The following is a 57671-nucleotide window of genomic DNA, read 5'->3' on the forward strand; positions in this document are numbered from 1 at the left end:
GCTGGCGCAAAAGCTGGGTTTGCCCGCACTTGATCCGGCGCATGACCGCGTGATGGTATGCGGCAGCCCTGAGCTGCTGCGCGACCTGAAAGCACTGCTGCACGCACGCAACTTCCATGAAGGCAGCACAACCCAGCCGGGTGACTTTGTGATTGAGCGGGCGTTTGTGGAGCAGTGATGCTTTCTGTTTTTCAGGAGCATATGTGGCTGCCGGGCTGTTCGTTTTCAGCCAGAACGCAATATGGTGCCATGAAGACATGACACCGGATTTCGGCGGTGCTCAGTTATTCCATTCAAGCGACATGCTAGGGTACTGTAATCCGTAGGTGACTTCTTCAATACGGATTGTGATGATGTCCTGCCGCTGCTGCGCATCGCTGGCAATGCGTGTGGCAGTTTCGCTTTCCGGTGTATCGCGCAGCACGGCAGCAGCCTGCGCCAGTTTGTCGCAGATGTAGCCGGCAGACAGTGTTTCGCGCATGAACTGCAGGTTTTCGGGCAGCCACCCTTGTTTAAAGCAGGTGGTATCCATATCTGCCAGATTGGGCGGGCCGCCGCCTTCTTCGCGTGTCCATGGCGGAAAAAGCGGGTTTTCTCTGGAGCCGTATACCAGACCGCTGGCGTATTTCAGCGCAGATATGGCTTTACCGTGGTTATCCAGCGCCCACCAGCGCAGCCACAGGCTTTCTATCACAGGTGCCAGGGCCCCCAGGTTGTTGAAGGTGTCTGTCCATGTGTATACCGGGGTATGCATATAGGCGTATGCAAAATCATGCTCCTGTTCTATCAGCCCGATCAGCGCATCGCACATGTAGTGGTAAACGCCTTGCCGCTGCTGCTCGCTCATCAGGCCTTTTGTTACCTTGCAGCGCTGCAATGTCTGATAAAAATAAGGCGGTGTGATCAGGCGGTGTTGCATGAGTTCTTCATGCCATACAGCCAGACAGATGGGGAACAGGTATTGAAACAGGTCAGGCTGTAGTTCTTTGACGTAGGCCAGGTCATCCCAGTAGTCGTACAGGTCGGCATTGGTCAGCTTATTGCAGTCTTTGGAGATCAGCGGGGTCAGGTCTAAGCCGTCAAACTGTTGCTGCCAGATGACAGCAGGCGGTTTCGGGTTGCCAAAGATGCTGCGGCAGTTCTCGCGGATGGTTTGGCAAGGCTGGGGCTGTTGTTTGTTTTGTATGCGTTTTTCCTGTGGCCGGGCCTTGTGCGGTTTTGCCCGTTATTTTCTCTGGAGGCTGTTTATACAAAGGTCAAATGTATTTTAGTCGACCAGGCTGTCGGCACCTGTTTTTCTCTCACCGGATGCCGCGGAATCACTCACGCCTGTTGAGCACAAAGTGGCGGGGTGTCATTCCCTCTGTTCCCACTGCAAGAGACATAAAACAATATGTTCTTGGGGCATCTGTGCAATTCATGCGACGCTTTTCTGATTTTGGTGTTTATATTTTTCAGGGGCGTGAAATATGTCACAAGCCGGGCTTGTTTCGCATCGCAGAACTTTTTAAACTAGCCTCACATTTATTTTATCTTTAATTTTTTTAGTTGGAATCAATTAGTGTACGCCATGGTTTAATCTTGACATGCATTTGAAGCGCACAGCTTCCATCAATTGGTTTTCAACTGTTTCTGAAAGTGACGGGGTTCCGCCCACAAGCACATTTCTGCTATTCATTGAAATCTCTTGATGAACTGATTTCTGACGAAGGGCAAGTGTACTTTCAGATGAAAACAACCTTATCGTTATTTACCGGTGCATTGGTTTTGGGGCTGGGCCAGCAGGCCTGGGCTGAGACTTTCTGTGGTGACCGCACAGAGGTTACCTATGGCGGCGCTTCTGTCCTGAGCGGAGACCTGGCCAGCCATCAGTGCTACGAGATCGGGGCCGGTGGCATTGGTACCGCAGGGGAATACATTGGCCTGGGCATCAATGTGAACCTGCTTGACGGCAGCAAAATGAATGTGCTGGGGCACCTGATGGATTCCACCGTGAACGGTGGGGCCGAGGTTTGGATCGGGAAAACCACACGCATTGCCTGGGATGGCTATATTGCAAACGAGCCGGCGCTGGGGGTCAACATTGATGTGAAGTCCGGCGGGCTGATCCGTGTGCTGGACGGCGGTACGCTGAAGGATTCTTTCCTTAACGGCGGCATGGTGTACGTCAGCAATACCGGGCGTGCGGATGACCCGGGCATTTCAATCAACAACACGGTCAACTCCGGTGGTCAGCTTTTTGCCTATTTGGGCGGCAAGTCCGAGGATACCATCATCAACAATGGTGGTTATGAGTATGTTCAGCAGAACGGTTTTTCAAATCGTTCCGTTGTCAACACCGGTGGTTTCCAGGGGGTTTACAGCGGCGGTGTGGCGACGGCGACAACGATCAAGGCTGACGGCCTGCAACAGGTGGGGCGCAACGGTGTGGCTGAATCGACCATGGTGGAAGCCGGCGCACAGCAATACGTGTATGACGAGGGGGTTGCCAATAACTCCACGGTGTATGGCAAGCAGTGGGTATTTGTGAACAACAGTGCCAGCTATGGCGCAGGTGTTGCCAACAACACGTCGGTGTATGAAGACGGGCAGCAGATTATTCAGTCAGGCGGTGCCAGCGCTATCGGGGTGCAGCTGCATGACCGCGCAATCCAGATGATCAGCGCCGGTTCTTCGGCAACCAATGTGACGGTTAACGACAGCGCCAAATCGTGGCTGGGTACAGGTGCCCAGATTTTGGGTACCACACAGGTTAACGGGCAGGGGCAGCTGCAACTGACAGCCGCACAGGGCGATACCGGTGCTTATGCGCAACAGGTTAATCTGAATGGTACAGATACAGCGCTGCTGGTGATTGCCAATACCGATGATACCGACAGCGCACGCATCGGGCAGCTTTCCGGCAACGGCATGGTGCGGTTCATTACCGGCACCGACAGCAACACCGGCGAGACAATTTACTCGCGCCTGAATGTGGAAAACATGTCGGGCAACATGCACCTGTTTTTCAACACATCGATTCAGGATGGCCGCAGCGACATGCTGATTGTGCGCAATGCCAGCGGTGTGCACCAGGTGACGGTGTCGGATTCGGGCAGGGAAATTACCCTGCCGGGCGAAACGACGCTGGACCTGGTGGTTGACCAAAGCGGCGGCGCGCAGTTCAATCTGGCTACGCTGGATGGTGTCAACATCAACGCGGTGGACGGCGGTACCTATATGTACGCGCTGGGGCAGCGTGAGGATGCGTCCCTAACCCGTGACGCAAGTGTCGGCAAGGTATGGTATCTGCATACCGGTATTGACGATATCAACCGTGTGGTGCCGCCCGGAGAGAGCGTGGTGCCTCCTGTGAGCATCCCTGGTATTGTGCAGACCACGCCAAGTACCGATGCTGTACTGGCCATGGCCAATGTGCCGGCGATGATGTTCAACAACGAGCTGAACAATCTGCGTTTCAGAAGGGGCTCGCTCAAAGATAACGAGGGCCAGGCCGGTGTGTGGGGCCGCGTGATTGCCGATAAAAACGATGTGGACTCAGACCACGTGAACTTCAAGCTGGAACAGGCCGGCTTTGAAATGGGCGTGGATAAAATATTTGCCACCGAACGCGGCAAGGTGTTTGTAGGGGTTTTTGGCACCTACAGCAATGCCGATGTCAAACACAACCGGGGCGGCACCAGCAAGGTGGACAGCTACGGTGCCGGGGTGTACGCCACCTATTTTGACAACAACGGCATTTATGTGGACGGGGTGCTGAAATACAACCGTTATAACAACGAGCTCAGGGCGGTGTCTACCAATGGCTTTGGCATCCAGGGCGACTACAAGCAGAATGCGCTGGGCGCTTCGCTGGAGCTGGGTTACAACACCATGGTGTTCAGCGACATCTGGGCCGAACCCTATGCCAGAGTGTCTTACGTGCAGGTGGGCGGCAAAGATATTGCGCTGAGCAATGGCATGTATGCCCATATTGGTAACCAGGATTCGCTGGTGACAGAACTGGGTGTGAGCGTTGGCAAAGACTTTGCCGTGGGCGGGCAACATGTCATCAGCCCTTATGTGAAAGCCGCCTGGGTGCATGAATACATCAGCGGCAACAGCACGCGCATCAATGGCCTGTATTCGTTTGATACGGACCTCTCGGGCAACATGGGCAAGCTGGGCGTGGGTGTGAACACCAACCTGTTTCAGGGCAGGGCCTCGGTATTTGGGGAGCTGAACTATGGTGCGGGCAACAAGGTGGATGCGCCTATTCAGTTCAACATCGGGGTGCGCTATAACTTTTAATTGAAACGAGAACATATCAACCACCTTCCTCCCGCTGTTTGCGGGAGGATTTTTTTTGCCCCGTTGTGCTGGAGTTCACTCTTTTTTCATATGAACTTCACGCAATTTTCACAGTCGCCACCTACACTGAAATCAGTTTGATAACTGATAAAAGGTGTTAGCCGTGTCTAACTATTTAATGAAAAAAGCGGGCGTTCTTTTTGCCATCCTGCTGGTATTGCTGGCCGCGCTGGGTATGGTTGGGCAGACGATCCACGAGCGTGAGCGTTATCAGGACCAGGTGGTGCGGCAAGTGGCGCAAAGCACCAGCAATGAACAGACGCTGACCGGGCCGATTCTGGTGATCCCCTATGAGGTGGCCGATACATCAAGCAATCTCAAAACGGGCTGGGAGGAGGTTCACACCCAGTCGTTCAACTATTACGTATTGCCGCAGGCTTTGCATGTGAGTGGCAAGGCGGATGTGCAGGCGCGTAAGCTGGGCATTTACCAGGCCCAGGTTTACGCGGCGGAAATGGTGTTTCAGGGGCGTTTCGGCCAGATTCAACTGGATGCACTGTCGCAAAAGGAAGGCTTTTTGCGCCTGGGCAAACCCTATTTTGTGATGGCGCTTTCTGATGCACGCGGCATCATGGGCATTTCACAGTTCTCACTGAATGGCCGGCAGTTCGATTTTAAAGAGGGGGTTATTGATAGCCATTTTGACAAAGGTGTGCATGTGCCGGTGAATATGGACGAACTGATGGCAGCCAATGCCGATAACCGTTTCGCTTTTACATTGAATGTGCAGGGTACCGAAAAACTGTCCGTGGTGCCCCTGGGCCGCGAGAGTGAGCTGAGCCTGCAGAGCAACTGGCAGCACCCCAATTTTGTTGGCAGTATGCTGCCGCACAGCCGCGCCATCAATGAGCAGGGGTTCAGCGCCCAGTGGCAAAGCTCCTGGTTTGCCAATAACATGAACGACCAGTTTGGCGACGACCTTGCGCCTTACCTGAAAAGCGAGAACCTGCCTGCGTTCTCGGTGGGCATGGTTCAGACGGTGAGCCAGTACCTGCTCAATGAGCGCACGGTCAAGTATGCCATTTTGTTCATTGGGCTCACGTTCATCAGCTTCGTTGCGTTTGAACTGGTGTCGCACCTGAGAATCCATCCGGTGCAGTATCTGCTGGTGGGGGCGGCACTGGTGATGTTTTACCTGTTGCTGCTGGCATTTTCGGAGCGTATCGGTTTTGCCTGGTCGTACCTGGTTGCGGCGGTCAGTTGCAGCGGGTTGATTGGTGTTTACCTGTGCTCGGTGTTAAAAGGGCTGGCCCGCGGTATGGGCTTTACGGGTGGCCTGCTGGCCTTGTACGGGCTGCTGTTTGTGATTTTGCAGTCCGAAGACCAGGCACTGCTGCTGGGCTCGGTTCTGCTGTTTGTGGTTCTGGCGGCGGTCATGCTGGGCACACGCAGGGTGGACTGGTACCAGTTGACGGCGTCTTTTGATATGAGCCGGGCGGCACGCCACGGGCCTCGCAGCGCTGCGGGACAGCCGTATCCGGATGAATGATTGGCTCTCCTGAATTGGCCGGCAGCGTCTTGCTGCCGGTTTTTTTATTTGCAGTTCGCAGGCAGAGGCGGGGCATGTTTATGGATTGCAAATAAGAATCATTGTTATTTAATGAGATAGTTGATAGAATCCTTTTCTACATCATAAGTTTCACGACATGTTTCAAGACCAGAAAGGATTCATATGCGTAGCCTGCTACACAAGATCATGCTGACGGCTTCCTGCGCTTTGGTTCTGATGTCCACTGCGGCACGGGCTGAAGAAATCAACCTGTACACCACCCGTGAACCGGGGTTACTGAAAGAACTGATCGATACGTTCACCGCCCGCACGGGCATCAAGGTCAATACCGTGTTCATGAAAGACGGCCTGGCTGAGCGTGTGATCAGCGAAGGTGAAAAATCACCGGCCGACGTGATGATGACGGTGGACTTTGCCCGCCTGATCGACCTGAAAGACCAGGGCATTACACAGGCGATTGATTCTGAAACGTTGCGCACAGCCGTACCGGCCAACCTGCGCGATGCCGACCAGCACTGGTTTGCGCTTTCACTGCGGGCGCGTGTGCTGTATACCGCCAAAACCGGCATGCCGACCACATTCACCTATGAAGAACTGGCCGACCCGCGGTGGAAGGGGCGTGTGTGCCTGCGTTCGGGCCAGCACCCTTACAACAACGCACTGATTGCGCACCTGATTGCCAAGCACGGCGAAGCCTGGACGCAGCAGTGGCTGCAGGGCGTAAAAGCCAACCTGGCCCGCAAGGCCGGTGGCGGTGACCGTGAAGTGGCGCGCGACATTATGGGTGGCGTGTGCGATATGGGGCTGGCCAATTCCTACTATGTTGGCCTGATGCGCAGCGGCAGCGGCGGCCCGGACCAGGTAAAGTGGGGCGAGGCGATCAACGTGGTACTGCCGACGTTTGAGCAGGGTGGCACACACGTGAATATTTCCGGTGCGGCTATTGCCCGCCATGCGCCCAACAAAGCAGCGGCGGTCAAGTTCCTGGAGTTTCTGGTTTCTGACGAGGCACAGAACATTTATGCCAGGGTCAATTATGAATACCCGGTCAAGGCCGGTGTGGCAACCGATCCGATCATCAATGAACTGGGTGTTCTGAAAGTGGACCCCATGCCGCTGACCGAAATTGCCCAGCACCGCAAACAGGCCAGCGAGCTGGTGGACAAGGTCGGGTTTGACAATTGAGCGGTATGCAAAGCGGGCATAACCTGTTGCATGCCGGTGTCAACATAAACACCTGCACCTGTACCTGCATTAGCAGCAGCGGCGATGGGCCTGGCTGAGCCGCGCCGCCGCGCGCGATGGCCGGGCGGCGTTGGCGTATGGCAATGGGCGGTCTGCCTGCTGGCGGCACTGCTGGTATTGCTGCCCATTGTTTCGCTGGTACGCCATGCATTGCAGGACACCGGCGACCTGTGGCCGCATCTGGCAGCGTACGTGCTGCCGCAGGCGCTTGGCGACAGCCTGATACTGCTGTTGGGTGTCGGGGTGCTGGTGGTATTGATTGGTAGTGGCACAGCCTGGCTGGTTTCAGCGTATGAATTTCCGGGGCGGGGTATTCTGAACTGGGCCTTGCTGTTGCCGCTGGCCATGCCGACCTACATCATTGCTTATGCCTACCTGGATTTGTGGCACCCGGTGGGTGTGCTGCAAACCGGGCTGCGCGGCCTGCTGGGGTACAGCAGCCCAAGGGAACTGCGGCTGCCGGATATCCGCTCCATGTGGGGTTGTGTCCTGCTGCTCGGGCTGGTGTTGTACCCGTATGTTTATCTGCCGGTGCGTGCGGCATTTCGCATGCAGGCTGCCGGGCTGATTGAAGCTTCGCGCAGCTTGGGTGCCGGGCCGTGGCGCACTTTCTTTCGGGTGGCGTTGCCGCTGGCACGTCCGGCCATTGCCATTGGCGCGAGCCTGGCGCTGATGGAAGCGCTCAACGACATTGGTGCATCTGAATTTCTGGGGGTGCGCACACTCACCGTTTCCATTTATTCCACCTGGGCGAATCGCTCTAGCCTGGCCGGGGCGTCGCAGATTGCACTGTTCATGCTGCTGATTGTGCTGGCGCTGCTGTTCATGGAGCGCTGGGCGCGGCGGCACCAGCGTTATGCTGCCGGTGCGCGGCAAAGCCAGCGTCTGGCACCGCGGCAGTTGCGTGGCGTGAGCGGCTGGCTGGCCTGTATAGCCTGCGTGGTGCCGGTGCTGCTGGGGTTTATGCTGCCTGCCGGGTATCTGGTGGTGGAGGCGGTTAAACGCATCCGCTTTACCGGCATTGAAGCGGCCATCTGGGTGGAAGCCGGCAATACGCTCAGAGTGTCGCTGTGGGCCACACTGCTGGCGACATTGCTGGCATTTGCACTGGTGCAGACGTGGCGCCAGACGCAAAAAAAATCGGTGCGGTTGTTGGTACGCATTGCCGGTGTTGGCTATGCCATTCCGGGTACGGTGCTGGCGCTCAGCCTGCTCACGCCGGTGGGCTGGCTGGACCAGCGGCTGGGCGACCTGGTGCAGCATGTGCTGGGTGTGCCAGTGGGGCTTTTGCTATCGGGCAGTGTGGCGATGCTGGTGTATGCCTACGTGGTGCGTTTTCTGGTGATTGGCAGTGGCAGCATGGAGGCGGGTTTCAGCAAGATACCACGTTCCATCGACGATGCGGCGCATTCGTTGGGGGCTGGGGCCGGGCGTGTGGCATGGCGCATTCACTTGCCGTTGAGCTGGCAGGCCATAGCGGCGGGCATGCTGCTGACGTTTGTCGACTGCATGAAAGAACTGCCTGCAACCCTGTTGTTGCGGCCGATGAATTTTGAAACGCTGGCCACGCACCTGTATGGCGAAGCGGTGCGCGGCACTTACGAAAGCGCGGCGGTAGCCGCATTGCTGATTGTGCTGATCGGGCTGCTGCCGATCATTTTGCTGTCGCGCTCGGGCCAGCAGGCGGTGCCGCAGCATGATGCTACAGCCGGGCAGCAGGATACACAGGCACAGGCCATTGAAAGGCAGGCAGGGTATGGACATGAAAGCAACTGACATGCAGGCACCGGAAGATGCATCTGCTGTGGGATCTGCTGCGGAGACAAGGGCAGCGGCACTGGCCGTGGCCTCTCTGTCGCACCGATATGCAGGGGCACGCACACAGGTACTGCACGATATGACGCTGGCAGTACAGCCCGGCGAAATCCTGTGCCTGGTGGGGCCATCGGGTTGTGGCAAAAGCACGCTGCTGCGGCTGATTGCCGGGCTGGAGCAGGTTCAGCATGGGAGTATCCGGCTGGCTGGCGAGCTGGTGGCCGGCAGCGGTGTTCACACGCCGTCGGAAAAGCGCGGTGTGGGCATAGTGTTTCAGGATTTTGCGCTGTTTCCGCACATGAACCTGCTGCAGAATGTGGCATTCGGGCTGAACCATCTGCCCCATGCGCAGCGCATCACTCAGGCGCAGGACATGCTGCGCAATGTGGGGTTGGAACAGCGCGCGCAGGATGCGCCGCACCAGCTTTCCGGCGGGCAGCAGCAGCGCGTGGCATTGGCGCGTGCACTGGCGCCGCACCCGCGGGTGCTGTTGCTGGATGAGCCGTTTTCCAATCTGGATGTCCGGCTGCGCTACCGTTTGCGTACCGATACCATGCACCTGCTCAAACGCGGCCGGATTGCCGCCATCATGGTCACGCATGACGCGCAGGAAGCCATGTTCATGGCCGACCATATTGCGCTGATGAACCAGGGGCAGATTGTACAGATGGGCCGCCCTGAAACGCTGTACCGCCAACCGGTCAATGCATTTGCGGCCGAATTTTTTGGCGAAACCAACCGCCTTGCAGGCCGCGTGCGACAAGGGCAGGTGCAAACGCCATTGGGCGCAGTGGCTGCCCCCGGTTTGGCTGAGGGTACAGCGGTTGATGTGCTGGTGCGCCCGCAGGCCATTGAGCTGCATGACTTTGCCACAGCCGGTGCTCCGGTTTGTGTGCGGGCTGCGCACATGCTGGGGGCTTATACGCTGGTCGAGCTTGACATGGCAGGTGACGGGGAGGCGGTGCCTTCCACCACCTTGCAGGCGTATGTGCCCGACGGGCTACCGCTGCAGTTGCAGCAGCGCCTGTATGCAAGGCTGCAGCCGGATCAGGGCGTTTTTGTGTTTGCCAGGTCAGCATAAACCGATGGATGGCAAGCCGGACAGCAGTGAGGTGCTTCGTACTCAGTCCTGAAGTACCGGTATGCCGTGTTCAAGAATGCGCCGCCACAACAACTGGGGCTGAATGCCGGTGTAGCCCGATTCCTGCGCATCATTGCATTCAATCACAATCCAGCGGCCATCGGCTGTTTTGGCAATGTCCACCACCAGAAACGGTACATTCAGGCGCGATGCGACCGTTTGCGCCAGTTGCAGCCCTTGTGCAATATCATCGGCCTGATAAGCGGGCAACTGGTACCAGTATGCCCCCAGCCGACACACTGGTTAAACCACCAGAAGGTGCGGAATTCAACCGACGCAGGCACCTTGCCCGGCAGTGTTGCGGGCAGGGTTTGCAGCGCCACGTATTCGCGGATGATGATCTGCAGCCAGTGCAGAATCGGGTCGAGCCGGTATTGCTGCCGTATCCGCTCATAATCCTGTGCATTGCGGGCGACTGACAGCGCCTGGCTGTGCTTGCTGGTCTGGCGTGCGCCTTTGATGAACACCGGCCAGCCAAAACGCTGCTCTATTTCTGCCACATCGGGAAACTCGTCAGCCCAGATGCTCTGAGGCGTCAGATCTGTAATGATCGGATACCAGTGGGGCAGTTCGCTGGCGCGCAGATGCTCTTGTGGTGTATTGATCAGGCGCAGTTGCTGTGCCAGGCTGTCGGCATAGGTTGCGGGGTAGTCTGCAATGGCGCCTGTTCGCAAAACGCAGGGCCACTGCGACTCCAGATACAGCGGATGGCGGCATTCAAAATAGAGTTCAAAATGAAAATCGTAAGAATGCACATGTGTGGGCTGCGCCAGAATGGCGAGCCGGTTTTCAATGCAGAGCAGATTGGCTGTTAACGCTTCCATAACGCTATGAAGTATATCGGGGGTATGGCCTTTCGCCAAACTATGGCCAGCGCCTGTTGTTTTCCATATCAACCCATGACCGTCGCTTGCAGGGAATGAATATGCCAATTGCGCTTGTATATACAATGGCGTTAACCCAGCAATACACATCTGCCTGACTTCAGAAAGATAACACATGCCATTTGTCACGCTGATTCATAAGGAACATCAGAAAGAAATTGCCACACTGGTTAACCGGCTGATCAAACAATCGGCTGCGACCGCACTGGTGCTGGAGGAAAAGAGTGCCAAGTGGCAGTCTCATGCCGGTACGGGCAAGCCGCAGGGAATCAAAACCATTCGTTCTTTTTCTGGCATTACGGCCGCAGATGGTTATGCCAACTGGCCCGGATGGCCGTCATCGAACGGTATTGTGATCGGCCGTCTGGCGCAGACGGCGTTGCAGATAGACAAGGATCTGTTTTTCCTCAACGACTGCAACCCGAGCCGGGCCGATGGCGACTATGACCGGTTTTGTGAACTGGTGCTGTCCACCTGTGACTGGGCGCTGTTTTCCTATTTCACCACGTACGACAGCGGGTACCTGACATTCATTACGCGCAACACGTCGCTCCATGAGTTTGTCAGTGCGCAGATAAAAACAGCGGTACATATTTCCGAATGGTATGACTACGGCCTGTCGGAAACCACCTGTGCCGACTTGCGCCACGCTTCCTTTTATGATGACAGCGGGCAGTGGATGGTTCCGGTTCTGCTGGCGCGCAAGCGGGGTAAACCTGCGCCCTTGCTGCTGTGCCGTATCAGCGCCAACAATGAGTCATACGATGTATGGCTGAATGAACAGTACGAGTATCTGGAGGGCCAGCCCTGGTATCAGCCGTATATAGACAAGCTGCAGCAGGTGGATGAATTTGAATATGGTGATTCACGCTATCTGGTTTTTTCGGTGACTGACCTGGAAGCCTACCATGGCATCTGGGCCAAGGTGAGTACCGATGTGCATATTGCCGCGGCGCTGTTTGCAGCGGATCTGGACCTGGCGCGACTGAAAAAGAGCATTGAGCAGCATGGCGATTTTGGCCGTATTCCAGACCGTGAATGCCGTGCGCTGGCCAGTTGGTTTTATACCAACTGCTATGGCGGCGGGCCGGATGAGCATATCGGCAAGTTTTATGCCCATGATGCTGGGCTGACACAACTGTTTTGGACATGTCTGGACCCGGCAGATGCGTATCAGCATATGTTTGACGGGCTGCATTCGGCCATTCTGGATGATGAGCAGGACTATACGCTGCCGCTGCTGCTGGCGCAGGAAAACAAAGAGCAACTGCCTTGGCTGCTGTGCCGGATTGAAAAAGAGCGCGATTACCCCCGGTGGAGCAGCGAGGCATTTGATTTTGTTGAAAACACCACCTGGTATCAGGAAGACATGGCACGGTTGCCGCTGGTGGCCGAGTTCAGCGACGAGCACGCGGTTTACAAAGTGCTCGCGTTGACCGATGCCGATGCCTACAGCCGCCTGTGGCGTGAAGCGATGTCGTTCCCGGTAACCAAAGCATTGCTGGCACCGGACTGTGACATGGACCTGCTGCAACAGACGGTGTTGCAGCCCGGTTATTACTTTATGCCGGAAAGTCTGCAGCATGTCGCGGGCTGGGTTTATATGCGGTTTTATGGCGGACGCATGAGTTATTTTTATGCAAAGGACCTCCAATGCGCACAGAGGTTTTACCGCCTGCATCATGAGCTGTCGTATGACAAGAGGGATATTCGCATCAGCCGGTATTGATTTTCTGAATGCCGGGGTGATGTGCCCAGAAAAATCGGCAGGTTTTTGATGCGTTAAACACACTGTTTAAATTTTTTTAAACATAAGTGTTAAATATGTCACTTTTATGACCTTAAAAGTCACGGGCGCTCTCTTTAAATCGGGCCTGTAAAGCCTAAACTTTGAACTACTGAAAATGGTTCCAATGGTTTTCTGTTGGATGGGTAAACATCTTTGAATATTGCTGTTGTTTCAGATGATCTTCTCATTACTCCGGGCATTTTTGCCATATATGTCAAACGTTTTGCGTTGCCTGCGCCTGCGTGATGGCGTTTTAATTTTTGAACCTTCGCCGGGGAATCGCTGAGGGCCTGGTTTGCCCTGTTTCTGATACGCCCCGTTTCTTACCCCGTTTTTTTTAATGCTTGAAAGCTTCTGTGCGCTGTCACAGAACTTTTGTTTGCTGTTTTTTTGTTTGTATTTTATCCATGAAAAAGATTCGAGAAATGAAAAACACGCCTTCTTTCCGCCAGTCTCTTTTAAGCCGCTGCATTGTGCTGGCACTTGCTTCGCTGGGCGCTTCCGCAGTGGTACAGGCGCAGCAGATTACGTTTAATGATGGCAATACAGGCCATGTGCTGGAAAACCAGACGGTTGACCGGGTTTCAGTTAGCGGGGATGGTACCGGCGCTGAAATCAGCGGCGTGACTGCCAACGGTGAAATATTCGCCAGTTTTGGCAGTACCATGCACGTGGTCAACAGTTCGATCAACTGTGCTGCCAGCTCCAATTGTTATGGCCTGTGGGTGCAGGGGCTTTCCAGCAACCAGGCGGGGGTTAAGACGACCGTGACGGGCAGCGGCCTGGTGATTGACAGCGGAAGATCGGGGATTGTGAGTAACGGGTCTGCCAGCATTGACTTGAGCGATGTGCGGGTCAACGCAGTCGTTTATGGCCTGGAACTGAACGGCAGTCTGAGCAAGGATGGCGTGATCAATGCAACCCGCATCCGTGATTTCGAGATTACTGCGGGCCAGTATGGCGTGCATGCCATGTTTGGCGCGGAGCTGCATCTGACCAATGGCACCATCACTACCACCGGTGATGGCGGGGTTGGCTTGTACCTGGGGGGCTCCAATAACCTTGGTACAACGCCTGTGCAGACAGCCGCTTATATGAGCGGTGTCACCGTGCATACCAAAGGTGACGATGCGTATGGCCTTTACAGCGTGCAAATGGCAGGGACCAATGGTAAGCCTAACCGGGGCGCTGTGTCGTACTGGGATGCCTCCCACATCATCACCGAAGGCGCTGACAGTTATGGAATTGTTGCCAACTACAGCTGGAATACCGTTACGCTGACAAATGGTTCAACGGTGACAACCGCTGGCGACAATGCCTATGCGGTGTGGTCGCGCGGTGCTGCCGATGTGACGCTGGACCGTAGCCATGTTGCCACCCGGGGGCAGGGCGCTGTCGGTGTTTACAGCTATCACCTGGGCAACAGCTATCTGCAAAACGGCTCCACAGTGATGACCGAAGGCGCGGGCGCACACGGCACCATGCTGCAATACGCGGGCAATATCATGCTTGATAACAGCTCGGTGCATGCTCAAGGTGCCGATGCACATGGTATTTACATGCTGGTGGGGCTGGCTGAAAATGCGGGCAGCCGTTATGGCTCCAAAGTGGAACTGCAAAATTCCAGCATAGTGTCTGACCAGGGCTACGGCATTGCGACTGAAGGCGGGCATTTAACGGTGAATGTGCTGAACGGTAGCACGCTCAAAGGCGGCGCGGGCCTGATGAATGTGCAGGATTACACCGGTGGCGGCACACCGTCGTGGGACCAGGGGGTGACAACGGTTAACCTGCTGGTGGATGGCGGATCTGTCGTGTCCGGCAATGTCATCACTGCCGATACCGCGGTTTCCAACATCACCCTGCAGGGCGGCTCCACCTGGGAGTTGAACGGGGATTCCAATGTCACCTCGCTGGTGAACCGCGATTCCACCATCAGCTTCGCATCTGGCAGCGGCCTGGCACGCTCAGGCAGCGGTTTCAGCACTCTGCATGTCAGCGGCGATTATATGGGTGATGGCGGTACCATCATTCTCAATGCCGCGCTGCATGATGATAACAATTCGCTGAGTGACAGGCTGGTGGTGGATGGCGATGTCTCCGGCCAGACCTACATCAAGGTAATCAACCGTGGCGGCCTGGGAGCGGCCACGCAGGAGGGTGTGCGCATTGTCGAAGTCGGCGGCCAGTCGCCAGCCGATGCCTTTACGCTGCAAAGCGATTATGTGGCCATTAACGGTAAACCGGCGGTGGTCGCGGGTGCTTATAGTTATTCCTTGTATCAGGGCGGTGTGACCGACCCTGCTGACGGGCACTGGTACCTGCGCTCTGATGTGGTCGAAATTCTCAACCCTGGTGGCGGTGGCGGCACCATCACCGTGCCTGTATACCAGCCGGGTACGCCTTTGTACGAAAGCTATGCCAATGTGCTGCATGAGCTTAATGCATTGCCAACACTCAGAGAGCGGGTGGGGGAGCGCCAGTTGGGCGCCGTGGTGACAGGCGAAGGCATGGCTGCACAGCCTTATGGCGTGTGGGCGCGTGCGCAGGGCTCACACAACCACTTTGAACCCCGCCGCAGTACCACTGGCGCCGAGCAGGATGTGAATGTCTGGCGCATGCAGATCGGTGCCGACATGCTGGCGCACGAAAATGCGCAGGGCAGCCTGGTCGCAGGTGTCAGCGCCCATTACGGTTATGCCAGCTCCGATGTGGAATCGCTGTTTGGCAGCGGCAAGATCGATGCCAAAGGCTACGGCATCGGCGGCGCACTGACCTGGTATGGCAACAATGGTTTTTATGCCGACGCACAGGCTCAACTGAACTGGTTTGACAGCAACATCAAATCCAGCACACTGGGCGTAACGGAAGTCAGCGGCAATGACGGCAAAGGGTATGCGTTCGGGCTGGAGGTGGGCCGCAGCTTTGCATTGAACGACAACTGGTCACTGACTCCGCAGGCGCAGATCATATACTCGCATGTGGATTATGATGACTTTTATGACGCCTATCTGACGCCGGTCAGCCTGCAAAACCATGACCGGGCAACCGGGCGCCTGGGCCTGTCGGCCGACTACCGCCAGCGCATGAAAAATGGTGATACGCTGGATGCTTACGGCATTGTGAACCTGTACCAGAACTTATCGGGTAGCTCCAAGGTCAACGTAGCCGGGGTGGAGTTTGAGCAGCGCAACGAACGCACTTGGGCCGGTCTGGGGCTGGGGGCAAGCTACAGTTGGGGGCAGGGCAAATACGCACTGTATGGTGAAGCTGGTGTGAAAACCAGCGTGCAGAGCTTTGGCGACAGCTATGGCGTTACCGGCAACGTGGGGCTGCGCGTGAGGTTTTAAGCGCAGTACCTTTCTTGGAGGGCATTGAATCAAACCGCTGGCTCATGGTGTGGGCCGGCGGTTTTTTTATGGGGTTTAAAACTGATGGATAAGCAGGGTTCCATATTGAGCCGGTGCGTGTTTGCCCATAGAATGGGCGTGACACCAACGGGCTATTTAAAGCAAAAGAAAGGCTGAGGCTGCACTGTGCGAACATCCAGAATACTTTTTTTAAGCGTTTCAGCCGGTGCCGGCCATGTGCGTGCCGCGCAGGCATTGAGTGCCTATGCGCAGCAGACACAGGGGGTGCAGGCGCTGCACCTGGACGTGATGGATTATGTACCCAAAACGTTCCGCAAAATTTATGTGGACACCTACATTGCCATGGTGCAAAAGGTGCCTTCGCTGTGGGGGCTGCTGTATAAGGGCATTGACCGGGTGGAGCCGGAGCGGCTGGTGCAAAAGCTGCGCCGGGTGGTGGAGCGGCTCAATACGCGCAAGCTGCTTAAGGCGGTGGCCGATTTTAAGCCCGACGCCGTGGTGTGCACCCACTTTCTGCCGGCCGAAATTCTGATGCACCAGATCATCAAGGGCGAGTTTGACAAACCGGTCTGGGTGCAGGCAACCGATTTTGACGTTCACCGCATGTGGATGATTCCGCAGATGCGCGGTTACTTTGCCGCCACGGAAGAGGTGGCGTTCCGCCTGCGCAGCAGCGATGTGGCGCCGCAGCGCGTATACGCCACCGGCATACCGGTGATGCCGGCATTTGCCAACCCGCCTGCGCGTGAAGCCTGCCTGAAAGCGTATGGCCTTTCAAGCCGGCATCCGGTATTGCTGCTGATGGGCGGCGGGGCCGGTATTGGCGACCTTGATAAAACGGCACAGCACCTGCTGGAACAGGACAAGCATTTTCAACTGATTGTGCTGGCCGGTAAAAATGAACAGGCCTTGCAGGCGCTGAAGGAAACGGCCAAAAACTATCCGCAGCGGCTGTTTCCGCAGGGGTTTACCCACAAGGTGGAGGAACTGATGGTCTGCGCTGACCTGGTGGTCACGAAACCCGGCGGGCTGACCACTTCAGAGTGCCTGGCCATAGGGCTGCCGATGATCATGTATGCACCGATTCCAGGGCAGGAGGAACGCAATGCCGATTACCTGCTGGAGCAGGGCGCGGCAGTCAAGGCGGTTGATGAGCTGGGGCTGATCTGGCGTGTGAAGCAGTTGATGAGCTCACCCGAACACCTGGCATGCATGCGCAAACGGGCGCAGGCCATTGCCCGCCCTGATGCCGGGCGCGATGTGCTGGATGTGGTGCTGCAGGATATCGGTTGACGACTTGGGTTTGTGCATAACCAGAACTCAATGCTAAAAGCTGTCTGCAGGGGAAATACCATGAAAAAGATTTTACTGGCGTTGCTGCTCATTTTTATACTGCCTGTGGTCTGCACCATGATTTATGAACGGGTCATGATCAGCAGAGTTAAGCCGGGAATGACGCGCACCGAGGTGATTGAGGCCATTGGAGAACCCCAGAATGTCAACCCCCAGGTTGATCCGCCACAGGCTTGGGTGCTGCATGGCAAAGCGGTATGCAGCTACAGTTTTACGCCCGCGCAGGGTTGCGATGCGGCTTTGGCAACAGGGGCTACGGAATTTCTGGTATGGCACCTTACGTTTCTTGATCTGGATACAAAATTTCTGGTGGGATTTAACGCTGATGACCAGGTCGTATATTCTTCAAGGGCATATTCGTTTTAAGCCATGATACACGCTCAAGGTGCGATGGTTTCCACAATATGTCCGTACAGACAGTCTGCTGCCTGCCGTATTTCTTGGGGATGGCGCAGCCAGTCAGTGTGATCGCCGTTCAGATAAGCATCACGCGCCTGCAACAGCACACGTGCCTGCGGCGCGGGAAGGCGGGGGGCGGCCCAGTTGGCGGCTTCGTCCTTGGAGACAAACCCGCCTGTTGCGAGCGTTTGCCACATCCGCGCCAGCGTCAGCAAAACATTGCGCTCATCTCCTTGAAGGCCTTGCATGAGTGCCGGCACGGCATCCTTAATGGCGCGCCGTATGTCCGCGGGGCAGACCACTGGTAGCAGTGTGTCCATGCCGGGGTCTAACAATCCTTTGGCCTGCTGTCGCGCCTGGGCCAGTATCAGGGTGAGTTCCGGGTCGCTCACCGGCTCGGGCATTTCGCCTGCTTCATATTGGGTGCGCAGCCATTCGCCGTACATAAATTCACAGCGTGCCGGGTAGGGCAGAGCCGCCAGGTCGGTGGATAAAAAAACAATCACTTCAAGCGGGCGTCGCCTGTTAGGGTTGTTAAGGTCAGAGGGGTAGCGCCCTGAAACCTGCATCAGTTCTGCTGCAAGAGACTGGCGTGCTGCCGCGCTCATTGGCTGGCTGACGATGGCGAGTATGTCCACATCACTGTGGGGGCGCAGGCCGCCTGCGGTTGCCGAGCCATGCAGGCAGACTGCCAGCAATGATTCCGCCAACTGTTTTTGGATAATATGCAATGCCTGCTGTGCTTCAGGAGGAAGCAGCATGTGAGCCATTGTTGAGCATTCCTCCTGTTTGCGGTTGACGGGCGCTGTATCTTTAATTGCTATTTGCGCGGAATGGAATAGCCTTCAGAACGCGCCAGTTTGTCCATCACCTTCAGGTCAATCATCAGGTCGTCCACGTCGTTGCGCAGCAGCCCCTGGTACATTTCATTGAACACATGGCTCATATCGGAGAGCGATTTTTCGGTCTGGTTGCTGATTTGCAGCAGCTCGGAAGGCGTTGTGCCGACGCTTTTGAGGCGGTTGAAGCGCTCTACCGTGGTGCGTATCATCGGCAGGTAGCGGTTTAAAAAGACAGAGGCAGATACCACGTCGCGCGGGTCTTCCTTCATGGTTTTCAGAATGTCTTGCGCTTTATCGACTATCAGCGTCACAGAGTACACCATCTTGGGCGTGAGCTCAAATTTAAGGCGGTCAATCTCGTCAATAAGTTGCTGGTACGGTTGCGTATCAATGCCGCCTTCCGGGGTGGAGGCGTGTTCAAGCTTTGTCGTGGCCTTTTGCTCGCGGCGGCGTTGCAGCCAGTCGCTGACGCGCAGATACAGGCGCTCGCCAAAATGCGGGCGGATAACGCCAAATGCCGTGACCCCGGCCAGCAGCGCGTTATACCACATAGGCATGACGGCAAAGATGCCGGCGCCACCCGTGCCCATGGCCACCACCAGCAAAATCAGCGCAACCAGGCTGCCCAGCCCCAGCCGGCGGCGGGCAATGGCGTTGAGCACAAACGACACAATGCCGCCAAACGCCAGCCCCAGCGGCCAGTAGCCGGTGAAAATACCGGCAATGGCGGCCACAATGCCCATGGCAGAGGCCGCAGGGTTGGGCCGCATCGGGAACAGTTGCAGCAGGCTCAGATAGGTGATGGCCGCAATCGAGGTGGTTCCCAGCACAGTGAAAAGTGATGACCCGGTCTGTACCAGCACATGGGGCGCTACCAGGCCCGCGAGCAGCCCCACGCTGATGGAGGTGAGGTGAAAACCGATGCGCTTGAGCACGCGCAGCCCCTGCTCTTTGGCATTTTGAATGGCCTCGGTAATCCGGCTTTCCTTAGGGGCTTGGTTTGCTGACATATGCTGTAATATAAGGGTTAAATGGCCACCATCAACTGCGGACTATGAACAATAAGCAAAAACGGCATACTTTGGCCTGATACGCCTGCCTGGTACCCGGCAGGCAGGCACTGCTGGTGTGCATGTGCCATCATGTGCAGAATGCAATAAGATGCGCTGGCATCAAAGCGCCTTTGCAGGTTACTGGTATTTGCCGGTGGCGGCAATCAGGCGCTGGCGCAGATTGTCTTCCATCGTGACCAGTTCCTTTTCCACTTCGGCGCGGCGCACGCGGGCTTCCGAGGCAATGCGCATGGTTTCTTCAATGGTATTAACCAGTTTGTCCTGCACCTCGCGCAGCGTGTCGGCATCCACTATCGAGCGCTCCACTTCGGTGGCAGTGGCAATGCTGCTCTGTTGCAGCAATTCGGCGTTTTTGCGCAGCATGGTGTTGGTGGTGTCAGACACCTCTTTTTGCAACTGGGCCGCTTTGGCCTGCGCATCAATGGTGGTTGCCAGCACCATCTGGCTTTTCCAGATCGGCAGGGTGGAGAGAATACTGGTCTGGATTTTTTCCGCCAGTTGCTGGTTGTTGCTCTGGATCATGCGGATTTGCGGCGCAGTCTGCACAGCAATCACCTTGGAGAGGTCCAGGTCGTGCAGGCGGCGTTCAAACCGGTTGATCTGTTCCATCAGGTCTTTGGTTTTCTGCGCATCCATCATGTCCTGCGATACTTCGGCCTGTCTTTGCAGGGCCGGCAGGTCTTTTTCCCTGACTTCCTTGAGCTTTTCGCGGCCGGCTTCAATGTAGAGCGTCACCTCGCGGTAATAGTCAAAATTGCGCAGGTACAACTGTTCCAGCGTTTCAATGTCACGCATCAGGTTGACCATGGAACTGTCCAGATGGGTGGCAATCATATCCACCTGCTTGGTCAGAGCCTGCCGGTCGATTTTGGCTTTTTCCGCCTGCTTGAACAGCCCGCCCACCAGTGGCAGGTTGGCCAGAAAACCGCTGCGTTTTTCTTCAGCGCTCAACGGGTCGTTTTCACGGATACGCATCACCAGCTCCGAAAGTTGCTGGCCGACATCGCCAGCATCCTTGGCGCGTACCTTTTCCAGCATGGTATCGGCAAACTTGGCAATTTCACCCATCGGTTTGGCCCCATAGGCCAAAATCGCCGCCGGTTCGGCAATATCAATCTGCGCGGCAAGTGCTGTGACCTGAGCCTGGTCAGGTTTTTGCGCTGGCAACTGACCTTCCTGCGGCTTTTCAATCACTTCATAATTGGGCACGCGGGGGGCTTGTTGATCTGTACTCATAAAGTCATCCTTTAACAGACGGGTTACCGGAAAATACTGGAAATTATATTGTATGTCTTACCTGAGTATCTATCAGATAAAAATTTCATTTACCGGTTCTCTGTTGTGTACCAGAAAATAGAGGTATTCCAGGCTGGCTGATGGTGCTGAAAGTGGCAAGGCAGAGATAACTGGGGCGGCCGTGCAAAGATGCTGCTGGTGGTGCGACGCTATGGCGCTATGGTTTTATAGCCGTTTTGGAGCCATGCACAGCATGGCAATGCGCTTACCCGCCCTATCTATTTGGCGGGGGAACGGTGAAAAACTGCTCCACAGATGAGATTTTGGTCAAAACCGGCACTACCTCAATGCGTCTCATAGGTACGGGCGATTTTTTCCACGTTCAGGCTGCGGGCCATGGCGTCAAAAATCTTTTTATAGGCCCCTTCCATGTGGTACAGGTCATCGTGCGTGCCTGATTCGGCAATTCGCCCGTTTTCCATCACATAAATGCAGTCGGCGTCGATGATCTGCGAGATGCTGTGCGAAATGATGATGACGGTACGGCCTTTTTTGATTGCGTCCAGGCTGTTTTTGATCTGCTCGGTGGCAATGGCGTCCAGGCTGGCGGTGGGCTCGTCCAGAAAGATGATCGGCGGGTTTTTCAGGAACATGCGGGCAATGGCAATGCGTTGCTGTTGTCCGCCCGATAGCGCCAGCGCTGAGGTGTCGTACTGCTGCGGTAGCGCCATGACCTGGTCGTGGATGTAGGATTGCCTGGCCGCCTGCACCACTTCGTCATGCGTGGCATTGGGGTTGCCGTACAGGATGTTTTCTTCAATGGTGCCGTTGAAGATATGGTTCTTTTGCAGCACCAGGCCGATATGGTCGCGCACATAGGCGGTGTCGTAGTCTTCCAGTGAAACACCGTCCAGCAGTATCTGCCCTGAATCGGGCGTGTAGAACTTGTCGAGCAGGTTGATCAGTGTGCTTTTGCCGGCGCCTGACAAGCCCACCAGCGCGGTGATTTTACCGGGTGCAATTTCCATGTTGATGTCGTGCAGCGTGCGGGTTTCGTTGCCGGGGTAGGTGAAGTTGACGCCTTGCAGTTCAAAGCGGCCGTGCAGTTGTGCAGGCACATAGCTGCCGGACTGTTCTTTCTGGTCATCGGCGTGGAGGATTTCAAAGAACCCTTCAGAATAGATCAGCGCATCATTCATCTGGTCGTAAATCAGGTGCAGACGGCGGATTGGCGCGGTGACGTTGTTGAACAGCAGAATGTGGAACATGATGGCGCCAATGGTCATCTGGCCTTCCAGCACAAAATAAGTGGTCAGCAGAATAATACCCACCAGCCCGATCTGTTCGATGAAGGTTTTGGTGCCATCAAACAGAAAACTGGTTCTGCGGATCTGCATCTGTTTGTCGGTCAGGTCGGTTTGCAGCTTGAGCTGCTTGGTGCCTTCAATGTCTTCACGCAGGAAGGATTTGATGACCGGAATGGATTCTAAAATACCCAGAATGCCCTGGCTTTTGTTCTCGCGTAGCGTTTTGATGGCGCGGCGCCCGCCAGTGAGCTTTTGTGCCTGCATGCGGCTCACATAGTAATAGACGGGCACGGTGCAAAAGGCCAGCAGCCCCACATAGAAGTTGGCCAGGAACATCATCAGCAGCGCCACAATGGCGTTGGCAAAAAGCGGCAGGATGTCGATGAAAAAGTTCTGCACCAGCCGTGTGAGGCTTTCCACGCCGCGGTCAATACGGGTTTGCAGTTTGCCGGGCTGGTTGCCGTTGCTGCTGTAAAACGCCAGCCGGTAGGTGAGTATTTTTTCGATGACGGTTTGCGCCAGGTCGCGCGAGACGTAAATGCGCAGGCGCTCGCCATAAAATTTCTGCCCGAACTGCAGCAGGATGTTGATGACCTCTTTGCCGATCAGAATGCCCGATATGACCGAGAGCACGGTCAGGCCGTCTTTCAGGCTTTTGTGCGCTTCCAGCAGTGCGGTAATCTCATCGACCGTGTAGCGCAGTACCCAGGCGTTGACCTGCGCGGTGAGCGAGCCGATAAAGGTGAGCACCAGCGTAAAGACAACCAGCAGCCGGTACGGGCGAATGTAAGGCCTGAGGTTCTGAAACAGTTGAAACAGTGTCATGCAGCTTTGTTATTGTCATTATTTGGGGGTATGTTACTGCAATTGGGGGCTGCGCGGGCGGCATTGCGGCCGATACCCATGCCCCAAGCGACAGCTCTGCCTCAGGCGGTTGTTTTGTTTGGCGAGTGGTTGATAAGCCAGTTGATGCCAAACTGGTCGGTCAGCATGCCGAACTCGTCTCCCCAGTGTGCCTGGCTCAGCGGCATGGCGATGTGTCCGTTTTGCGCCAGGCCATTGAACAGGCGGTATGCCTCATCGTGGCTGGCAGCTTCAATGTAGACCGAAAAGTTATTGCCAAACACGGTTTTGGCGGCAAGGTGGCCTACGGCGTCTGCGCCCATCAGCATGGTTTCCTGGCTGATGGGCAGGCTGATGTTTTCGATTTTGTGGCGAGTGTTCTCCGGCAGGGACGGGGCTTCGGGCGGCAGCGGCACATCGCCATACCTGATGACAGCCGGGAACTCGCCGCCAAAAACAGAGCGGTAAAAATCAAATGCCTGCTCGCAATTGCCATTGAATAAAAGATAGATGTTGACGGTTGCCATATCCCGGTTTCCTTTTTTTTGTCAGGTGCGGCAACACCGTGCCGCATTTGGGCCGCATGTGCGCCGCATATGTGTTGCATGTATGCCGTATCTGTCAAGGATTGTATGGGATTGGCCGTGTATCAGGCAAAGTGAAACGGCTTGCAACAATGGCGCCCATGCGCTGCCAATGACATGTTGCGCACTATGACGTTATACGCTATACGCAGCGCGCCACCATGGTCATTTCATCAGCCGGGCCAATATCAATCTGCACCACGTGCCCGCTGCCGGGGGCCACGTCAATGGGCTGGCCGTCTTTGTTCAGCAGTTTTTCCAGTACTAGGGTGCGGTTGCCCTGCGGCGCAACAATCTGCAGGGTGTCGCCTACGGCAAAGCGGTTTTTCACGTCCACCGTTGATAAGCCGGTGGCGGTGTCGTAGCTGAGCACCTCGGCAACAAACTGCTGGGTGAAGTTGCCCGAGTCGCCACTGGCGTAGTTTTGCGTTTCGTCGTTGCTGTGGCGGTCGTAAAAGCCTTCGGTATAGCCGCGGTTGGCAAGCGCATCCAGTTGCAGCAGCAGGGCAGGGTCAAACGTGCGCCCGGCCAGTGCATCGTCAATGGCCTGGCGGTAAATCTGCGCCGTGCGTGCGGCATAGTAGTGCGACTTGGTGCGGCCCTCGATTTTCAGGCAGTCAATACCGGCCTCGACCAGTTTTTGCACATGGCGTATGGCGCGCAGGTCGCGCGAGTTCATGATGTAGGTGCCGTGCTCGTCTTCTTCAATCTCCATCCATTCATCCTGGCGGCGGCCGGTTTCTTCAATCACATAGGCTTTATCTGCTGCCGGGTGGCGGGCAATCACGCCGTCTTCCTGTTTGGGCAGCAGCGTGCCTTCGAGCGTTTCAGTGGCGTCTGCCACCTGGTACTGCCAGCGGCAGGCGTTGGTGCAGGTGCCCTGGTTGGCGTCACGGTGGTTGAAGTAGCCTGAAAGCAGGCAACGGCCCGAGTAGGCAATGCACAGCGCACCGTGCACAAACACTTCCAGCTCAATGTCGGGGCACTGCTGGCGGATTTCGGTGATTTCGGCAATAGAGAGTTCACGCGAGAGGATAATGCGTGCCACGCCCATGCGCTGCCAGAAGCGTACGCTGGCGTAGTTCATGGTGTTGGCCTGAACCGAGAGGTGAATGGGCATGTCGGGCCATTGCTCGCGCACCATCATGATCAGGCCGGGGTCGCTCATGATCAGCGCATCAGGCCCGAGTTCCACTGCGGGTGTGAGGTCGCGGATGAAGGTGCCGACCTTGTTGTTGTGCGGCATCAGGTTGACCGTGAGCAAAAACTTCTTGCCCGCTGCATGCGCGTAGCTGATGCCCTGCGCCACCGGCTCGAGTTTGCGGAACTCGTTGTTGCGTGCACGCAGGCTGTAGCGCGGCAGGCCGGCGTAGATGGCGTCAGCCCCATAGGCCAGCGCATAGCGCAGGCTTTTGAGCGAGCCGGCTGGGGAGAGCAGTTCAGGGCGTTTCAGTGGGGTGTTTTGCATCGGGCGATTGTAAGACAAAAGCAATGCATCAACGCGCCGTAAGGGTTCCGCCATACAGCACGGAATTATATGAATGCGGTTGCAAGATAAAGTGCAGTATGGAGCACGGTAAAGTAGCTGATGTCTGCCATGAGATTGCTTTTTTGATGCTGCCTGCCGTGTATGAGCACGATCAGGCCAACCCTGAGCAGCGCCAAAATGCCGTAGTAGATGGTGCTTTCACATGCCACCCGAAATATGACAGGGCTGTGAATGCCTGCGACGAGCAACTGGTTCAAGGCCGAGGCAATGCCGCCGGTCACCGTGGTTAATATTATGGCGAGCGTATATGACTGATGTTCTTTCAATGCGCGGTTGAATACCAGTGCGGCGATAAGTCCGGAAAAAAGGGAGGACAGGATCAGGAAATGTCCGCCGATGATCAGCAGCAGGAGCAGGGTTTCGATTATGTTGTAGCGGAACATGGTGGCGTTGATGAATTGCTGTGCGCTTATTCTCAACGCCGATCATGAAGAAACTGTGAATTTTGTGTGAAGTGGGCAGATATGCTAACAGCGATTACCCATGCGGCGGGCGAGCGGGTCTATTGGCGGTTCACTGACCGGGCAGCAGCGGTTCGTACATCATGATCGCGTGGTTTTCCGCCACCAGTTCGGTGCTGGTGTTGCCGGTGGCAAGGTCGGTGGCCTGTTTCCAGATGCGGTTATGGCGTGTGTAGCCGCCCCATGGCTGCTGGCGGATGGCGTGGTCGGTTTCAAAAACGTCAAACCGGTGGTGCGGCGGAAAATCTGACAGCAGTTCACCGTGCAGATGGGTTTCGTCCAGCCACAGCCTGATCTGGTAGGTGTTGCTGGTGCGGTTGCTCAGTTGCAGGTCAATGTAGTTATAGGCCAGTGTGGCGCCGCAGGCAAACGGAATGGTGCGGTTGACGTCGGGGAACACGTCAAACCCGTGCCGCCAGCGTTCGCTGATGGTCAGGTCGGAGTGCAGTGCCATCCAGTACAGCAGGTTACCCAGTTGGCACAGGCCGCCGCCAATGCCTTTGGCGATTTGCCCGTTGTGCAGAACCAGCCCTTCCAGATAGCCGCGCGCCGCGCTGGGGCGGCCCACCAGCCGCCAGATGGAAAACGTCTGGCCGGGGCGGATGGTGACGCCGTTGATATGGCGTATGGCCAGCCGCAGGTTGGTGACCTTGTTGTGTTGCAGGTACATGTCCACATGGCGCAGCGGGCGCAACAGCATGGACTGGTGCTTGAAAACAGTATGTGTGCAGGGTTTGGCGCGCGGATCTATGCCGGCATAGCGGCCGGCATTTTTCAGCCACAGCAGCTTGCGTTTGAGGATGAAATACTCCCGCCCTGCCAAACTGCGCAGCCTGCTTCTATGTTGTGGCTGGTCGACAGCATCTGCATTCATTTTTGCCCTATCGATAGAGTATCCATACTAAAAGTGATCAGGTATAAATGCAAGCATTTGCCAGCGGGGCTTGAGTAAAAAGGCGGGTCATCGGCATGCGGCAGGACTTCACGTGTGTGTGAGCCTGGGTGGTGTGGGTGACGCGTCCCAACTGATGAGAGCCATGGGCATGAACAATTACAATCCGCCGCCCAAATCCGGAATTATTACCGCTGGGATTGAATTGAATGCATATATACTTTTTGAACAATTGATAAATAGATTAGCGCTTTTTCGCCGGCGTTGAAGTTTAGTTTTATATTTTGAAAGGGCAATCATGTTAATTCGTCATGTTTACTTTAACCGCAGTCGTGTTGACCAGGATGTATCCATATGGGTGGCAGAATATGAGGACGACAAGCTGGAGCTGACGATTTCCGATAACAAGAAGGATGTGGAAAACCCTGAAAAAACGCAGTTTGACAGCCGGCAGGCGCTGGAAGCACATTTGCAGCAAGAGATAGCTAAATTGGAGCAGACAGGTTACGCACTAGCGGGTAAACATGAAATTGTCGACCCGGATAAGCCCACAGCAGATGAGATTGAAGCCACGCTTTTGACCCGGTACAAACTCATGGGCATTACCGATACCTACTTTATCCGCAAGGCGCGCGCAGAGGCTGAAAAAATAGTGCGCCAGCGTGAAGGCGATGTGTCTGACTATGACATGGACGCGATGGAGTTTGTGGTTGACCTGCAGGATAAGGCTTCGATTCAGGCGATGCTTGAGTTTCAGATTGAGAATTTTGACGATATTGCCGAGAGCATAAGCGAGTATAACGGTATTGAATACGGCAGCCGTGATGAGGATGGTGATTTTGAAAGTTTCAGGGATGAAGCGTATCAGCCTGAATACAACAGCGTTGGCATTTTTTACCGTGCAGCAGCCGAGCACGAAGACCTCAGGGAGCTGATAGCGGCCTATTTGCAGAAAATCATCGATTACAACCAGGACGACAAGCCGCTGTTTAAAAATGAGGAAACGCCTTACGGGGCTGATGAAGCGTTTGAGCTGGCGCGGGCAGATCAAAAGTATTTGCGCAACTACATTGATTTTTGTAATTCGCTGGAAGACAGTGTGCGTTTCTTTTATGACCGTTTTAACCCCCATCACTCGCTGCAGGTGCCGATACTGCTCGCGATGCATGGTATCAGCAAAGATCCGCTGATTCTGGAGTTTATCGCCTCGCAGTGTGTTCAGCGCGATGACCAGCACTTTATGGCGGGTGTGGGCATGCTGGCGGAAATGGGCCTGTCAGAGCAGATTGAAAACGATAAAGAGTTTGCGGAACTGTTTTTTCAGGCGTTGCTGGCAAGAGGACGTTACCTTTCAGACTATTACAGCAGCGGCAGTATTACCGGCTGGGTGGCGCGGGATCTGGCCGAGGTGATTGACGAGCTGTACGACATTGAAACATCCAAATCATTGCTGGAAGACATCATTACCGATGACGTGGCATGTTCGTCGATTGATGCATTCAAGGCGCAGGTGGAGGAATACGGTGCCGATGACGACGACGATGACGATGATGATGATGATGATGATGATGATGATGATGATGATGATGACGATGACGATGATGACGAGCAGACCAAGAAATCTGTGGGCAAAAAGAAGTTCTCAAGAGAGGAGTTCAAGGCTGCATCCGAAGCCGTGGCATCACTCGATTTGCAGCGCATCCAGGGCGTCATTGACAGCGGCATACCTTTAAAGGCCGAGATGTACTACGTTGGCCGCAATAAAGACAATTCTTTATGGCTGATTGTGTTTCATGAGCTGCTCAAGGAAGGTGAACCCGATGCGGCGCTGAAAGAGAAAGTGGAGCAGGCCATTTTGCTGTTACTGGGTGGCGGGCTTGAGTTTGACTATCAGGGTGATGGGCAGACTGTTTTCTATGTCGGTTATCTTTATGAGCACGGCCTGCATAAAGTGATTGATGCGATTAAAAAAACCGGGTTTGATATCAACACCACCCGTTTTCTGCATGACAGCCTGCTGGTAGACAGGTTTCTGTACGATCCCAAAGTGCTCGGCGTTCTGCTGGACCAGGGTGCCAGGCTCAACGACGTGGGCGGGTTGCACCACGCGTTCCTGCACATGCCTGTGGAACTGGCGCAGCGGGTTTTGAAAGAGCAGCAGATTGATCTCAACGTGCTCAATGATGAGGGCTATAACATTCCAGGGTATATCGCGCACTATTGTGAGGATTTTGCACAACGTCTTTTAGCCAAGGCCAAGGAGGAAATGCAGAACCCTAAACTCGCCAACAAGACGGACAACCAGGGCCTTACCCCTGCGCAACAGGTTGAAAAATATGAAGAGATGTTGCGCGTCAACGCCTATATGCAGGAGGTGGCTAAAACCCTCAAGCCGCTTTACGCGCGTGCGGCTAACGAACAGGAACAGGCCGAGCTTGACGAGCGTCTGCTGCAAGCCTGTGCCGAGCGGGAAACGGATAAAAACGTGCATCTGGGCAAAATGCTCAAGCTCCAGCATGTGAAAAAGCTGCTGGACGTGGGCGCGAACCCCAATGTGAAGGATGCGCAGGGCATGACGCCTTTTCACCATGCCATTCAGCAGCGCTACCCACACCTGATTGAAGGGGCGCTGGAACTGCTTAGAGAGGCGGGGCTGAAAAACGATGTGCTGGATAACCTGGGGCGCACGCCGCTGTTTTATTACTGTCTGTCTTATGGCGGGTCGGATGAAATGTTCATGAAGGTGGTGAAGTTCGGCTTTGATGCTGCGCACAAAGACCACGAAGGGAAGAACGCGCTGGCGCACCTGATTTCCACATTGAGTGAAGAGAAGGATAACGGACATGATGTGGAAGGGGCGACCATGTCCATGATCATGGCCGGTGTGCCGGTGGTGGATGTGGACCCTGACGGCAACAATGTGCTGCACCTGGTCTATGATTTTGACGGCTTTGACCTTGAAGATATCATCAAACTGGCGATGGAAAAGGGCGCAGACATTAACGGTAAAAACAAGCTGGGTTATACCCCGCTGCATTATGCCGTGATGTATGCCGAGGATTCGTTCATGTCCGACTCTGTTCGCGAGCTGTGCGAAGCCGGGGCCGATATGAATGTGCAGGACAATGAGGGCAATACGCCATTTCACCTGATTAAGGATGGGAAAAGCAGCAAAATCAGGCAACTGCTGGATGAGGATGATAACCCCGTTAAGGCCGATCTGACGCTGAAAAACAAGCAGGGCGTGAGTGTGCAGGCGCATCTGGACAACATCGGCTATAAGCCAAGGTAAGTCCTTTTTAATCCGCAGAAAAAAAGCAGGCCCTTTTCAGGGCCTGTCTTGTATGCACCTGGCATACGCCTGGTGTGCGGTTCGGGCGTTTTGCCTGTGCGGTGTGTTGTGTTGAATGCGCCTGATGCGGCAAATTCAGCACGGTCCCGCTGTGTAATGCGATGCTATACCTATACCGCGCGGTCGAAATAGGTGTCGGTCTGGGTCAGGTCGGCAACGGATTCAATGTAGTCGATAACGGCCGGCGGAAATTGCAGCCCCTTGACGATGGTCAGGTTGCGCAGCAGCGGGTAGATCATGATGTCATCCCAGCCCAGGGTGTTGTCGTGCTGTGCAGGTGCTGGCAGGGCAGGCAGCCCGGCCAGCATGGCCTGTGTTGTGGCCTGGTGTTCAGCGGTTTCCTGCATGGCCTGGGCAAAGGTGCGTGCAATGGTTTTTTCTTTTTTGTGCTGGAAGTAGTCACGGGCTGACTGGGTGGCAAACTCGGGCAGGCCGATCATGATGTTGCGCGGGTACAAAAGGCAGCGCGTGTGCATGGCAACCGTATCAAAGTGTGTTGTAACGGTATCGGCCATGTCCAGTGGGCGCAGTGCAGGAACATCGTCGTTCATCTGGTCGAGCAGCCGGGCAATGTCCAGACTTTCTGCAATGCATTGTCCGTCGTCCAGTTGCAAAATGGGAACCTGTTTGCTGCCGATCAGGGCCAGGCAGGTGGCTTCATCGTCATTGAGCAGGTAGACTTTTTCGTGTGGTATTTGTTTGTAGTGTGCCGCCATTTCCACACGGACACAAAAAGGGCAGTGGTCATACAGATAAAGTTTCATATACTTTTCCTGTGCAGTTTTGTTGCCAGAATACGCTATTTTAATTGGAGATGTTTTTCCAGATACGCCTTGAGCACCTTGGCATGCGTATGCACTGTGTCTTTGGAGGCATACAGCAGTGTGACGGTGGGGTGGTCGTGTAGCAGCGTGATAAAGTCTTTGACCGCCTGAGAGTGGTTCAATTCTTCCTGATATTTCTTTGAAAATGCATCCCAGCGATTTTGCGGGTCGGCGTGAAACCACTGGCGCAGCTCGCTGGACGGGGTAATGTCTTTATCCCACAGGTCGTATTGAAGCGCTTCTTTTTTAACGCCGCGCGGCCACAGGCGGTCTACCAGCACGCGGTAGCCGTCGTGCGGGTCAGCGTTGTCACAAACGCGTTTGAGTGCAATCTTTGTCATGGGTTTTCGTTCCTTGCGGCCATGGCAGGTTGACATGTTTGCAGCGCATGTTGAAAGAAGGCATCGGCCTGCTGCCGGTAGGCGGGAATGGTCAGTGTGGCGATGTGCCCCCGGCCTTGTATGATGGAGATGTCTTTGGGCGGACCGGCCAGTTCGTACAGGCGCTGGCTGTGCTGGTGCGGGATGATGCTGTCAGCCGTGCCGTGGGTGAACCATACCGGAATGGGCGACAGTGAGGCGATATAGCGCTCGGCGCTGTAATCGTCGTTCATCAGCAGGCCGGCACCAGGCAGTTTTTCATTGGCAATGCTGGAGTAGGAAAAAAAGGTGGAATCAATCAGCATGGCGCAAATGCCCAGGTGCTCTTGGGTCGGCATGGCGCCAACGGCGGCAATGGCGTTGGTGCCGCCCAGGCTCTGGCCAATGACGAGCAGCCTGTCGGGGTTGACGTCGGCCCGGGTGCGGGCGTAGCGGATGGCGCTTTGCGTGTCTTCAAACAGCCCTTTCGGGGTCGGGCGGCCCTGTGATTCACCGTAACCCCGGTAGTCAAATGTGAGCACGTTGTAACCCAGGGCCGGCAGCCAGCTGACGAACGCCCAGTGCGTTGTCATGTTGCCGGCATTGCCATGCACATGAACCACGGTGCCTTTGGCCGTATCGGCCGAAGTGCCGGTGGCGGGCACAAACCAGGCGTGCAGCAAGGTGCCGTCGGCACTTGGAAAATACACATTTTCAAATGCCAGTTGTTCGTTGGCCGGTGAGTCGCCCCAGTCTTTGTTGTCGGGGTAGTAAAACATGCTTTGCGCACATCCGGGCAGGAACAGGTAAAGCATGGCGGTCAGCAACAACAGGAGTGCCAGGCTGGTGAGGGTGCGTTTGCGTTGCATGGTTTTTATTTGGACTTGGTACAGTCAGGTGTATTAAAGCTGCGATTCAATTGGCAGCCAACTCATGACCTTGACGGTAGCGCGCTGCCACCATTTGGTTTGCGGGTCGTGCGTCCAGATGTGTATTTGATCGTCAGACGAGCGGTCTTTCCAGCGCATTTGCCCATGGTCAAGCAACACCTGGTAGCTGTACGTGGAACTGGTGCGCCGGTTGAATTCTTCTTCCAGTTCGGCCACAACGGTGGGTTCTTCAAAAATAATGCCCATTTCGGTGTTCAGGCGTATGGAGCGCGGGTCAAAATTGAACGAGCCGACAAAGCCGATTCTGCCGTCCACCAAAAACGCCTTGGTGTGCAGGCTGGCGCCGCTGGAGCCAAGCAGGCTTTTATCCGCTGTGCCAAAGGGTTTGAGCTCATACAGGTTCACGCCAGCTTGCAGCAGCGGGCTGCGGTAAGGCGCATAACCGCTGTGCGACAGCATCACATCGGTGGCGGCCAGCGAGTTGGTCAGCACATCAATCTCCACATGGCGGCTTCGCATGTATTCAAACAGTTCCATCCCGTCCTGCCCCGGCACAAAGTAGGGCGAGATCAGTTCGATGTGCTCGGTAGCATTTTTCCACACCGGCAGCAGGTCATGCACCAGCCACCTGAACTGGCCCCTGCCAAAAGCTTTGTCGGCCGGGTCGGAATACACATGCACTTCAGACGACCAGTGCACCGGGCGCTCGCCGGTGTATATGTCACGGATGCTGGTGGACTGGTGCAGTTTTTCGATATAAGGCTTTGCGCCCAGGCTGGTCAAGCGGGCGTCAATACGTTCCCGCAACTGGTCCAGTGTTTTGTTGTCGGGCTGTACCAGCGCGCTGAGCGGAATAGCGGCTTTGCTGTTCCAGAAGTCGTCAAAAATCGACGATGTTTCGGCAACCGCGTCACCGCTGATCAGCAGGTCCACGTCAAAAAAGTTGGTGTTGTCCGAGGCGTCAAAATATTCGTCGCCAATATTGCGCCCCCCCACCACAGCAACCCGGCCATCGGCAATCCAGGCTTTGTTGTGCATACGGCGGTTGACGCTGAAAATGCGCAGCATCATCTCCACGCCGCGGAAAAAACCGCTGTCACGCGCGCGCGTTGGATTGAACAGGCGCACCTCGATATTGGGGTGCATGTCCAGCGCGGCCAGCATGCTGTCGCGCCCGTGGGCATTCATATCGTCAAGCAGCATGCGTACGCGCACACCACGGTCGGCCGCGCGCAATACTTCCATGTCCAGCAGATGGCCGGTGAGGTCGTCGTGCCAGATGTAGTATTGCAGGTCCAGGCTGCGCCCGGCTTCGCGTGCCGTGATGGCGCGGATCATGAACGCGTCCAGGTTATCCTGCAGCAGCACCATGCCGGTTTGCCCCGGGTGTGCCTGCCACTGCGGCTCAATGGCATGGTCCAGCGAGCTCTGGTCAGCCTGCACCGGCAATGCGTAACTCGGCTCGCCCTGAACACGCTTGGCAAAAATGCCATAGCTGTACACTGAAATCCAGGACGCGATGATGAATACGACAATCCCGATCAGAAGAATACGCAATTTGGTACGCAGTTTTTTTCTCATTGCAATGCAGTTGCCTTGTCTGGCTTTTGGAACATTTGAGGGGGGTGCTTATTTGAATGTATACAACCTTCAGCGCCTAACTTTAGCAGGCTTTGGCTGGAGCTGCCACAGTTGTGCACCAAGGGCATGTGGATGGTATTTCCTATATTGATTTTTGGCACAATGAGGTAGTGTATTCAGGAGGCAGGTTTATGCGGCAGGAAAACAGAGCAATCAAAATTTCCGGAGAAGATGTCCTTTTCATATTATCTGAAATAGACTATCTTCTCATTTCATTGAGAAATATTGCTAGGTATTACTACCACACGGATCACTATGTATCTGGTAGTGCCCGCCAGCAAGAGGCGTACTGTACTGAAACCACCGAGTTTATTGACAGGCACGCCATTGCCCACAGGTTGGCGCACTTGAGAAAAATGCTGAGCGAAAAAATGAACCTGGAGGTTGGTGCTGACGGCATGGATGATGTGGAGCGGTATACGGAGAAGGTGTCGTACTGGGAAAAACCGGGGGATTAAAGCGGGTGATTTTTGGAAATGAATGCTATATATTCAAACGGCGTGCCTGAGTACGTAACAAAAGAGGGGTAAATGACGTATCGTTTCTCTGAAAAAGATATGCAGGCCGCTGCATTGCATTAACGTAACTACTGTGTCGCGTTAGCTGTATTGTGCTAATGGTATTGCGTTAGCTGCCAGGGGTTCGCAGAGGGGCCGGGATGAATACGCTGCCAAACGGGGCTGATAATATAGCGCTGCGGGCGCTGAAAAACAAGCAGGGGACAAGTTCTGCTTGAGGCTGGAGTGCAGAATTGCCACAGCAATTGACAGGCGCATGGATTCATTTATCATCTGGCCTGTGTTGAGCATTGACATCCTGAGCAGTAACGGGGAACGCATATGGTCACTATTCCACAGCATGGGCCAAAGCAGGCGCTTTTTGACATGAATACATTTGCCGGTGATATCGCCCAGTTTTTCCAGGTAGACCGGTGGCGTATTCGGGTTGAGGAATGCTGCGGGGAAAACGCGGCTGATATTGAACTGTGTTCGCAGGATGGCTGGTTGCTGAGCAATGAGGATTTCTGGGCGCTATACCGCGGCATACACCAGACCATTGATGGCCGGTTTATTGCATATCAGCAGGGTGTTCAGCAGTGCCGCCTGGACGCGGTGGATTCATCGTTCTGGGAAATCCGCGCCACACCTGAATTTGAGCAGCATATGCAATCCAGGTATGGCACTTATCCGGCAGAATAAAGCAGAGTAAAGCAGGATAAGGGTTATGCGAGGGCGGGGCAAATGATCAGCGCCGCGCTTTCAGGTGCACGCCATCGAGCACCGGGGCCGGGGTAGGCGGATCGGTGTTGTCCTGCACCGGGGCAAAGCGGTTGCTATCGCCAGCGTTCCACTGCTGAATGGCCTGTTCAATTTCGTCTTGCGTTCTGGCGACAAAATTCCACCACATCATGATGTCTTCTTCAAACGGCTTGCCGCCAATCAGCAGCGCCTGCGCCGTGCCGTGGGTCTGGATGCGGATTTCGGTTTGCCCCGGTTCCAGATAGTACAGAAAACCGGGTGTGACGGTTTCACCATTGACAAGCACCTCGCCTTCGAGTGCGGCCACGGCGTGTTCAAAAGCGCTGTTCAGCGGCAGCGTCAGGTCGGCCTGGGCCTGGGTTTTCAGGTTCAGCCCGAGCAGGGGGCTGTAGACCTTGACGGGTGATGTCTGGCCGAGCATGTCGCCGACCAGCACGGTCAGCTCGAAACCGTTTTGGGCGATGACGGGCAGCACCGGGTAATTTTGAAATGCCGGCGGGCTGTTGCGCTGCGCATCGGGCAGTGCAATCCACAACTGCGCCAGGTGCATGCTGCCGCCAGCATGGACTGAATCTTCCGAGTGGGCAATGCCTTTGCCGGCGGTCATCAGGTTGACCTGCCCGGGGCGTATCACCTGCGAGTTGCCCAGGCTGTCACGGTGCAGTATTTCGCCTTTGATCATCCAGGTGAAGGTTTGCAGCCCGATGTGCGGGTGCGGGAAAACGTATGAGCCCTGGTCGGCGGCAAAGTCTACCGGCCCGGCATGGTCCAGAAAGCACCAGGCACCGACCATGCGCTTGTTGCGGGTGGGCAGCAAGCGGGTAATCGAGATGCCGCCGACTTCTGCCGGCCGGCCTTCAATGTTGTGTGGGAGTTGGTTATCTGAATTGGCAGATGAATTCATTGCACAGCCCTTGTTGCAGTTGTTTGATGGCATGTTACTCCAGAAGCAAACGCTTGGCTGCCATGGTGGCATTTGCCGCGGGGCAGCCGGCAAATGCGTTAATGCCGGCTTTTGATAAAAGGTGGCCTGGCAAACCAGATGGTGATAATGAGCGCCAGAAACAGGTAGCCCAGCAGGGTGAAGTAGTCGATGGTGGACATCATGTACGCCTGCTGCGTGAGCACCCGGTCAAGCTGGGCATACGCCGCCGGGGAAGGGCCGCCCAACTGGTTCAGGTAGTCCAGGGTGGCAGGCGTTTGCAGGTTGATGTGTTCTCCGAGTTGCGCATGGTGAAACACCGCGCGCCTGCCCCAGATCCAGGTGGACAGCGAGGCTGAAAAACTGCTGCCCAGCGTGCGGATAAAGGTGGCAAGCCCTGAGGCTTCGGCGATTTTGTGCGGCGGAATTTCTGACAGCAGTATGGTGGTGAGCGGCATGAAAAACACTGCAGTGCCTATGCCCATGAAAAACTGTACCTGGGCAATGTGGGCGTAGTTGACATCGGTGTTAAAGCCCGCGCGCATGAAGGAGGCCGCACCCATGATGGCAAATGACAGCGTGACCAGCAGGCGCATGTCGATGCTGGGCGCAAAGCGGCCCACCAGTGGTGTGAGCAAAAACGGCATGATGCCCATGGGTGCTACCGCCAGCCCGGCCCAGATCGGCGTGTAGTGCATCTGCGTTTGCAGCCATTGCGGCATGATGAGGTTGATGGCAAAAAACGCGGCAAACCCCAGCGTCAGTGTGACGGTGCCTACCGCGAAATTGCGGTAGCGCAACAGGCGCAGGTCGACAATCGGGTGCTCGCTGGTCAGTGTCCAGATGACAAATGCCACGATCATGATGGCCGAAAGAATGCTGCTGACGACAATGAAGCTGGAGGCAAACCAGTCCAGGTCGTTGCCTTTGTCGAGTACCACTTGCAGCAGGCCTACGCCTAAAGTCAGAAAGCCCAGCCCGACAAAGTCAACCGGCGCTTTCTCGCGTATTTCGGGACGCCTGGAAAGCTGCTGGTAAACAACGAATGCGGCAAACAGGCCAATGGGAATGTTGATGAAAAAGATCCATGGCCAGGAGTAGTTGTCGGTGAGCCAGCCGCCACTGATGGGTCCGGCGATAGGTGCCACGGTGGTGACCATGGCCAGCAGGGCGAGTGCCATGCCGCGTTTTTCACGCGGAAAGATGGACAGCAGCAGCGTCTGTGCGATCGGGAACATGGGGGCGGCAACAAACCCCTGCAGGGCGCGAAAGATGACCAGTTCGGTAATGGACTGCGCCACGCCGCATAAAAACGAGGTGATGACAAACAGGATGACGGAGATGACAAACAGCCGCACTTCCCCAACGCGGCGCGCCAGCCAGCCGGTCAGCGGCAGGCCGATGGCGTTGCACACGGCAAACGAGGTGATGACCCAGGTGCTCTGGTCGGAGCTCACACCCAGGTTACCGGCAATGGTGGGCAGCGCCACGTTGGCAATGGTGCTGTCGAGCACCTGCATGAAGGTGGCCAGCGACAGGCCGATGGCCGCCAGAATCAGATGCGTGGGGCGGAACTCTGAGGCATTCATGGTGCAGGTGTTGCTGGGGATTCCGGTTGGGCCGAGTTTTCTCGGATGATGCGCTCAATCAGCGCATGGGCTTCGATCATCTCATGGTCAAATACCTGTGTGCTCAGCCGTGGCTGTGCAACCGGCTGTTGTGGCAGCAGCGTGCCGTCCTGCACCCGCAGGTCAACCGTGACGGTGGAGGACAGGCCAATGCGCAGCGGATGTGTGTCCAGGTTGTCGGGCTGCAGCCGGATGCGTACCGGCAGGCGCTGCACAATTTTGATCCAGTTGCCGGTGGCGTTTTGCGCGGGCAGCAGTGAAAACGCGCTGCCGGTGCCGATGCCCAGGCTTTCAATGGTGCCGCGGTAATGCACTTTGCTGCCGTAAAGGTCGGTGGTAATGTCTACCGGCTGGCCGATGCGCATGTCGCGCATCTGGTTTTCTTTGAAGTTGGCGTCAATCCATACCTGGTCCAGCGGCACCACCGTGAGCAGTGTTTCGCCGCTGCTGACGTGGCTGCCTACCTGTGCCGAGCGCTTGGCCACATAGCCGCTGACCGGCGCGCGCACTTCGGTGCGGCTGTGGTCCAGATAGGCTTGCAACACCTGGGCGCTGGCCGCACTGATTTCGGGGTGGGTGGCCAGTTCGGTGTCATTGACCAGTGCCCAACTGGTTTGCTGGGCGTGCCGGGCTGCATCCAGTGCGCTTTGGGCGCTGTTGAGCGTATCGCGCGCGTGTGCAAGCTCTTCAGAGGCAATGGCGCCGCTGTTGGCGAGTTGCTGGCGGCGGTTGTAGTCGGCCCGGGCGCGCTCGTAAGCAACCTGGCTGGTTCTGACCTGTGCCTGTGCGTTGTCGGCATTGCTGTACAGCCCGCGCACCTGGCGCACGGTTTGCGCCAGCGTGGCCTGTGCGTTTTGCAGTGTGACGCTGGTGTCGCTCGGGTCAAGCTGTATCAGGATCTGGCCGGCCTCAACGTAGTCGCCATCGTCAGCTGTGATGCTGATGATGGTTCCTGCCACACGCGGGGTAATGGGCACGATGTTGCCGTTGACGTAGGCGTCGTCGGTTTCTTCATAAAACCGGCCGACCACCATATAGTGTGCCAGCCAGGCCGCAACGCCCAGTACGACCACCAGGGCCAGCAGCGCCAGGTATAGGCGGCGCTTTTTTTTCATCCGGTTCACCGGGGTTTCTGCCGGCTGGGCAGGTGGGGTTGCCGGTTGCGGTGCAGTTTCAGTGGTTTCGTTGCTCATGTGTGCATCCTGCTCAAAAATGGGGGCGGTGTGTTATGCGTGTGTTGTGCGTGCGTTAGGTATCCGGCAGCATGTGGCCGTGGCGCAGAATTTTGACAAGCAGATGCATGAACTGTGTCAGCTCTTTTTCGCTCAGGCAGTCGGTCAACTGGTTGAGTGTGTCTGCGGCAATCTGCGGGATGCGTCTGGCAACCGCCTTTCCCTGTGCTGACAGGCGGATGTCAATCTGCCTGCGGTCTGTTGTGCTGCGCTCACGCAAAATCAGTCCTTTTTTCTCCAGCCGGTCCAGCATGCGGGTGATGGCCGCGCTGTCCACCTGCAGTGTTTGCCACAAGTCGCTGGGTTTCATGGTTTTGACTCGCGAGAGCAGCAGCAATACCTTGAACTGCGCGACGGTAATGTCCTGCATGTCAGGGTGGCTGCCCAGCAGTTTGTCTTTGTACAGGTTGAGCAGATGGATGTATTGCCCGAGGGAGCGCTCAAGCCTGAAGTTGTTGCGGTCAAAATGTGACATGACAGTATCTGACTGGTCAAATAAATAGCCAAATTCTAATTGAATTTGCGGTTTTGTGATGGTGCTGCTGCAAGTGCCATCAACCGGTGTTGGGTTGGCACTGGATCTGGCATTCAGCATAGCCATTGCGGAATGGCATTGGAGCGGCTGCTGATAAATATGCGTTGCAGTAAAAGGGGTTGGAAAATGGTTTAACGGGAGGATGCTGGCAGTTTGGCGTCTTTTTAACGCCTGATTCGTGCTTGATTGTTGTATGCCGGATTTGATTTATATCAAATGAGGTAAAAAGAATACATCATATGGATTTCGTGAAATATTGAACATACGAAATGTAAGTTCAAATACATCCAAACTAAAAAAGAGACGTGGTTCAAAAAACAGGATCAGGGGCTGGTAATAAATGATTCTTATTCACTAAAAACATGACCCCTTTAACACTGGTGTTGATGGCATTTTCTGAATAGAATGGATTCAAACAATATTGCCAATTCGCATGTCAGTGCACCTGATAAAAAACGCTAGGAGCCCGCGATGACTCAACCCATTTGGCATGTATGCAGTCTGGTTGTTCAATGTGTACCTGAACAACTTGCAGCCGTTACTGAACGCATTTCAGAGATTCCTGAAGCTGAAGTGTTTGCGACCAATGAAGAGGGTTGCAAGCTGGTGGTTCTGATGGAGTCTGATGACGCCGATCTCCTGTATCAAAAAATGCAGTCAATACAAGAGGATATTCCTGGAGTACTGGCTGTGTCTCTGGTCTACCATCAACAAGATGAAGAAGCTGAGGTTACCCCATGAAACGCCGTGAATTTATGAAAGCAAATGCCGCTGCCGCTGCGGCTACCGTTGCTGGTGTTACGATACCCATCAAAGTCCTGGCTCAAAGTGATGCGGATAAAAGCATTACCTGGAGTAAGGCGCCATGCCGTTATTGCGGCGTGGGTTGCGGCGTTCTGGTGGGGGTGCAAAACGGGCGTGTGGTCGCTTCGCAGGGCGACCCGGAAGCGCCGGTTAACAAGGGGCTGAACTGTATCAAGGGCTATTTCCTGCCCAAGATCATGTACGGGCAGGACCGCGTCAAGCAGCCGCTGTTGCGCATGACCAATGGCCAGTATGATAAAAATGGTGAGTTCACCCCGGTATCGTGGGATAAGGCTTTCACCATCATGAGCGAGAAATACAAGGCGGCGCTCAAGAACGGGCCTAATGCGGCGGGTATTTTCATGTCGGGCCAGTCCACTGTGTGGGAAGGCTATGCGGCAGCCAAGCTGTTCAAAGCGGGCTTGCGCTCCAACAACATTGACCCCAATGCGCGGCATTGCATGGCTTCGGCGGTGGTCAGTTTCATGCGTTCGTTCGGGATGGACGAGCCCATGGGGTGTTATGACGACTTCGAGCTGGGTGACGCGTTTGTGCTGTGGGGCTCCAACATGGCCGAGGCGCACCCGATTCTGTGGTCGCGTCTGACCGACAGGCGCCTGTCCAACCCGAATGTGAAAGTGGTGGTGCTCTCCACCTTCCTGAACCGCAGTTGCGATCTGGCCGATATCAAGATGGTGTTCACTCCGCAAACGGAGATGAAGATTCTGAACTACATCGCCAATTACCTGATTCAGAACAATGCGGTGAATAAAGAGTTCATGGATAACTTCGTGAATATCCGCAAAGGTGCAACCGATATTGGCTATGGCCTGCGTCCGAACCACCCGCTGGAGCAGAAGGCAGCCAACGCCAACAGCGGCGCTTCGGAACCGATGACGTTTGAGGAGTACAAGCAGTTCCTCTCTGAATACACGCTGGAAAAGGTGTCCAAGGAGTCCGGTGTGCCGGCCGAGCAGATCACGGCACTGGCCAAACTGTATGCCGACCCGAATGTGAAGGTGATGTCGCTGTGGTGTATGGGGGTGAACCAGCACGTACGCGGTGTGTGGACCAACCACCTGATCTACAACCTGCACCTGATGACCGGCAAGATTTCGCTGCCGGGCAACGGCCCGTTCTCGCTGACCGGGCAACCTTCTGCCTGTGGTACGGCACGTGAAGTGGGCACGTTTGCGCACCGCCTGCCGGCTGACCTGGTGGTGGCGAACCCGGAACACCGGAAGTTTTCTGAAAAAATCTGGAAGCTGCCTGATGGCGCCATTCAGCCTGAACAGGGGCTGCATGCGGTGGCGCAGGACCGGGCGTTGCGCGATGGTAAGCTGAATGCGTACTGGACGCAGACCACCAACAACATGCAGGCCGGCCCCAACATTTATGAAGACCGCATGAAAGGCTGGCGCGACCCGCGCAACTTTATTGTGGTGTCTGACCCGTACCCGACGGTCAGCGCGCTGTCTGCCGACTTGATTCTGCCTACCAGCATGTGGGTGGAAAAAGAGGGCGCCTATGGTAACGCCGAGCGGCGTTGCCAGTTCTGGCGCCAGGCGATCAAGGGGCCGGGTGAATCCAGGTCTGACTTGTGGCAGTTGGTGGAGTTTTCCAAATACTTCAAGACGGACGAAGTCTGGCCGGCCGAGTTGCTGGCCAAGAATCCTGAATTCCGCGGCAAGACGCTCTACCAGGTGCTGTTTGCCAACGGCCAGGTCGATAAATACCCGCTGAGCGATATTCCTGCCGGACTGCTTAACGACGAGTCGAAAGACTTTGGTTATTACATCCAGAAAGGGCTGTTCGAGGAATATGCCACCTTCGGGCGTGGGCACGGGCATGACCTGGCTGACTTTGAGCTCTATCACAAGGCACGCGGTTTGCGCTGGCCGGTGGTGGACAGCAAGGAAACGCTGTGGCGTTACAGCGAGGGCTATGACCCGTATGTGAAACCGGGGCAGAAGTTCAACTTCTACGGCAACAAAGACGGTAAGGCAGTCATTTTTGCCCTGCCTTATGAACCACCGGCTGAAATGCCCGATAAAGAGTATGACCTGTGGTTCTGTACCGGCCGTGTGATTGAGCACTGGCATACCGGCACCATGACGCGCCGTGTGCCTGAGCTGCACCGTGCGTTCCCGCAGGCGGTGCTGTTCATGAACCCGGTTGATGCGCAAAAACGCCAGTTGCGGCGCGGTGATAAGGTCAAGATCATTTCGCGGCGCGGTGAGATTACTTCGCTGGTGGAAACGCGTGGGCGCAACAAGATGCCTGAAGGCGTGGTGTTTATCCCGTTCTTTGATGCATCGCAGTTGGCCAATGCGATTACGCTGGATGCAACCGATCCGTTGTCGAAAGAGACGGATTTCAAGAAGTGCGCGGTGCGGGTCGAAAAGGCCTGATACAGCACAGTTGAGAGTGAATGACTGATGGCAACCAAACCAGAATCACTGTCCAGAAGGCGCTTACTGCGTGACGCGATTTGCGGCGCAGGCGGCGTGGTCGGGCTCGCGGTTCTGTTTGGTATACCGGCCAGGCAGGCGCAGGCGCATAATGAAATCCGCCTGCTGCCGCCCGGAGCCATCGACGACTTTGTGGCGGCCTGTGTGCGTTGTGGACAGTGTGTGCAGGCCTGCCCTTACGATACGCTGAAGCTGGCAACCCAGTCCACGCCAAATAATGCAGTGGGGGCACCGTACTTCATTGCCAGAGATATTCCGTGCGAAATGTGCGAAGACATTCCCTGTGTGGTGGAATGCCCGAGCGGCGCGCTGGACCCGAAGCTGACCGATATCAGAGACTCGCGCATGGGGCTGGCGGTGCTGCTGGACCAGGAAAACTGCCTGGCGTGGCAGGGCCTGCGTTGTGAGGTGTGTTACAACATTTGCCCGGTGCTGGGGGATGCGATCTCGCTGGAGCCGCAGCATGATCAAAGAACCGGTGAGCATGCCAAATGGATTCCGGTGGTGCACAGCGAACACTGCACCGGCTGCGGCAAGTGTGAGAAAGCCTGTGTGCTGGACGAAGCGGCCATCAAGGTATTGCCGCTGTCGGTTGCCAGAGGGGAGCTGGGATACCATTACCGCTTTGGCTGGCAGGAGCGCGAAAGGGCCGGACAGCCGCTGGTGCCTTCCAGCGTGCCGATGGATATCCGCCGGCCAGAAGGGGGAGGGCAGTAAATGGCCAATGCACCTCAACATGCCGGTCGCGAAGCGCAAGAGAAATTTGGCTGGTTTTACAGCCACCGCTTCCTGCTGCTGCGGCGGTTAAGTCAGTTGTTTATTCTGATGCTGTTTTTGAGCGGGCCGATCTGGGGCCTGTGGATTCTCAAGGGCAACTACAGCAGCAGCCTGTTCCTGGATACGATCCCGATCACCGACCCTCTGGTCATGCTGCAAAGCCTGGTGACAGGGTACTGGCCTGAATTCACGGTGTTGCTGGGTGCCATCATTGTGCTGGTGTTTTATTCGGTGGTGGCCAGCCGGGTGTTTTGCAGTTGGGTCTGCCCGTTCAATCCGATTGCGGACCTGGCGGCCTGGCTGCGGCGTAAGCTCAATATCCGCACCCATATCACGATTTCGAGAAAACTGCGTTACTTCATACTGATTGCTGTGCTGGCAGGCAGTGCTGCCAGCGGTGTGCTGGTATGGGAGTGGCTCAACCCGGTTGCAACGCTGGGCCGGGGGATTATTTCTTCAGCCGGGCAGGCTGCCAATTTTGACTCTGTCTGGCGCCTGCTGGTATTCGGCTTTGGTGCCGGATTGTGGGTGCTGTTAACCATATTCCTGCTGGATCTGCTGGTGCTCAAACATGGCTGGTGCGGGCATCTGTGCCCGATCGGGGCGCTGTACAGCGCACTGGGCAGCAAGAGCGTTATTCATGTCGCAGCAGACAAACGCGATGCATGCAATAAGTGCATGGATTGTGTGAACATCTGCCCGGAGGCACACGTGCTGACTAAACCTGTGTTCGGAAAGCAGGACAGCCCGCTGGTTCTCAGCAGCGAATGTACCCGTTGTGGACGATGCATTGATGTTTGTTCGCAAAAGGTGTTTTCTATCCAAACGAAATTTTATCAGCCAGGGGATCAAAAATGATTGCCACCTTTAAGATAATAAAAAGAGCCGTCAGCGGTTTGTGCCTGCTCGGATTATTTGTGCTGCCCGTCATGGCCCAGCAGCAAGGAGATAACCAGGATGTGGATCTGGATCAGTCCCCGGAATACAGCAGGACGATTGATCCGTTCAAAGATCCACCCCGCCAGCAGGACCGTTTTCCGCTGAACTATGTGAACCAGCCGCCGCTGATTCCGCACAGCGTTGACGGTTATCAGGTGACAGCCAATACCAACCGCTGTCTGACCTGCCATGGCCTTAAAGGCTACCGTGCGGCAGGGGCCACGCGGTTGAGCGCCACGCACTTTGTCACCAGTGGCGGCATGACCACGGACCAGATTGCACCGAACCGTTACTTCTGCTTGTCTTGCCATGTGCCGCAGACAACGGCAGTGCCGATTGTTCCCAATGAATTCCAGCGTTCAACGGGCTTTGAATGATATTTCGTGTGACATCGCTTAAAGGTGAACAAGATGGACAATGAAAAAGAAAAGCCCCAGACGGACAAGAAGCCGGGCCTGATCCGTCGGTTTTTCCGATGGTGGTGCAGGCCAAGCCGGATGGCGCTCGGAACATTGCTGGTGGCAGGTATCGTCATTGCGCTGGTCGGTGTGTTGGGCTTTAACATGACGATGAGCTATATCAGCTCGGAAAAGTTCTGTATCAGTTGTCATGAAATGCGTGACCATGCTTATACAGAATACATGCAAAGCTCGCACTATACCAATGCATCCGGGTTCAAGGCCACATGTTCTGACTGCCATGTGCCCAAGCCTTTTATTCCGATGATGATCAGCAAGTTTGAAGGGCTGCGCGATATTTATGGCTCAATGACCGGGCTGATTGATACGCCGGAAAAATATGAACAGCATCGCCTGGCAATGGCGCAGCGGGTGTGGGACCGGATGAAGGGTAACGACTCGCGTGAATGCCGTAACTGCCATAGCTTTGAATATATGGACCTGGCGCAGCAGAAAACCGCTTCGGCACAATTCCATACCTATGAAATTGACCAGCAGCAAACGTGTATTGACTGCCACAAGGGCATCGTGCACCAGTTGCCGAATATGGAAGGCATTGATACCGGCTTTTGATGGCACAAGTGTTGCAAATATTCCATTGGTTTATTTGCGACACTTGGTTCCCCAGGCGGATTGATATAAATCAAACTACTTTGTTAAAAACCGTGTGCAAGTTCAAAACAGGTAATTTAAATGGAGGTTTATCCGAGTTTTATACGATGCCATTGATTATCCATGTCAAGAAGATGGATAGAATGGTTCCAAAGCAGTGCTAAGGAATGATAAACGTAAGAACTGCTGACGCGATGAGAGACTGATACGGATACGGCGTCAATCTGTTTTTATGCGACTCTTGGGTGCTGCACATTCAGGGGATTAGCCATGAAGCGATTTCTAAGCCGTTTACCTGATAAGTTGATCGTGCCTTTGTTTGTCGTTCTGGGTATTTTGGCCGGGCTGGGGGGTTATACCCTGTATATGTCTCGTGCACATACATACCTGTCTGACGACCCTGCTGCATGCGTCAACTGCCATGTTATGGCGCCTTACTACCAGTCTTGGAGCCGCAGCTCGCACGCAGTATGGACAAACTGCAATGACTGCCACTCTCCCAACAACAACGTCATTTCCAAATATACCTTCAAAGCCGCAGATGGTCTGTACCATGCCGCTATCTATACCTTTGGTGCAGAACCGCAGGTGATACGGCCACGGGCGGGGAGTTATTCGGTCATCATGGACAACTGCGTAAGGTGCCATACGCAGCTCAATACCGAGTTTGTTAAAACCGGCACCATCAGCTACTCTGATGTGGAACATGGGCAGGGTAAAGCATGCTGGGACTGCCACCGGCAGGTACCGCATACCAATATCAGCAATCTGGCATCTGCGCCTAATGCCATTACCCCCTTGCCTGCGTCTCCCGTGCCTGATTGGCTGAAAGAGGCGATGAAATAACCACCTTTAACTACCGGGAAGAGCTATCATGAAACTCACCGCATCCATCAAAGAAAGACCGGTCATAGGCTGGGTCATCTTTTTCGTCATCATGCTCGCGGTATTCCTGCTGGGAATGCTGGCAGCGTCAATCACCGAGCGGCGCGCAGAAACCACTGCATCCGTTTTCAACAACCGGAAGGTTGAAATTACCGGCATTGAGCCGCGCAACAGAATCTGGGGACAGAACTTCCCACGCGAGTTTGAAACGTGGAAGCGAACTGCCAACATGGACTTCAGAAGCAAGCACATGGGCAACATGCCTGAAGATGTGCTCTCCTCGCGTCCGAACATGGTGGTGCTGTGGGCCGGGTATGCTTTTGCGAAAGACTATTCTGCTCCGCGCGGCCACATGTATGCACTGGAAGACCAGTACGTCAGTATGCGTACCGGAACACCGCGTAACCCGGAAGACGGGCCGCAGCCCGGCACCTGCTGGGCCTGTAAGAGCCCGGACGTACCGCGCCTGATGGAGGAGATGGGCATCGCCAACTTCTATTCAGCCAAGTGGGGCGCACTTGGGGCTGAAGTGGTGAACCCGATTGGTTGCGGTGACTGTCATGATCCGGTGACGATGAGCCTGACGATTACACGTCCGGCGTTGGTAGAAGCATTCCACCGTCAGGGGCGCGATATCACGCAGGCAACCAATCAGGAAATGCGCTCCTTGGTCTGTGCACAGTGCCACGTGGAATATTATTTCCAGGGTGACGGCAAGTACCTGACCTTCCCGTGGGATGGCGGTATGACTGTGGAAGCGATGGAAGCCTACTATGATGCGGCGAAGTACTCTGACTGGACACACTCCATCAGCAAGGCGCCCATGCTCAAGGCACAGCACCCAGACTATGAACTGTTCCTGCTTGGACCGCACGGACAGCGCGGACTGGCCTGTGCCGACTGCCACCTGCCTTACGTCAGTGAAGGCGGCGTCAAGTACTCGAATCACCAGATCATGAGCCCGCTGAACAACATCAGTGGCACCTGCGGCACCTGCCACCGCGACAGCGAAGCTAACCTGCGCATGTATGTGGAACAGAACCAGGACAAGGTACTGGAAATCCGCGACCGGCTTGAACCCGAACTGGTGCGCGCACACATCATGGCCAAAGCGGCCTGGGATGCGGGTGCTACCGCTGAGGAAATGGCTCCTGCGCTGCAACTGATCCGCGAAGCAGGATGGCGTTGGGACTATGGTGTGGCTTCTCATGGTGCATCGTTCCATGCACCGGTGGAAACACAGCGCATCCTGGCCCACGGGCTTGATAGAGCGCTGCAGGCCCAGATTGCCTTGCAGCAGGTACTGTTTGCCCACGGTGTCACCGATGTGCCGATGCCTGACCTGTCCACCCGGGCAGCAGCCTCTGCTTACATCGGCTTTGATATCGAAAAAGAACGGGCTGCAAACGAAGAGTGGCTGAAAACTGTGATACCGCAATGGCTTGAAACGGCCAAACAGAATGGCCGCTTATAAGCTAGAATGGTTTGACATCTGAGTTGTACCTGTTTGTCATCGGGCAAACAGGTACTTTTTTATTTCATCACGCATGACAGAACGACGACGAAAAACACTGTGGCAGTTTCCCTGGCTGTATCGGGAAAGCATGATTTTCATTGCCGGCCTGATCCTGGTAGGGTATGCGCTCCAGTTCAGCGTGGGGCCGTTTAATTTCCTGCTGCTGCGCTATCCGGTCAACATGATTGTTGCTGCCGTTTTGGTGTTGCTGCTGATCGGCGGGTTTTTCCTTCGCAATAACCCTTTCATTGTCTGGCTTTCCGGCGTGCCTTTTGCGGTGACGCTGCTGGGGGCTTTTTTGCTGCTGGGCCTGATCATGGGGCTGACGCCGCAGGATACATTGCTGCCTGTGCAGCCCGACGCGCAACAAGCCTCGCCGCCGGTGTGGCATGCCCTTGGCTGGGCGCGCATGACGGCCTCCTGGCCTTTCGTATTCATTTACTTTTTGTTGCTGCTGTCTTTGGGACTGCTGGTGGCGCGGCGGCTGGCGCATCCGCAAATTGCGCAGTGGGCTTTTTACTGCAACCATGTCGGCTTGTGGTTTGTGCTGCTGGTGGCCGGGCTGGGTTATGTGGACATTGGCCGTTATGTGATGCTGGTGCGCAAAGGCGAAATGCAGTGGAGCGGTAAAAACCACGCGCAGGAGTCGGTTGAGCTGCCCTTGGAGATTCGGCTCAATGATTTTACGATTGATTTTTTCCCGCCCAAACTGGTAGTGATCGACCGTGTGACCGCCACACCGCAGCCACCATCGCGCCCGGTTTTTTACCAGATCAATCCGGATGCCCCTGATGGCCGCCTGCCCGGCTGGACCGTGCATGTGGAAACTTATCTGGAAAAAGCCGCACGCAACAGCAGCAATACGTACAGCGCATGGCCGATGGAAGGTGCCGTACCGGCTGCTTTGGTAACCGCACACAATTCAGATAATACGCAGCAGCGTACCGGCTGGGTCAGTTCGGGCAATATGTCGCAGTTTTATATGCGGCTGCCATTGGACGAAAACTACAGCCTGGCAATGGCACAGCCCGAGCCCAAGCGTTTTGCATCGGACATCACGGTTTATACCCAGGACGGCCAGACCGTTGATGCGGTGCTGGAGGTGAATAAACCGCTGGAGATCGGGCACTGGACGATTTATCAGTACAGCTACGATACGCGTGCCGGTACCATGTCTGCCTACAGCAGCATTGAGCTGGTGTATGACCCGTGGCTTTATTACGTGTATGCCGGGTTTGCGGTACTGGCGCTGGGATGCGCCGGGCTGATCTGGACGGGCAGAAAGAAGACGGAGGGAGGCATATGACCTGGTCGTGGTTTCCTCCTTTGGCGCTGGCAGCCATTTGCTGCTGGCTGCTGGCCGGTGTGCTGGCCTATCTGCACAAACGGCGCGGCGCGCTGGTGCTGCAACTGGCCGGCATATTGATTCTGGTGGTGTTTATTGCGGGCTTGTGGCATACCCTGCAACGCCCGCCGTTGCGCACCATGGGCGAAACACGGCTGTGGTATGCGTTTTTCCTCTCGATTGCTGGGCTGCTGGTGTACTGGCACTGGAAGTACCGCTGGTTGTTGCTTTTTGCCGGCATGATGGCAACCGTGTTCATGGTGATCAATATTGTGCGGCCGGAGATTCATTCGATTACGCTGGTGCCGGCGCTGCAAAGCCCGTGGTTCATACCGCATGTGACGGTGTACATCTTCTCGTATGCCATGCTGGGGGTGGCCACCATTGCCGGTGTAATGCAACTGGTGCGGCTGAAAAAGAACAATCCCGATCCCAAGCTCGATGTGCTGATTGACAACATTACCTGCATTGGCTTTGGCTTTCTGATGCTGGGCGTTATTTCCGGCGCGCTGTGGGCCAAAATGGCCTGGGGGCATTACTGGTCGTGGGACCCCAAGGAAACCTGGGCTTTTATCACGGCAACGGTGTATTTGGGTTTTATCCATCTGCGCTTGCATGGCGGCTATACCCGACAGGCGTTATGGTTGCTGCCGGTGGCGCTGGTGTTGCTGATGATGGCGTGGATTGGTGTGAATTATTTGCCTTCTGCGCAGGGCAGTATCCATGTATACTCTTAAGAAATGAATAATGAATGTCAGAGCTAATGATCACCTGTGTTTTGTAGTAGCGATATGGCATGAGACAACCGCCCTGTTTGTGATGGCATCTGCTGCTGCAGTGGCAGGAGAGCGTGTGTCAAATGCCTGCTGATTTATAAATTTGTATGTCAAAATCCACTTCATCTTTCCCCCTACCTTACCGGCTGTATAAAACGTGTTCCATGTTGTGGCCATGGTTAATGGTGATTGCGGTGTTTTTATTGTTGCTTGGCTGGGCTTGGGGGCTGGGTTTTGCACCGGCAGATGCCAAACAACGAGACGGGTTCCGCATCATTTATTTTCATGTGCCGGCGGCCATGTGGTCGATGGGGATTTATGCGCTGATGGCGGTTTGCGCCTTTGTGGCACTGGTGTGGCAAAACAAACCCAGTGAACTGCTGATGATGTCGATGGCACCGATTGGCGCCACGTTCACGTTCATTGCATTGGGCACGGGCTCTATCTGGGGCAAGGTCATGTGGAACACCTGGTGGGAGTGGGATGCACGCATGACTTCCGAGCTGATTTTGCTGTTTTTGTACCTGGGCGCCATTGGCCTTTACCACACGTTTGACAATCATCAGCACGCCGGGCGCATCGTTGCGATACTATTACTGGTAGGGGTAGTTAATCTGCCGATCATTCATTTTTCGGTGGAGTGGTGGCAGTCGCTGCACCAGGCGTCAACGCAGTTCCATAACACCATCAACAGCGCCATGCGCGTACCGCTGCGAATTGCCATCTTTGGTTACATGATGCTGTTCATGGCACTGACGCTGGTACGCTTTAGAACGATGCTGCTGCAAAACAGCATACGGCGTAACTGGCAGATTGAACAGTTGTTGTTGAAAGGAGGCACCCAATGACTCCGGCGTTTTCTTCCTGGCAGGCATTTTTTTCGATGAACGGTTATGCCACTTCGGTGTGGCCGGCCGTGTTGCTGGTGGTTGTTGCCATGCTGGTTTTGAGCGGTTTTATTTTTTACCAGCAGCGGCAGACTGAAAAAAATGTGTTGCGGCAACTGAAATCAACCCAACAGACACAGGCTGAGTATCAAGAATGAAAAGTGGCGTAGGACAACGACTGGTTTTGGTGGTTTTGCTGCTCGTCGGGGTTGGCCTGACCGCCGGGTTGCTGCTGTACGCGCTGCGCGGCAATATAGATTTGTTTTACACCCCGAGCCAGGTGGTGTTCGGACGCCAGGGTGTGATACCCGAGGTGGGCCAGCGCCTGCAACTGGGCGGCATGGTGTTGCCGGGCTCGGTCGAGCGCAACCCGGATTCGCTGGCGGTTGAATTTGTGGTTTACGATAAGGATGCGCAGATTCATGTCAGCTATGAAGGCATTCTGCCCGATCTGTTTGAAGAAGGGCAGAGCGTGGTAGCCAAAGGGGTGCTGGGTGAAAACTACAGGTTTGAGGCCGATACCATTCTGGCCAAGCACGACGAGAATTACACGCCGCCCGAAGTAACAGAGGCGATGCAGGAGAACCATTCCGGCCCGGCATCGTCATACCAGTCCAACACACAATCCAATACGCAGTCCAACGTACAGCCCAATACAACACAGCAGGGTGGTGCACTATGATTCCTGAACTGGGCAGTTTTGCATTGGCGCTGGCATGTGGTTTTGCCATGTTGCTGATGGTATTGCCCATTGTTGGCATACAGACGCACCGTGCGGCTTTGCTGCAAACCGCGCGTCCGTTGGCATATGCGCTGTTTGCCGTGATTCTGGTGGCGGCGCTGTGCCTGGTTTATGGGCTTGTGACCAATGATTTTTCGGTGCGTTATATTGCGCAGAATTCCAACAGCACGCTGCCGGTGTATTACCGCATTGCGGCGGCCTGGGGTGCGCATGAAGGGTCGCTGTTGCTGTGGAGTTTTCTGCTGGCGTGCTGGACGCTGGCGGTAGCGCTGTCGCGCCGCAAGATTGACGAGCAGGCCACCTCATGCGTGCTGGCGGTGATGGGGTTTGTCAATGCCGGGTTTCTGTTGTTCATTGTTTTTACGTCCAATCCGTTTGCGCGTACTTTTCCGCTGTATCCGATTGAAGGGCAGGACCTGAATCCGCTGTTGCAGGATATTGGCCTCATTTTTCACCCGCCGCTGCTGTATATGGGGTACGTCGGGTTTTCGGTGGCGTTTGCATTTGCCATTGCGGCGCTGATTCGCGGGCGTTTTGACCAGCAGTGGATGCGCTGGGCACGCCCCTGGGTGCTGGTGGCGTGGGTGTTTTTAACGCTGGGCATTCTGCTGGGTTCGGTCTGGGCTTATCTGGAACTGGGCTGGGGCGGCTGGTGGTTTTGGGACCCGGTGGAAAACGCCTCGCTGATGCCCTGGCTTACCGGTACGGCGCTGGTGCATTCGATGGCGGTGGCGGAAAAGCGCGGCAACTTTAAAATCTGGACGCTGCTGCTGGCGATTACCACGTTTTCGCTGTGCCTGATCGGCACCTTTTTAGTGCGTTCGGGCATTCTGGTTTCGGTGCATGCGTTTTCAAGCGACCCGAGCCGCGGCATGTTTATTCTGGCTTACCTTGTTGTGGTGATTGGCGGCTCGTTCCTGCTGTTTGCCATGCGGGGGTACAAGATCAGGAACCAGAAGCAGGGGATTGCGCTTTTTTCCAAAGACAGTTTCATCATTGCCGGCAACGTGCTGCTGCTGGCAGCCACACTGGTGGTGCTGCTGGGTACGTTGTTGCCGCTGTTTCACAAACAGCTTGGGCTGGGCAGCATCTCCATCGGTGCGCCGTTCTTTAACAGCATGTTCAACTGGCTGGTGATTCCTTTTGCTTTGCTGCTGGGACTGGCGCCAGTGGTCAAGTGGCAGCAGGACCGGCCCGGCTACCATGGGCGTGCGCTGCTGGCGGGGTTTATCCTGTCGCTGCTGGCAGCGTTGGCGCTTTCGCTGGTCGGCCACGAGGTGTTTTTCTGGGGGCACTTCGTCGGCATGTTCCTGATGAGCTGGATCGCGCTGTTTACCCTCTACGGCCTGGTGCACCGGTTGCGTGCTTCGCAGGGAAGCTGGGGAGGCCGGCTGCGGGCGATCAATGCCGGTTACTGGGGCATGTTGCTTGCGCACCTGGGCATGGCGATGCTGATTTTTGGCATCAGCTTCAGCCACCATTACCAGGTGGAGCGCAATGTGCGCATGAATGTGGGCGACAGCATTGAAATCAGTGGTTACCAGTTTGTTTTTAAAGAGTTGCTACCGCTCAAAGGCCCGAACTACCGTGGTACGATTGGTGTGTTCAATGTGATGCAGGGCGGGCATTTGTCAACGGTGCTGCTGGCCGAAAAGCGGATTTATGAAAGCACCAGAATGTCGATGACCGAGGCCGCCGTCAATACCACGCTCACGCGCGACCTGTACGTGGCGCTGGGAGAGCCTTTAAGTGAAACGGCCTGGTCGGCGCGCCTGTATTACAAACCATTCGCCTGCTGGATCTGGCTGGGCGGGCTGTGCATGGGCATAGGCGGGCTGCTGGCTGTGTTTGACCGCCGTTACCGTATGACTGCAGGTGCTGCAACATGAAAAAACATTACCTTTATATTCCGCTGCTTGTTTTCCTGGCCATTGTGGCGGTGTTTTTAGTGCAGTTATTTAAAAACAGCCAGGGCGACAAGCCTACGGACCTGGAGTCTGCGCTGATCGGTAAACCTTTGCCCGAGTTTCAGATGCTCGCACTTGATGAAGGGCAGACGTATACGCGGGACGACCTTTTGAACGGCAAGCCGTTTTTACTGAATGTCTGGGCCACCTGGTGTGCCACCTGCTATCAGGAGCACCAGTATCTGAATACGCTGGCGCAGCAGGGCATACGGATTGTCGGGGTGAACTATAAGGACGACCGTGCCAAAGCGGTCATGTGGCTGAGCCGGCTGAAAAATCCTTATACGATGAATATTTACGATGAAAGCGGCAGCATCGGGCTGGACCTGGGCGTGTATGGTGCGCCGGAAACTTTTCTGGTGGACGGCAACGGGATCATTCGCTACCGGCTCGCAGGCGAGCTGAACGATCAGGTCTGGATCAATGTGCTGGCTCCCTTGTGGCAAAAGTATGGGGGAGTGAACTGATATGCGGCGCTGGCTGGTGTTTTTGTTGACGGCGTTCTGTGTGGGCAGCGGCCTGGGCAACATCGCGCATGCCGCAGTGGATACGCACGAGTTCAAGTCAGCGCAGCAGGAAAAGACGTATAACGAACTGGTTGCCGAGCTGCGCTGCCCGCAGTGCCAGAACAATAACATTGCCGAATCGAACGCGCCGCTATCGAACGATATGCGCGACAAGGTGTATGAGCTGCTGCAGCAGGACTACAGCAAGCAGCAGGTGGTGGATTACATGGTGGCGCGCTATGGCAATTTCATTACCTATGCCCCGCCGGTGACACCTGTGACGGTGGTGCTGTGGCTGGGGCCTTTGTGTGTGCTGCTGATTGGGGTGGCGTTTCTGGTTTACCGCTCCCGTCATGTGCCTGCCGCCATGCCGGCAGGTAGCGCCGCTGATGACGCTGCTGATGGCGCCGCTGATGAAGATTTGCCGCAGCCGGTGGAACGCGGCGGCAGTGCAGCGGTTTTGAATAGCCGCCCGCTGGCGCCTGCCTTCTGGCTGCTGTCCGGGGTGTTTTTGCTGTTGCTTACGGTCGGCATTTATTACAAAACAGGCGGCTGGCAGCAGGTGCGCTATCAGGCCAGTGTGGCGCAGGCGTTGCCTGATTTGAAGGCCAGGGCGGTCAATATCAATGAACGGTTGTCTGTACAGGATATGGAACAACTGGCGTTCGGGCTGCGTGACGAGCTGACGAAAACGCCCGATGATGTGTCAAACTGGATGCTGCTGGGTGATGTCTACCTGGGGCTGAACCGTTATGGCGAAGCGCTGCAGGCGATGTCGCGCGCCTATACCTTGCGGCCCGATGACTTTGTGATTAAAAGCATTTATGGGCAGTTGCTGGTACGCTCGAACGATCCGGCAGATACGGCATTTGGCGAAAAACTGCTGCGCGAGGTTTTGCAGCAAAACAGAACCGATACCTATGCCATCAGTGCGCTGGCGTTTTATGCGTATTCGCAGAACAGATATCAGGAAGCGATCCGCATGTGGGAGTATCTGTTGCAGATTCTGCCCAAGGATAATCCGCGTATTTCCGTTATCCAGCAAAGCATAGACCAGGCCAAACGCGACTATGATGCACAGCAAGGCAAGTGATTACCAGTTTGTCATGGACAACGTCTGCTGCTGGAAGGGCAACCGGCGGCTGTTTCAGCATGTCTCGCATACCTTGACGGGCGGCGAACTGGTGCAGCTGGAGGGGCATAACGGTTCGGGCAAAACCAGCCTGCTGCGGATTCTGGCTGGCCTGTCGGTGCCCGAAGAGGGCGATGTGCTGTGGCAGCGGCAGTCTATTTACCAGCAGCCTGACGCCTATCGCCGGATTATGCTGTACATCGGACACAAGACCGGGTTGAAAGATGTGCTGACCGCCTATGAAAACCTGGCTTTTTATCAGCGCGCCGAAGCAGCACAGGCACAGCCGGGTGACATTGATGCGGCGCTCGAGCGCATCGGGCTCAAAGGCTATGAAGACCGGCCAGTCAGCCAGTTGTCTGCCGGGCAGCAGCGCCGGGTGGTGCTGGCGCGGCTGTTTCTGAGCCGTGCCGTGGTGTGGCTGCTGGATGAGCCATTTACCGCGATTGACAAGCAGGGGGTCGCCAACCTGATCGCGCTGTTTCGCCAGCACTGCGACCAGGGTGGTATTGTGTTGTTTACCAGCCATCAGCATGCGGCAGATTCGGGCATCCGCAAAATCACGCTGCATCAGCAGGCTGAATCCGCCAGCCAGGCACAAGGGGCAGGCGCATGACGGGTATGCTGCTGGCCTTGCTGAAAAAAGAGTTGTGCTGTGCTTTTCGCAAACGCATTGAGATTGCCAATACGCTGCTGTTTTTTGTCATCATTGTCACGCTGTTTCCCATCAGCATTGACCACGATGTTGCCTTGCTCAGAAAGATTGCGCCGGGCATCATCTGTGTGGCGGCGTTGCTGTCAACGCTGTTGTCGCTGGAAAGGCTGTTTACCGACGACCTGCATGACGGCACGCTGGAGCAACTGGTTCTGTTGCCGGTACCGTTTTCGCTGGTGGTGCTGACCAAGGTGTTTTGCCACTGGCTGACCACCGGGTTGCCGCTGATTCTGATTTCCCCGGTGATTGCATTGCTGCTGTCGCTGGATGTGCAAACCTGGCTGACCGTGGTGCTGGTGCTGCTGCTGAGCACGCCGGCGCTGAGTTTTATTGGCGCGGTAGGGGCGGCGCTGACCGTAAGCTTGCGAAAAGGCAGCATTTTGTTAAGCCTGCTGACGCTGCCGTTGTATATTCCCACGCTGATTTTTTCAACCCTGGCGATCAATGCCTCTATGCTCTCGCAGCCTATTACAGGTTATCTGGCGCTGCTTGCGGCGATTTCGGTCGGCTCCATCACCCTGATGCCGCTGTTCATTGCCGCAGCGCTCAAAATCAATTTGCAGTAGTGCCGGCTGGCACGGGGCATGTGTCCGCGCGCGTGCTTTTTCGCCTTTTCTGTACCCATCACAAGTTGCATAAAGCTGACGGAATCGTCGGTTTTTTTTGCGTTGCTTTCATAATCGTTTATGATGGTCCCCGCATAACGCGTAATATTTCATGAATTAATGTTCCAAGGTAGACAATGAAAAAGATCAAAGTTCTGTTGGGCCTGCTGATAATTGTGGGGCTGGTGTATGTCGGGGCTGTATGGTGGAGCGGGGTGAAAACCCAGCAACGCTATGAAGAAAAAGGAGTTGCGCTGTCCGCCTGGCTGGCCACCAACCTGCCTGAGGCCAGAGTGACGCAACAAAGCTATGAGCGTGGCTTGTTTTCCGCCAGCAGTATGCTGCGCATAGAAGTGGATGGAGAGCCTTCTGTTATCGCGGGACGTCTGACATGCTTCATGATCAAGGATGGCACGATGATGGGCCGGCTGTTTGACCTGGGTGCTACGAACAGTTTCAATCCCCATATCTACCTGATGCGTGAAAATTGTGCTGAGCTGCAATCGGGCGATACCTCTTCGTTTGAAACGGAAAATGAAGAGCCGGTACATCTTCAGGTCACGCTGAACAACCAGGCCTCGCATGGTCCGTGGCTGGGTTCGGGTTTTGGCATTGCCAAGGTGCATACGCAACTGTCGGTGGATGCCGATGGTCTGCCTGCAGAGGTGAAGTCTTATATTGAGTCGCTGCAGATTGATACGGTACGGCACTATTCACGCGATTATGATATGCGCATTGCCGGCCAGCCTTTTACCAAGACACTGGGTACGGAGAGCATCGACTTTCAGGGCTTTAATCTGCGCCTGAATACACATGGTGGGCGCACGCTGATGGATGCGGCCATAGATATACCACGCCTGGTGCTGACGGCCGCAGGCGATGGAGATCAGAAGATCAGTATGCTGCTGGATGGCATCAGCCTGAAGTCCAGTGACCGTTCACTTGAAAGCACATGGAACTGGTTTTTGACCGGCAGCAGCGATTGGCGCCTGAAACAGCTGGAACTGACAACGGATGCATTGCCGGGTAAATGGGTACGTTGTGATAACCTTTCGCTGACATCCCTGGCGACTTTGAAGGGGACGATTTATGGCGAAAAAGACCAGGTTGTTCTCACCTGCTCAACCAACCATTATGAGAAACCGCTGGAAATGAAGGGTGTGCTTGATCTGTCGGTTACAAATATAGATACCCAGCCGCTTGCCAATATTTTTAGCAAATCCATGGAGCTGCTGGAGCAGGCCGGTG

At 55.4% G+C, this 57671-nt stretch carries 51 protein-coding genes (2 of these 51 cut by a window edge); 32 read left to right on the forward strand and 19 right to left on the reverse strand.

Going from position 1 to position 57671, the window contains the following annotated elements; translation table 11 throughout:
• Positions 1 to 178: the end of a ferredoxin--NADP reductase gene (locus tag AACY98_RS03030; protein WP_339801433.1), read on the forward strand. The gene continues 596 nt to the left of window position 1, outside the view; 178 of the gene's 774 nt are visible here — the last part of the coding sequence; the start codon falls outside the window, past its left edge; the stop codon is at positions 176 to 178.
• 102 nt (positions 179 to 280) lie between these two features.
• Here AACY98_RS03030 and AACY98_RS03035 read toward each other — a convergent pair whose 3' ends face one another.
• On the reverse strand, positions 281 to 919 hold the full coding sequence (locus AACY98_RS03035; RefSeq protein WP_339801436.1) for a hypothetical protein: 639 nt from the start codon (positions 917 to 919) through the stop codon (positions 281 to 283).
• An 809-nt stretch (positions 920 to 1728) separates the two neighbouring features.
• Between AACY98_RS03035 and AACY98_RS03040 the strand changes: the two genes are divergently transcribed.
• From AACY98_RS03040 to AACY98_RS03060, 5 genes are all read left to right on the forward strand, one after another.
• Positions 1729 to 4290 (forward strand): autotransporter outer membrane beta-barrel domain-containing protein, encoded by a 2562-nt coding sequence (locus AACY98_RS03040; RefSeq protein ID WP_339801440.1) that lies wholly within the window; start codon positions 1729 to 1731, stop codon positions 4288 to 4290.
• A 163-nt stretch (positions 4291 to 4453) separates the two neighbouring features.
• Positions 4454 to 5839, forward strand: a complete 1386-nt coding sequence (gene creD, locus AACY98_RS03045) for a cell envelope integrity protein CreD (protein ID WP_339801442.1) — start codon at positions 4454 to 4456, stop codon at positions 5837 to 5839.
• A gap of 207 nt (positions 5840 to 6046) precedes the next feature.
• A complete protein-coding gene (locus AACY98_RS03050; RefSeq protein WP_339801613.1) occupies positions 6047 to 7045 on the forward strand; it encodes an extracellular solute-binding protein in 999 nt (332 codons plus the stop codon).
• An 84-nt stretch (positions 7046 to 7129) separates the two neighbouring features.
• On the forward strand, positions 7130 to 8881 hold the full coding sequence (locus tag AACY98_RS03055) for an ABC transporter permease (RefSeq protein WP_339801445.1): 1752 nt from the start codon (positions 7130 to 7132) through the stop codon (positions 8879 to 8881).
• Positions 8868 to 10001: an ABC transporter ATP-binding protein gene (locus AACY98_RS03060; protein ID WP_339801448.1), complete on the forward strand. Its 1134-nt coding sequence runs from the start codon at positions 8868 to 8870 to the stop codon at positions 9999 to 10001. Before AACY98_RS03055 ends, AACY98_RS03060 begins: the two co-directional genes overlap by 14 nt.
• A 42-nt stretch (positions 10002 to 10043) precedes the next feature.
• Here the strand turns inward: AACY98_RS03060 and AACY98_RS03065 are convergent, their stop codons facing one another.
• Together AACY98_RS03065 and AACY98_RS03070 are read right to left on the reverse strand one after the other, a co-directional pair.
• Positions 10044 to 10271: an ATP-grasp domain-containing protein gene (locus AACY98_RS03065; protein WP_339801450.1), complete on the reverse strand. Its 228-nt coding sequence runs from the start codon at positions 10269 to 10271 to the stop codon at positions 10044 to 10046.
• A complete protein-coding gene (locus AACY98_RS03070) occupies positions 10202 to 10885 on the reverse strand; it encodes a hypothetical protein (RefSeq protein ID WP_339801453.1) in 684 nt (227 codons plus the stop codon). Before AACY98_RS03070 ends, AACY98_RS03065 begins: the two co-directional genes overlap by 70 nt.
• Positions 10886 to 11060: 175 nt before the next feature.
• On the opposite strand from AACY98_RS03070, the gene AACY98_RS03075 reads away from it, so the two are divergent.
• The 4 genes from AACY98_RS03075 to AACY98_RS03090 all read left to right on the forward strand — a co-directional run bounded on the left by AACY98_RS03075 (position 11061) and on the right by AACY98_RS03090 (position 17824).
• The gene (locus AACY98_RS03075; protein WP_339801456.1) at positions 11061 to 12674 is read left to right on the forward strand and encodes a hypothetical protein; all 1614 of its coding nucleotides are present in this window, start codon (positions 11061 to 11063) and stop codon (positions 12672 to 12674) included.
• A 485-nt stretch (positions 12675 to 13159) separates the two neighbouring features.
• Positions 13160 to 16084, forward strand: a complete 2925-nt coding sequence (locus tag AACY98_RS03080) for an autotransporter outer membrane beta-barrel domain-containing protein (RefSeq protein ID WP_339801459.1) — start codon at positions 13160 to 13162, stop codon at positions 16082 to 16084.
• Positions 16085 to 16270: 186 nt separating this feature from the next.
• Positions 16271 to 17398: an MGDG synthase family glycosyltransferase gene (locus AACY98_RS03085; protein WP_339801461.1), complete on the forward strand. Its 1128-nt coding sequence runs from the start codon at positions 16271 to 16273 to the stop codon at positions 17396 to 17398.
• A gap of 60 nt (positions 17399 to 17458) precedes the next feature.
• Positions 17459 to 17824 carry a hypothetical protein gene (locus tag AACY98_RS03090; protein WP_339801464.1) on the forward strand — a complete coding sequence of 122 codons (366 nt, stop codon included), beginning with the start codon at positions 17459 to 17461 and terminating at the stop codon, positions 17822 to 17824.
• Positions 17825 to 17838: 14 nt separating this feature from the next.
• On the opposite strand, the gene AACY98_RS03095 is transcribed toward AACY98_RS03090, so the two are convergent.
• From AACY98_RS03095 to AACY98_RS03130, 8 genes are all read right to left on the reverse strand, one after another.
• Entirely contained in the window at positions 17839 to 18627 is a 789-nt protein-coding gene (locus AACY98_RS03095) for an aminoglycoside adenylyltransferase domain-containing protein (protein WP_339801467.1), read from the reverse strand.
• Between the two features lie 50 nt (positions 18628 to 18677).
• Positions 18678 to 19709, reverse strand: a complete 1032-nt coding sequence (locus AACY98_RS03100; protein WP_126980793.1) for a 5-bromo-4-chloroindolyl phosphate hydrolysis family protein — start codon at positions 19707 to 19709, stop codon at positions 18678 to 18680.
• 180 nt (positions 19710 to 19889) lie between these two features.
• On the reverse strand, positions 19890 to 21008 hold the full coding sequence (locus AACY98_RS03105; protein ID WP_126980794.1) for a toxic anion resistance protein: 1119 nt from the start codon (positions 21006 to 21008) through the stop codon (positions 19890 to 19892).
• A 344-nt stretch (positions 21009 to 21352) separates the two neighbouring features.
• Positions 21353 to 23140 carry an ABC transporter ATP-binding protein gene (locus AACY98_RS03110; RefSeq protein WP_339801471.1) on the reverse strand — a complete coding sequence of 596 codons (1788 nt, stop codon included), beginning with the start codon at positions 23138 to 23140 and terminating at the stop codon, positions 21353 to 21355.
• A 101-nt stretch (positions 23141 to 23241) separates the two neighbouring features.
• Positions 23242 to 23685, reverse strand: coding sequence for a VOC family protein (locus tag AACY98_RS03115; protein WP_339801473.1), 444 nt, complete (start codon positions 23683 to 23685; stop codon positions 23242 to 23244).
• 199 nt (positions 23686 to 23884) lie between these two features.
• Positions 23885 to 25210: a tRNA 5-hydroxyuridine modification protein YegQ gene (gene yegQ / locus AACY98_RS03120; RefSeq protein ID WP_423817512.1), complete on the reverse strand. Its 1326-nt coding sequence runs from the start codon at positions 25208 to 25210 to the stop codon at positions 23885 to 23887.
• A gap of 65 nt (positions 25211 to 25275) precedes the next feature.
• Positions 25276 to 25674, reverse strand: a complete 399-nt coding sequence (locus AACY98_RS03125) for a hypothetical protein (RefSeq protein WP_339801476.1) — start codon at positions 25672 to 25674, stop codon at positions 25276 to 25278.
• A 130-nt stretch (positions 25675 to 25804) separates the two neighbouring features.
• Entirely contained in the window at positions 25805 to 26626 is an 822-nt protein-coding gene (locus AACY98_RS03130; protein ID WP_339801478.1) for a VanW family protein, read from the reverse strand.
• Between the two features lie 316 nt (positions 26627 to 26942).
• On the opposite strand from AACY98_RS03130, the gene AACY98_RS03135 reads away from it, so the two are divergent.
• Positions 26943 to 29936, forward strand: a complete 2994-nt coding sequence (locus AACY98_RS03135) for an ankyrin repeat domain-containing protein (protein WP_339801480.1) — start codon at positions 26943 to 26945, stop codon at positions 29934 to 29936.
• Between the two features lie 170 nt (positions 29937 to 30106).
• Here AACY98_RS03135 and grxB read toward each other — a convergent pair whose 3' ends face one another.
• From grxB to AACY98_RS03155, 4 genes are read right to left on the reverse strand one after another with little or no spacing between them, the layout of a single operon-like run.
• Positions 30107 to 30760 carry a glutaredoxin 2 gene (gene grxB / locus AACY98_RS03140; RefSeq protein WP_339801483.1) on the reverse strand — a complete coding sequence of 218 codons (654 nt, stop codon included), beginning with the start codon at positions 30758 to 30760 and terminating at the stop codon, positions 30107 to 30109.
• A 35-nt stretch (positions 30761 to 30795) separates the two neighbouring features.
• A complete protein-coding gene (locus AACY98_RS03145; protein WP_339801486.1) occupies positions 30796 to 31161 on the reverse strand; it encodes a DUF488 domain-containing protein in 366 nt (121 codons plus the stop codon).
• Positions 31158 to 32048 carry an alpha/beta hydrolase gene (locus AACY98_RS03150; protein WP_339801489.1) on the reverse strand — a complete coding sequence of 297 codons (891 nt, stop codon included), beginning with the start codon at positions 32046 to 32048 and terminating at the stop codon, positions 31158 to 31160. The genes AACY98_RS03145 and AACY98_RS03150 overlap by 4 nt, the downstream gene beginning before the upstream one ends.
• 33 nt (positions 32049 to 32081) lie before the next feature.
• Positions 32082 to 33650, reverse strand: coding sequence for a phospholipase D family protein (locus tag AACY98_RS03155; RefSeq protein WP_339801492.1), 1569 nt, complete (start codon positions 33648 to 33650; stop codon positions 32082 to 32084).
• A gap of 191 nt (positions 33651 to 33841) precedes the next feature.
• Here AACY98_RS03155 and AACY98_RS03160 point away from each other — a divergent pair, with 191 nt between their 5' ends.
• The gene (locus AACY98_RS03160) at positions 33842 to 34168 is read left to right on the forward strand and encodes a hypothetical protein (RefSeq protein ID WP_339801495.1); all 327 of its coding nucleotides are present in this window, start codon (positions 33842 to 33844) and stop codon (positions 34166 to 34168) included.
• A gap of 426 nt (positions 34169 to 34594) precedes the next feature.
• Positions 34595 to 34909, forward strand: coding sequence for a hypothetical protein (locus AACY98_RS03165; RefSeq protein ID WP_126980805.1), 315 nt, complete (start codon positions 34595 to 34597; stop codon positions 34907 to 34909).
• Between the two features lie 46 nt (positions 34910 to 34955).
• Here AACY98_RS03165 and AACY98_RS03170 read toward each other — a convergent pair whose 3' ends face one another.
• From AACY98_RS03170 to AACY98_RS03185, 4 genes are all read right to left on the reverse strand, one after another.
• Complete coding sequence (locus AACY98_RS03170) at positions 34956 to 35873, reverse strand: pirin family protein (protein ID WP_339801498.1); 918 nt, start codon at positions 35871 to 35873, stop codon at positions 34956 to 34958.
• Positions 35874 to 35971: 98 nt separating this feature from the next.
• Entirely contained in the window at positions 35972 to 37480 is a 1509-nt protein-coding gene (locus tag AACY98_RS03175) for a DHA2 family efflux MFS transporter permease subunit (protein WP_339801500.1), read from the reverse strand.
• On the reverse strand, positions 37477 to 38712 hold the full coding sequence (locus AACY98_RS03180) for an HlyD family efflux transporter periplasmic adaptor subunit (RefSeq protein WP_339801503.1): 1236 nt from the start codon (positions 38710 to 38712) through the stop codon (positions 37477 to 37479). Before AACY98_RS03180 ends, AACY98_RS03175 begins: the two co-directional genes overlap by 4 nt.
• A gap of 55 nt (positions 38713 to 38767) precedes the next feature.
• Positions 38768 to 39346 (reverse strand): MarR family winged helix-turn-helix transcriptional regulator, encoded by a 579-nt coding sequence (locus AACY98_RS03185; protein WP_339801506.1) that lies wholly within the window; start codon positions 39344 to 39346, stop codon positions 38768 to 38770.
• Positions 39347 to 39757: 411 nt separating this feature from the next.
• Here AACY98_RS03185 and AACY98_RS03190 point away from each other — a divergent pair, with 411 nt between their 5' ends.
• The 19 genes from AACY98_RS03190 to AACY98_RS03280 form a co-directional block, all read left to right on the forward strand.
• A complete protein-coding gene (locus AACY98_RS03190) occupies positions 39758 to 40027 on the forward strand; it encodes a chaperone NapD (RefSeq protein WP_339801508.1) in 270 nt (89 codons plus the stop codon).
• Positions 40024 to 42501, forward strand: a complete 2478-nt coding sequence (gene napA, locus AACY98_RS03195; protein WP_339801511.1) for a nitrate reductase catalytic subunit NapA — start codon at positions 40024 to 40026, stop codon at positions 42499 to 42501. The genes AACY98_RS03190 and napA overlap by 4 nt, the downstream gene beginning before the upstream one ends.
• A gap of 27 nt (positions 42502 to 42528) precedes the next feature.
• Positions 42529 to 43278 (forward strand): ferredoxin-type protein NapG, encoded by a 750-nt coding sequence (gene napG, locus AACY98_RS03200; RefSeq protein ID WP_126980811.1) that lies wholly within the window; start codon positions 42529 to 42531, stop codon positions 43276 to 43278.
• The gene (gene napH / locus AACY98_RS03205; RefSeq protein ID WP_339801515.1) at positions 43279 to 44196 is read left to right on the forward strand and encodes a quinol dehydrogenase ferredoxin subunit NapH; all 918 of its coding nucleotides are present in this window, start codon (positions 43279 to 43281) and stop codon (positions 44194 to 44196) included.
• A complete protein-coding gene (locus AACY98_RS03210) occupies positions 44193 to 44654 on the forward strand; it encodes a nitrate reductase cytochrome c-type subunit (protein ID WP_126980813.1) in 462 nt (153 codons plus the stop codon). Before napH ends, AACY98_RS03210 begins: the two co-directional genes overlap by 4 nt.
• 33 nt (positions 44655 to 44687) lie before the next feature.
• Positions 44688 to 45308 carry a NapC/NirT family cytochrome c gene (locus tag AACY98_RS03215; RefSeq protein ID WP_126980814.1) on the forward strand — a complete coding sequence of 207 codons (621 nt, stop codon included), beginning with the start codon at positions 44688 to 44690 and terminating at the stop codon, positions 45306 to 45308.
• A gap of 309 nt (positions 45309 to 45617) precedes the next feature.
• Positions 45618 to 46193 carry a cytochrome c nitrite reductase small subunit gene (gene nrfH, locus AACY98_RS03220; RefSeq protein ID WP_126980815.1) on the forward strand — a complete coding sequence of 192 codons (576 nt, stop codon included), beginning with the start codon at positions 45618 to 45620 and terminating at the stop codon, positions 46191 to 46193.
• Positions 46194 to 46221: 28 nt separating this feature from the next.
• Positions 46222 to 47706 (forward strand): ammonia-forming cytochrome c nitrite reductase, encoded by a 1485-nt coding sequence (nrfA, locus tag AACY98_RS03225; RefSeq protein ID WP_339801520.1) that lies wholly within the window; start codon positions 46222 to 46224, stop codon positions 47704 to 47706.
• Between the two features lie 73 nt (positions 47707 to 47779).
• Positions 47780 to 49054, forward strand: a complete 1275-nt coding sequence (locus AACY98_RS03230; RefSeq protein ID WP_339801523.1) for a cytochrome c biogenesis protein ResB — start codon at positions 47780 to 47782, stop codon at positions 49052 to 49054.
• Positions 49051 to 49830, forward strand: coding sequence for a cytochrome c biogenesis protein (locus AACY98_RS03235; RefSeq protein WP_339801526.1), 780 nt, complete (start codon positions 49051 to 49053; stop codon positions 49828 to 49830). The genes AACY98_RS03230 and AACY98_RS03235 overlap by 4 nt, the downstream gene beginning before the upstream one ends.
• A 146-nt stretch (positions 49831 to 49976) precedes the next feature.
• Positions 49977 to 50717 carry a heme ABC transporter permease CcmC gene (gene ccmC, locus AACY98_RS03240; RefSeq protein WP_339801529.1) on the forward strand — a complete coding sequence of 247 codons (741 nt, stop codon included), beginning with the start codon at positions 49977 to 49979 and terminating at the stop codon, positions 50715 to 50717.
• The gene (gene ccmD, locus AACY98_RS03245) at positions 50714 to 50914 is read left to right on the forward strand and encodes a heme exporter protein CcmD (RefSeq protein WP_339801531.1); all 201 of its coding nucleotides are present in this window, start codon (positions 50714 to 50716) and stop codon (positions 50912 to 50914) included. Before ccmC ends, ccmD begins: the two co-directional genes overlap by 4 nt.
• Positions 50911 to 51438 (forward strand): cytochrome c maturation protein CcmE, encoded by a 528-nt coding sequence (gene ccmE, locus AACY98_RS03250; RefSeq protein ID WP_339801533.1) that lies wholly within the window; start codon positions 50911 to 50913, stop codon positions 51436 to 51438. The genes ccmD and ccmE overlap by 4 nt, the downstream gene beginning before the upstream one ends.
• A complete protein-coding gene (locus AACY98_RS03255) occupies positions 51435 to 53387 on the forward strand; it encodes a heme lyase CcmF/NrfE family subunit (RefSeq protein ID WP_339801535.1) in 1953 nt (650 codons plus the stop codon). Before ccmE ends, AACY98_RS03255 begins: the two co-directional genes overlap by 4 nt.
• Positions 53384 to 53932, forward strand: a complete 549-nt coding sequence (locus AACY98_RS03260) for a DsbE family thiol:disulfide interchange protein (RefSeq protein ID WP_339801538.1) — start codon at positions 53384 to 53386, stop codon at positions 53930 to 53932. Before AACY98_RS03255 ends, AACY98_RS03260 begins: the two co-directional genes overlap by 4 nt.
• 1 nt (position 53933) lies before the next feature.
• Entirely contained in the window at positions 53934 to 55064 is a 1131-nt protein-coding gene (locus AACY98_RS03265; protein WP_339801542.1) for a cytochrome c-type biogenesis protein CcmH, read from the forward strand.
• Positions 55042 to 55719 carry a cytochrome c biogenesis heme-transporting ATPase CcmA gene (gene ccmA / locus AACY98_RS03270; RefSeq protein ID WP_339801544.1) on the forward strand — a complete coding sequence of 226 codons (678 nt, stop codon included), beginning with the start codon at positions 55042 to 55044 and terminating at the stop codon, positions 55717 to 55719. Before AACY98_RS03265 ends, ccmA begins: the two co-directional genes overlap by 23 nt.
• Positions 55716 to 56384 (forward strand): heme exporter protein CcmB, encoded by a 669-nt coding sequence (ccmB, locus tag AACY98_RS03275; RefSeq protein WP_204250907.1) that lies wholly within the window; start codon positions 55716 to 55718, stop codon positions 56382 to 56384. Before ccmA ends, ccmB begins: the two co-directional genes overlap by 4 nt.
• A gap of 176 nt (positions 56385 to 56560) precedes the next feature.
• Positions 56561 to 57671: the 5' portion of a DUF945 family protein gene (locus AACY98_RS03280; protein WP_339801549.1), read on the forward strand. 401 nt of this gene lie beyond the right edge of the window; only the first 1111 of its 1512 coding nucleotides appear in the window; its start codon is at positions 56561 to 56563; its stop codon lies beyond the right edge, outside the window.

Origin of the sequence: Saezia sanguinis (assembly GCF_963921665.1) — a bacterium.
In the GTDB taxonomy this organism is placed as follows: domain Bacteria; phylum Pseudomonadota; class Gammaproteobacteria; order Burkholderiales; family Burkholderiaceae_C; genus Saezia; species Saezia sanguinis.

What these genes read in the sequence shown, in the direction of transcription:
- AACY98_RS03175 (WP_339801500.1), bottom strand. Translation starts at nt 37,480, where the DNA reads ATGAATGCCTCAGAGTTCCGCCCCACGCATCTGATTCTGGCGGCCATC.
- yegQ (WP_423817512.1), bottom strand. Translation starts at nt 25,210, where the DNA reads ATGCAAAACACCCCACTGAAACGCCCTGAACTGCTCTCCCCAGCCGGC.
- AACY98_RS03135 (WP_339801480.1), top strand. Translation starts at nt 26,943, where the DNA reads ATGTTAATTCGTCATGTTTACTTTAACCGCAGTCGTGTTGACCAGGAT.
- nrfH (WP_126980815.1), top strand. Translation starts at nt 45,618, where the DNA reads ATGAAGCGATTTCTAAGCCGTTTACCTGATAAGTTGATCGTGCCTTTG.
- AACY98_RS03050 (WP_339801613.1), top strand. Translation starts at nt 6,047, where the DNA reads ATGCTGACGGCTTCCTGCGCTTTGGTTCTGATGTCCACTGCGGCACGG.
- ccmB (WP_204250907.1), top strand. Translation starts at nt 55,716, where the DNA reads ATGACGGGTATGCTGCTGGCCTTGCTGAAAAAAGAGTTGTGCTGTGCT.
- AACY98_RS03110 (WP_339801471.1), bottom strand. Translation starts at nt 23,140, where the DNA reads ATGACACTGTTTCAACTGTTTCAGAACCTCAGGCCTTACATTCGCCCG.
- AACY98_RS03235 (WP_339801526.1), top strand. Translation starts at nt 49,051, where the DNA reads ATGACCTGGTCGTGGTTTCCTCCTTTGGCGCTGGCAGCCATTTGCTGC.
- napA (WP_339801511.1), top strand. Translation starts at nt 40,024, where the DNA reads ATGAAACGCCGTGAATTTATGAAAGCAAATGCCGCTGCCGCTGCGGCT.
- AACY98_RS03210 (WP_126980813.1), top strand. Translation starts at nt 44,193, where the DNA reads ATGATTGCCACCTTTAAGATAATAAAAAGAGCCGTCAGCGGTTTGTGC.
- AACY98_RS03260 (WP_339801538.1), top strand. Translation starts at nt 53,384, where the DNA reads ATGAAAAAACATTACCTTTATATTCCGCTGCTTGTTTTCCTGGCCATT.
- AACY98_RS03060 (WP_339801448.1), top strand. Translation starts at nt 8,868, where the DNA reads ATGAAAGCAACTGACATGCAGGCACCGGAAGATGCATCTGCTGTGGGA.
- AACY98_RS03130 (WP_339801478.1), bottom strand. Translation starts at nt 26,626, where the DNA reads ATGAATGCAGATGCTGTCGACCAGCCACAACATAGAAGCAGGCTGCGC.
- AACY98_RS03160 (WP_339801495.1), top strand. Translation starts at nt 33,842, where the DNA reads ATGCGGCAGGAAAACAGAGCAATCAAAATTTCCGGAGAAGATGTCCTT.
- napG (WP_126980811.1), top strand. Translation starts at nt 42,529, where the DNA reads ATGGCAACCAAACCAGAATCACTGTCCAGAAGGCGCTTACTGCGTGAC.
- AACY98_RS03185 (WP_339801506.1), bottom strand. Translation starts at nt 39,346, where the DNA reads ATGCTGAATGCCAGATCCAGTGCCAACCCAACACCGGTTGATGGCACT.
- AACY98_RS03090 (WP_339801464.1), top strand. Translation starts at nt 17,459, where the DNA reads ATGAAAAAGATTTTACTGGCGTTGCTGCTCATTTTTATACTGCCTGTG.
- AACY98_RS03190 (WP_339801508.1), top strand. Translation starts at nt 39,758, where the DNA reads ATGACTCAACCCATTTGGCATGTATGCAGTCTGGTTGTTCAATGTGTA.
- AACY98_RS03075 (WP_339801456.1), top strand. Translation starts at nt 11,061, where the DNA reads ATGCCATTTGTCACGCTGATTCATAAGGAACATCAGAAAGAAATTGCC.
- AACY98_RS03155 (WP_339801492.1), bottom strand. Translation starts at nt 33,650, where the DNA reads ATGAGAAAAAAACTGCGTACCAAATTGCGTATTCTTCTGATCGGGATT.
- ccmC (WP_339801529.1), top strand. Translation starts at nt 49,977, where the DNA reads ATGTCAAAATCCACTTCATCTTTCCCCCTACCTTACCGGCTGTATAAA.
- AACY98_RS03150 (WP_339801489.1), bottom strand. Translation starts at nt 32,048, where the DNA reads ATGCAACGCAAACGCACCCTCACCAGCCTGGCACTCCTGTTGTTGCTG.
- ccmE (WP_339801533.1), top strand. Translation starts at nt 50,911, where the DNA reads ATGAAAAGTGGCGTAGGACAACGACTGGTTTTGGTGGTTTTGCTGCTC.
- AACY98_RS03095 (WP_339801467.1), bottom strand. Translation starts at nt 18,627, where the DNA reads ATGGCTCACATGCTGCTTCCTCCTGAAGCACAGCAGGCATTGCATATT.
- AACY98_RS03145 (WP_339801486.1), bottom strand. Translation starts at nt 31,161, where the DNA reads ATGACAAAGATTGCACTCAAACGCGTTTGTGACAACGCTGACCCGCAC.
- AACY98_RS03230 (WP_339801523.1), top strand. Translation starts at nt 47,780, where the DNA reads ATGACAGAACGACGACGAAAAACACTGTGGCAGTTTCCCTGGCTGTAT.
- AACY98_RS03165 (WP_126980805.1), top strand. Translation starts at nt 34,595, where the DNA reads ATGAATACATTTGCCGGTGATATCGCCCAGTTTTTCCAGGTAGACCGG.
- AACY98_RS03035 (WP_339801436.1), bottom strand. Translation starts at nt 919, where the DNA reads ATGCAACACCGCCTGATCACACCGCCTTATTTTTATCAGACATTGCAG.
- AACY98_RS03215 (WP_126980814.1), top strand. Translation starts at nt 44,688, where the DNA reads ATGGACAATGAAAAAGAAAAGCCCCAGACGGACAAGAAGCCGGGCCTG.
- AACY98_RS03180 (WP_339801503.1), bottom strand. Translation starts at nt 38,712, where the DNA reads ATGAGCAACGAAACCACTGAAACTGCACCGCAACCGGCAACCCCACCT.
- AACY98_RS03170 (WP_339801498.1), bottom strand. Translation starts at nt 35,873, where the DNA reads ATGAATTCATCTGCCAATTCAGATAACCAACTCCCACACAACATTGAA.
- AACY98_RS03125 (WP_339801476.1), bottom strand. Translation starts at nt 25,674, where the DNA reads ATGTTCCGCTACAACATAATCGAAACCCTGCTCCTGCTGCTGATCATC.
- nrfA (WP_339801520.1), top strand. Translation starts at nt 46,222, where the DNA reads ATGAAACTCACCGCATCCATCAAAGAAAGACCGGTCATAGGCTGGGTC.
- napH (WP_339801515.1), top strand. Translation starts at nt 43,279, where the DNA reads ATGGCCAATGCACCTCAACATGCCGGTCGCGAAGCGCAAGAGAAATTT.
- AACY98_RS03080 (WP_339801459.1), top strand. Translation starts at nt 13,160, where the DNA reads ATGAAAAACACGCCTTCTTTCCGCCAGTCTCTTTTAAGCCGCTGCATT.
- AACY98_RS03040 (WP_339801440.1), top strand. Translation starts at nt 1,729, where the DNA reads ATGAAAACAACCTTATCGTTATTTACCGGTGCATTGGTTTTGGGGCTG.
- ccmD (WP_339801531.1), top strand. Translation starts at nt 50,714, where the DNA reads ATGACTCCGGCGTTTTCTTCCTGGCAGGCATTTTTTTCGATGAACGGT.
- AACY98_RS03115 (WP_339801473.1), bottom strand. Translation starts at nt 23,685, where the DNA reads ATGGCAACCGTCAACATCTATCTTTTATTCAATGGCAATTGCGAGCAG.
- AACY98_RS03055 (WP_339801445.1), top strand. Translation starts at nt 7,130, where the DNA reads ATGGGCCTGGCTGAGCCGCGCCGCCGCGCGCGATGGCCGGGCGGCGTT.
- AACY98_RS03105 (WP_126980794.1), bottom strand. Translation starts at nt 21,008, where the DNA reads ATGAGTACAGATCAACAAGCCCCCCGCGTGCCCAATTATGAAGTGATT.
- grxB (WP_339801483.1), bottom strand. Translation starts at nt 30,760, where the DNA reads ATGAAACTTTATCTGTATGACCACTGCCCTTTTTGTGTCCGTGTGGAA.
- ccmA (WP_339801544.1), top strand. Translation starts at nt 55,042, where the DNA reads ATGATGCACAGCAAGGCAAGTGATTACCAGTTTGTCATGGACAACGTC.
- AACY98_RS03255 (WP_339801535.1), top strand. Translation starts at nt 51,435, where the DNA reads ATGATTCCTGAACTGGGCAGTTTTGCATTGGCGCTGGCATGTGGTTTT.
- AACY98_RS03070 (WP_339801453.1), bottom strand. Translation starts at nt 10,885, where the DNA reads ATGGAAGCGTTAACAGCCAATCTGCTCTGCATTGAAAACCGGCTCGCC.
- AACY98_RS03100 (WP_126980793.1), bottom strand. Translation starts at nt 19,709, where the DNA reads ATGTCAGCAAACCAAGCCCCTAAGGAAAGCCGGATTACCGAGGCCATT.
- AACY98_RS03265 (WP_339801542.1), top strand. Translation starts at nt 53,934, where the DNA reads ATGCGGCGCTGGCTGGTGTTTTTGTTGACGGCGTTCTGTGTGGGCAGC.